Origin of the sequence: Streptomyces griseoluteus, assembly GCF_004784465.1 — a bacterium.
Classification (GTDB): domain Bacteria; phylum Actinomycetota; class Actinomycetes; order Streptomycetales; family Streptomycetaceae; genus Streptomyces; species Streptomyces griseoluteus.
Genome location: NZ_SRRU01000017.1, coordinates 1 through 57671, shown reverse-complemented (window position 1 = coordinate 57671; position 57671 = coordinate 1). Strand labels below are relative to the sequence as shown.

The 57671-nt window shown below is 72.2% G+C and carries 48 protein-coding genes and 2 pseudogenes (1 of these 50 running past the window's edge); 24 read left to right on the top strand and 26 right to left on the bottom strand.

What is annotated here, in order from left to right:
• The 3 genes and pseudogenes from E5082_RS33290 to E5082_RS31300 form a co-directional block, all read right to left on the bottom strand.
• Positions 1 to 74 (bottom strand): annotated as a pseudogene (locus E5082_RS33290) (transposase); its annotated part reaches 322 nt to the left of the window's first position; the annotation flags it as partial.
• A gap of 57 nt (positions 75 to 131) precedes the next feature.
• A complete protein-coding gene (locus E5082_RS31310) occupies positions 132 to 866 on the bottom strand; it encodes an SIR2 family NAD-dependent protein deacylase (protein ID WP_135794595.1) in 735 nt (244 codons plus the stop codon).
• 361 nt (positions 867 to 1227) lie between these two features.
• Positions 1228 to 1722, bottom strand: a complete 495-nt coding sequence (locus E5082_RS31300; protein WP_135794594.1) for an NUDIX domain-containing protein — start codon at positions 1720 to 1722, stop codon at positions 1228 to 1230.
• A gap of 120 nt (positions 1723 to 1842) precedes the next feature.
• Here E5082_RS31300 and E5082_RS31295 point away from each other — a divergent pair, with 120 nt between their 5' ends.
• Complete coding sequence (locus E5082_RS31295; RefSeq protein ID WP_167514196.1) at positions 1843 to 2940, top strand: glycerate kinase; 1098 nt, start codon at positions 1843 to 1845, stop codon at positions 2938 to 2940.
• Positions 2941 to 3014: 74 nt separating this feature from the next.
• On the opposite strand, the gene pssA is transcribed toward E5082_RS31295, so the two are convergent.
• The 9 genes from pssA to E5082_RS31250 form a co-directional block, all read right to left on the bottom strand.
• Positions 3015 to 3833, bottom strand: coding sequence for a CDP-diacylglycerol--serine O-phosphatidyltransferase (pssA, locus tag E5082_RS31290; RefSeq protein WP_135794593.1), 819 nt, complete (start codon positions 3831 to 3833; stop codon positions 3015 to 3017).
• A gap of 22 nt (positions 3834 to 3855) precedes the next feature.
• Positions 3856 to 4515, bottom strand: coding sequence for a phosphatidylserine decarboxylase (locus tag E5082_RS31285; RefSeq protein ID WP_086691036.1), 660 nt, complete (start codon positions 4513 to 4515; stop codon positions 3856 to 3858).
• A 170-nt stretch (positions 4516 to 4685) separates the two neighbouring features.
• Positions 4686 to 5891: an acyl-CoA dehydrogenase family protein gene (locus E5082_RS31280; RefSeq protein WP_135794592.1), complete on the bottom strand. Its 1206-nt coding sequence runs from the start codon at positions 5889 to 5891 to the stop codon at positions 4686 to 4688.
• A complete protein-coding gene (locus E5082_RS31275) occupies positions 5892 to 6404 on the bottom strand; it encodes a MaoC family dehydratase (protein WP_086691032.1) in 513 nt (170 codons plus the stop codon).
• 2 nt (positions 6405 to 6406) lie between these two features.
• On the bottom strand, positions 6407 to 7372 hold the full coding sequence (locus E5082_RS31270; protein WP_086691030.1) for an HpcH/HpaI aldolase/citrate lyase family protein: 966 nt from the start codon (positions 7370 to 7372) through the stop codon (positions 6407 to 6409).
• Positions 7369 to 9414: a protein meaA gene (locus tag E5082_RS31265; protein ID WP_135794591.1), complete on the bottom strand. Its 2046-nt coding sequence runs from the start codon at positions 9412 to 9414 to the stop codon at positions 7369 to 7371. Before E5082_RS31265 ends, E5082_RS31270 begins: the two co-directional genes overlap by 4 nt.
• Positions 9415 to 9424: 10 nt before the next feature.
• A complete protein-coding gene (gene ccrA, locus E5082_RS31260) occupies positions 9425 to 10765 on the bottom strand; it encodes a crotonyl-CoA carboxylase/reductase (protein WP_135794590.1) in 1341 nt (446 codons plus the stop codon).
• A gap of 421 nt (positions 10766 to 11186) precedes the next feature.
• Positions 11187 to 11996 (bottom strand): TetR family transcriptional regulator, encoded by an 810-nt coding sequence (locus E5082_RS31255; protein WP_190045287.1) that lies wholly within the window; start codon positions 11994 to 11996, stop codon positions 11187 to 11189.
• A 148-nt stretch (positions 11997 to 12144) separates the two neighbouring features.
• Positions 12145 to 13950, bottom strand: a complete 1806-nt coding sequence (locus E5082_RS31250) for a 3-hydroxyacyl-CoA dehydrogenase family protein (protein WP_135794588.1) — start codon at positions 13948 to 13950, stop codon at positions 12145 to 12147.
• 347 nt (positions 13951 to 14297) lie between these two features.
• Between E5082_RS31250 and E5082_RS31245 the strand changes: the two genes are divergently transcribed.
• Positions 14298 to 14882: an adenylosuccinate lyase gene (locus E5082_RS31245; RefSeq protein ID WP_135794587.1), complete on the top strand. Its 585-nt coding sequence runs from the start codon at positions 14298 to 14300 to the stop codon at positions 14880 to 14882.
• On the opposite strand, the gene E5082_RS31240 is transcribed toward E5082_RS31245, so the two are convergent.
• The 3 genes from E5082_RS31240 to E5082_RS31230 all read right to left on the bottom strand — a co-directional run bounded on the left by E5082_RS31240 (position 14864) and on the right by E5082_RS31230 (position 18201).
• Entirely contained in the window at positions 14864 to 15370 is a 507-nt protein-coding gene (locus E5082_RS31240; RefSeq protein WP_135794586.1) for a GNAT family N-acetyltransferase, read from the bottom strand. The two genes, E5082_RS31245 and E5082_RS31240, sit on opposite strands and share 19 nt — an antisense overlap.
• Positions 15371 to 15449: 79 nt before the next feature.
• A complete protein-coding gene (locus E5082_RS31235; protein ID WP_135794585.1) occupies positions 15450 to 17012 on the bottom strand; it encodes an alpha/beta hydrolase in 1563 nt (520 codons plus the stop codon).
• A gap of 142 nt (positions 17013 to 17154) precedes the next feature.
• Entirely contained in the window at positions 17155 to 18201 is a 1047-nt protein-coding gene (locus E5082_RS31230) for an Rv2578c family radical SAM protein (RefSeq protein ID WP_135794584.1), read from the bottom strand.
• A gap of 133 nt (positions 18202 to 18334) precedes the next feature.
• On the opposite strand from E5082_RS31230, the gene E5082_RS31225 reads away from it, so the two are divergent.
• The 9 genes from E5082_RS31225 to E5082_RS31185 all read left to right on the top strand — a co-directional run bounded on the left by E5082_RS31225 (position 18335) and on the right by E5082_RS31185 (position 30371).
• On the top strand, positions 18335 to 18778 hold the full coding sequence (locus E5082_RS31225; protein ID WP_135794583.1) for an SRPBCC family protein: 444 nt from the start codon (positions 18335 to 18337) through the stop codon (positions 18776 to 18778).
• 155 nt (positions 18779 to 18933) lie between these two features.
• Positions 18934 to 21339, top strand: a complete 2406-nt coding sequence (locus E5082_RS31220; RefSeq protein ID WP_135794582.1) for an MFS transporter — start codon at positions 18934 to 18936, stop codon at positions 21337 to 21339.
• Between the two features lie 144 nt (positions 21340 to 21483).
• Positions 21484 to 23901 carry an ATP-binding SpoIIE family protein phosphatase gene (locus E5082_RS31215; protein ID WP_135794581.1) on the top strand — a complete coding sequence of 806 codons (2418 nt, stop codon included), beginning with the start codon at positions 21484 to 21486 and terminating at the stop codon, positions 23899 to 23901.
• Between the two features lie 77 nt (positions 23902 to 23978).
• Positions 23979 to 24698 (top strand): class I SAM-dependent methyltransferase, encoded by a 720-nt coding sequence (locus E5082_RS31210; protein WP_135794580.1) that lies wholly within the window; start codon positions 23979 to 23981, stop codon positions 24696 to 24698.
• Between the two features lie 74 nt (positions 24699 to 24772).
• Positions 24773 to 25606, top strand: coding sequence for a M55 family metallopeptidase (locus tag E5082_RS31205; protein ID WP_135794579.1), 834 nt, complete (start codon positions 24773 to 24775; stop codon positions 25604 to 25606).
• On the top strand, positions 25599 to 26903 hold the full coding sequence (locus E5082_RS31200) for a M20/M25/M40 family metallo-hydrolase (protein ID WP_135794578.1): 1305 nt from the start codon (positions 25599 to 25601) through the stop codon (positions 26901 to 26903). The genes E5082_RS31205 and E5082_RS31200 overlap by 8 nt, the downstream gene beginning before the upstream one ends.
• A gap of 4 nt (positions 26904 to 26907) precedes the next feature.
• The gene (locus E5082_RS31195) at positions 26908 to 28872 is read left to right on the top strand and encodes a prolyl oligopeptidase family serine peptidase (protein ID WP_135794577.1); all 1965 of its coding nucleotides are present in this window, start codon (positions 26908 to 26910) and stop codon (positions 28870 to 28872) included.
• Complete coding sequence (locus E5082_RS31190) at positions 28869 to 29792, top strand: S66 peptidase family protein (protein WP_135794576.1); 924 nt, start codon at positions 28869 to 28871, stop codon at positions 29790 to 29792. The genes E5082_RS31195 and E5082_RS31190 overlap by 4 nt, the downstream gene beginning before the upstream one ends.
• A gap of 33 nt (positions 29793 to 29825) precedes the next feature.
• A complete protein-coding gene (locus E5082_RS31185) occupies positions 29826 to 30371 on the top strand; it encodes a GNAT family N-acetyltransferase (RefSeq protein WP_135794575.1) in 546 nt (181 codons plus the stop codon).
• An 8-nt stretch (positions 30372 to 30379) separates the two neighbouring features.
• Here the strand turns inward: E5082_RS31185 and E5082_RS31180 are convergent, their stop codons facing one another.
• Positions 30380 to 30730, bottom strand: coding sequence for a VOC family protein (locus E5082_RS31180; protein WP_135794574.1), 351 nt, complete (start codon positions 30728 to 30730; stop codon positions 30380 to 30382).
• A 258-nt stretch (positions 30731 to 30988) separates the two neighbouring features.
• Between E5082_RS31180 and E5082_RS31175 the strand changes: the two genes are divergently transcribed.
• Positions 30989 to 32833, top strand: coding sequence for a transketolase (locus tag E5082_RS31175; protein ID WP_135794573.1), 1845 nt, complete (start codon positions 30989 to 30991; stop codon positions 32831 to 32833).
• A gap of 51 nt (positions 32834 to 32884) precedes the next feature.
• On the opposite strand, the gene E5082_RS31170 is transcribed toward E5082_RS31175, so the two are convergent.
• Together E5082_RS31170 and E5082_RS31165 are read right to left on the bottom strand one after the other, a co-directional pair.
• On the bottom strand, positions 32885 to 33706 hold the full coding sequence (locus E5082_RS31170; RefSeq protein ID WP_135794572.1) for a class I SAM-dependent methyltransferase: 822 nt from the start codon (positions 33704 to 33706) through the stop codon (positions 32885 to 32887).
• A gap of 66 nt (positions 33707 to 33772) precedes the next feature.
• Positions 33773 to 35269: a bifunctional phosphatase PAP2/diacylglycerol kinase family protein gene (locus E5082_RS31165; protein ID WP_135794571.1), complete on the bottom strand. Its 1497-nt coding sequence runs from the start codon at positions 35267 to 35269 to the stop codon at positions 33773 to 33775.
• Positions 35270 to 35371: 102 nt separating this feature from the next.
• On the opposite strand from E5082_RS31165, the pseudogene E5082_RS31160 reads away from it, so the two are divergent.
• The 4 genes and pseudogenes from E5082_RS31160 (at position 35372) to E5082_RS31145 (ending at position 38875) form a co-directional block, all read left to right on the top strand.
• Positions 35372 to 35657: pseudogene (locus E5082_RS31160) on the top strand (DUF6158 family protein).
• Positions 35658 to 35815: 158 nt separating this feature from the next.
• Positions 35816 to 36295 (top strand): hypothetical protein, encoded by a 480-nt coding sequence (locus tag E5082_RS31155; protein WP_135794569.1) that lies wholly within the window; start codon positions 35816 to 35818, stop codon positions 36293 to 36295.
• 169 nt (positions 36296 to 36464) lie between these two features.
• Positions 36465 to 37721 carry an aminotransferase class I/II-fold pyridoxal phosphate-dependent enzyme gene (locus E5082_RS31150; protein WP_135794568.1) on the top strand — a complete coding sequence of 419 codons (1257 nt, stop codon included), beginning with the start codon at positions 36465 to 36467 and terminating at the stop codon, positions 37719 to 37721.
• On the top strand, positions 37718 to 38875 hold the full coding sequence (locus E5082_RS31145; protein WP_135794567.1) for an MBL fold metallo-hydrolase: 1158 nt from the start codon (positions 37718 to 37720) through the stop codon (positions 38873 to 38875). Before E5082_RS31150 ends, E5082_RS31145 begins: the two co-directional genes overlap by 4 nt.
• Here E5082_RS31145 and E5082_RS31140 read toward each other — a convergent pair.
• Both E5082_RS31140 and E5082_RS31135 read right to left on the bottom strand, forming a co-directional pair.
• Positions 38826 to 39470 carry a DedA family protein gene (locus tag E5082_RS31140; protein ID WP_229918848.1) on the bottom strand — a complete coding sequence of 215 codons (645 nt, stop codon included), beginning with the start codon at positions 39468 to 39470 and terminating at the stop codon, positions 38826 to 38828. The genes E5082_RS31145 and E5082_RS31140 overlap by 50 nt on opposite strands.
• On the bottom strand, positions 39467 to 40240 hold the full coding sequence (locus E5082_RS31135) for an MBL fold metallo-hydrolase (protein ID WP_135794566.1): 774 nt from the start codon (positions 40238 to 40240) through the stop codon (positions 39467 to 39469). Before E5082_RS31135 ends, E5082_RS31140 begins: the two co-directional genes overlap by 4 nt.
• A gap of 83 nt (positions 40241 to 40323) precedes the next feature.
• On the opposite strand from E5082_RS31135, the gene E5082_RS31130 reads away from it, so the two are divergent.
• The 3 genes from E5082_RS31130 to E5082_RS31120 all read left to right on the top strand — a co-directional run bounded on the left by E5082_RS31130 (position 40324) and on the right by E5082_RS31120 (position 43421).
• The gene (locus E5082_RS31130) at positions 40324 to 40755 is read left to right on the top strand and encodes a hypothetical protein (RefSeq protein ID WP_135794565.1); all 432 of its coding nucleotides are present in this window, start codon (positions 40324 to 40326) and stop codon (positions 40753 to 40755) included.
• Between the two features lie 81 nt (positions 40756 to 40836).
• A complete protein-coding gene (locus tag E5082_RS31125; protein ID WP_135794564.1) occupies positions 40837 to 42891 on the top strand; it encodes a phage holin family protein in 2055 nt (684 codons plus the stop codon).
• Between the two features lie 104 nt (positions 42892 to 42995).
• A complete protein-coding gene (locus E5082_RS31120) occupies positions 42996 to 43421 on the top strand; it encodes an OsmC family protein (RefSeq protein ID WP_135794563.1) in 426 nt (141 codons plus the stop codon).
• Between the two features lie 55 nt (positions 43422 to 43476).
• On the opposite strand, the gene E5082_RS31115 is transcribed toward E5082_RS31120, so the two are convergent.
• Both E5082_RS31115 and E5082_RS31110 read right to left on the bottom strand, forming a co-directional pair.
• Positions 43477 to 44340, bottom strand: coding sequence for a helix-turn-helix domain-containing protein (locus E5082_RS31115; protein ID WP_135794562.1), 864 nt, complete (start codon positions 44338 to 44340; stop codon positions 43477 to 43479).
• Between the two features lie 69 nt (positions 44341 to 44409).
• Positions 44410 to 46062, bottom strand: a complete 1653-nt coding sequence (locus E5082_RS31110) for a CocE/NonD family hydrolase (protein WP_229918847.1) — start codon at positions 46060 to 46062, stop codon at positions 44410 to 44412.
• A 101-nt stretch (positions 46063 to 46163) separates the two neighbouring features.
• Here E5082_RS31110 and E5082_RS31105 point away from each other — a divergent pair, with 101 nt between their 5' ends.
• Positions 46164 to 46883, top strand: coding sequence for a TetR/AcrR family transcriptional regulator (locus tag E5082_RS31105; protein ID WP_229918846.1), 720 nt, complete (start codon positions 46164 to 46166; stop codon positions 46881 to 46883).
• Between the two features lie 87 nt (positions 46884 to 46970).
• A complete protein-coding gene (locus E5082_RS31100) occupies positions 46971 to 47714 on the top strand; it encodes a class I SAM-dependent methyltransferase (RefSeq protein WP_135794561.1) in 744 nt (247 codons plus the stop codon).
• 115 nt (positions 47715 to 47829) lie between these two features.
• Here the strand turns inward: E5082_RS31100 and E5082_RS31095 are convergent, their stop codons facing one another.
• From E5082_RS31095 to E5082_RS31085, 3 genes are all read right to left on the bottom strand, one after another.
• Positions 47830 to 48519 carry a glycoside hydrolase family 75 protein gene (locus E5082_RS31095; protein ID WP_135794560.1) on the bottom strand — a complete coding sequence of 230 codons (690 nt, stop codon included), beginning with the start codon at positions 48517 to 48519 and terminating at the stop codon, positions 47830 to 47832.
• An 82-nt stretch (positions 48520 to 48601) separates the two neighbouring features.
• The gene (locus tag E5082_RS31090) at positions 48602 to 49438 is read right to left on the bottom strand and encodes an aldo/keto reductase (RefSeq protein ID WP_135794559.1); all 837 of its coding nucleotides are present in this window, start codon (positions 49436 to 49438) and stop codon (positions 48602 to 48604) included.
• Positions 49439 to 49520: 82 nt separating this feature from the next.
• Complete coding sequence (locus tag E5082_RS31085) at positions 49521 to 51353, bottom strand: AMP-dependent synthetase/ligase (protein WP_135794558.1); 1833 nt, start codon at positions 51351 to 51353, stop codon at positions 49521 to 49523.
• A 456-nt stretch (positions 51354 to 51809) separates the two neighbouring features.
• On the opposite strand from E5082_RS31085, the gene E5082_RS31080 reads away from it, so the two are divergent.
• Complete coding sequence (locus E5082_RS31080) at positions 51810 to 55424, top strand: NACHT domain-containing protein (protein ID WP_135794557.1); 3615 nt, start codon at positions 51810 to 51812, stop codon at positions 55422 to 55424.
• On the opposite strand, the gene E5082_RS31075 is transcribed toward E5082_RS31080, so the two are convergent.
• Positions 55421 to 56290: a LysR substrate-binding domain-containing protein gene (locus tag E5082_RS31075; RefSeq protein ID WP_135794556.1), complete on the bottom strand. Its 870-nt coding sequence runs from the start codon at positions 56288 to 56290 to the stop codon at positions 55421 to 55423. The two genes, E5082_RS31080 and E5082_RS31075, sit on opposite strands and share 4 nt — an antisense overlap.
• 85 nt (positions 56291 to 56375) lie before the next feature.
• Here E5082_RS31075 and E5082_RS31070 point away from each other — a divergent pair, with 85 nt between their 5' ends.
• Positions 56376 to 57437 carry a bile acid:sodium symporter family protein gene (locus E5082_RS31070; protein ID WP_135794555.1) on the top strand — a complete coding sequence of 354 codons (1062 nt, stop codon included), beginning with the start codon at positions 56376 to 56378 and terminating at the stop codon, positions 57435 to 57437.
• A 101-nt stretch (positions 57438 to 57538) separates the two neighbouring features.
• A partial coding sequence (locus E5082_RS31060; protein WP_244321587.1) for a helix-turn-helix domain-containing protein occupies positions 57539 to 57671 on the top strand: 133 nt, incomplete at its 3' end.

Genomic DNA, 57671 nt, shown 5'->3' with positions numbered 1-57671 from the left:
GCGTCCGCGAGTTCGAACAACGCATCCGCACGCCTGGTCGGACAGGAGTAGAACTCACCCCGGAAGCATGACAGTCCCGCGAACGGGAGGACTCGTGCGGACCCCGAGGTTAAAGATCAAGCTAGGGCACACTATGTGCTCTCCGGACTCAGCCGATGCAGAAGTTGGGGCAGGGCTGTGCCGATGGGTTCGCGGATCACCTCGTCGGCGAGGTCGTCGTACGGGGTCGGCTCGGCGTTGACGACGATCAGCCGGGCGCCGTGGTCCGCCGCGACCCCGGCCAGCCCGGCGGCGGGCTGCACCTGGAGGGTGCTGCCCACGGCGACGAACACCGAGCACGCCTTGCTGATCGCCAGCGCCTCGCCGAGGACCACCGGGTCGAGGTTCTCGCCGAACATCACCGTCGCCGACTTCAGGATGCCGCCGCACGCCAGGCACGGCGGGTCGTCCTCGCCCGCCTCGACTCGCGCCAGCGCGTCCGCCATCGAGCCGCGCAGCTTGCACCGGGTGCACACCACACTGCGGGCACTGCCGTGCAGCTCCAGCACCTTGCGCTCGGGCAGTCCGGCCCGCTGGTGCAGGCCGTCCACGTTCTGGGTGAGGACCCGTACGGGAACCCCCGAACGCTCCAGCTCGGCGACCGCCAGATGCCCCGCGTTCGGCTCGGCGCGCAGGGTGTGCTGGGAGCGCCGCATCTGCCAGGACCGCCGGCGGATCTCGGGGTCCCCCATGTAGTACCCGTAGGTGACGAGCTTCTCCGCCTCGGGGTCCCGGCGCCACAGCCCGTTGGGCCCGCGGTAGTCGGGGATGCCGGAGTCGGTGGAGATTCCCGCGCCGCTGAGCACGGCGACCAGAGGCTTGCTCATGCCCCCGAGGCTAGGCCGCGCCCACCCCACCGGGCCAACGAAATACCCCTCATCTCCCGGTCGCCCACCGCACCCCCGCGACCACCCCCAGCACCAGGGCCGGCACCACCCACCCCCACCCCAGCACGCGCCGCACCGACGGCACCACCCACACCGCCGCCGCCACCGCGGCGGCCCCGGGCACTCATCACACACGCGAGCACGATCCCCGCGTACGCGTCGTCGTCCCATGCCCCCGAGGGCCGGACCGTCAGCGCGGTCCAGCAGAAGTAGGCGGAGACGAGGGTCAGCAGGGCCAACGGCACGGCGAACACCGTGGCGAGCCAGCGGTCGTCGTCCCTGGGGCCCGTACCGGTCATCGTCAGACCGCCCGGTGGCCGTTCTCCAGTTCCGCCGGGCCGTTGCTGTCCTCCAGGGCGTCCAGGGCGGCGAGGACGCGGCGGCCCAGGGGCGGGGGGAGGTAGTCGGGGAGGTCGGTGCGGGGGACGAGGCGCCAGGAGAGGAGTTCCTCCTCCTGGAGGCGGATGGCCTTGAGGTCGGCGTCGGTGAGGACGCCGCCGTCGTAGAGGTAGGCGACCAGGGGCATGTGACCGGGGACCGGGACCCAGTCCACGGCCAGCAGGCGGCCCGGCGCTCGGTCCAGGCCGATCTCCTCCAGCGTCTCGCGGCGGGCGCCCAGGCGGGGCGTCTCGCCGTCGTCGGACTCGATGGTGCCGCCCGGCAGGCCCCACCCCGGCCGGTAGTTCGGCTCGACCAGGAAGACCCGGCCCTCCGCGTCCCGGAACAGGGTCGCGGCGGCGGACAGAACGCGGGGCAGGCCCGCGATGTACGTGGCGAAGTCGTCAGAGGTGGTCATCCAGGCAGGGTAACCAGGGGGCGTGGACCACAACCCCTAGGGTGGACGCCGCGCCGACCCGGAGGGGCGGTGGAGCGAGCGGTGAGGGGACGCGGAGTGGTGGACGGTGTGGGCCGCGGGGTGCTCGTCGCCCCGGACAAGTTCAAGGGGTCGCTGACGGCGGCGGAGGTGGCCGCGCATGTGGCGGCCGGGCTGCGCGGCGCCGTGCCGGGCGTCGCGGTCGAGACGCTGCCCGTAGCCGACGGCGGGGACGGCACCGTGGACGCGGCCGTCGCCGCTGGGTTCGAGCGCCGGGAGGTGAAGGTCGCCGGGCCGCTCGGGCATCCGGTGACCGCCGCCTTCGCGGTACGCGGGGACACGGCGGTCGTGGAGATGGCCGAGGCCAGCGGACTCCGCCGCCTCCCGGCCGGGACCCTCGCCCCGCTCACCGCCTCCACCCACGGCTCCGGCGAGCTGCTGCGGGCCGCGCTGGACTCGGGCGCCCGGACCGTCGTCCTCGGCGTCGGCGGCAGCGCCACGACGGACGGGGGCGCCGGGATGCTCACGGCGCTCGGCGCGCGGTTCCTGGACGAGCGGGGGGAGCCGGTCGGGCCGGGCGGCGGCGGACTCGCCGACCTCGCCGAGGCCGACCTGAGCGGCCTGGACCCCCGCCTCGCCTCCGTCGAGCTGATTCTCGCCGGCGACGTGGACAACCCCCTCACCGGCCCGCACGGCGCCGCCGCCGTCTACGGCCCGCAGAAGGGCGCCTCGCCGGCCGACGTGTCCCTCCTCGACGCCGCCCTCGCCCGCTTCGCGGCCCTCCTGGCCCCCGGCCTCGCGGACCGCCCCGGCGCGGGCGCGGCGGGCGGCGTCGGCTACGCGGCCCTCCTCCTCGGCGCCCGCTTCCGCGCCGGGATCGAGGTCATGCTCGACGTCCTGGGCTTCGCCGAAGCCCTGGCCCGCGCCGACGTCGTCATCACCGGCGAGGGCGCCCTGGACGAACAGACCCTGCACGGCAAGGCCCCGGCCGGCGTGGCCGCAGCCGCCCGCGCCGCGGGCAAGGAGGTCCTCGCGGTGTGCGGCCGCCTGAGCCTGCCCCCCGAGACCCTCCGCCGAGCCGGCATCGCGGCGGCCTACCCCCTCACGGCCCTGGAACCCGACCCCGCCACCTGCATGGCCCAGGCGGGCCCGCTGCTGGAACAGGTCGCGTCCCGTATCGCGGAGCAGTACCTGAGGTGACACCGGGGGCAGGGCGAAGCAAAGGAGCCCCGGACCAGTGAAGGTCCGGGGCCCCGAAGCAGAGCGATCGCGCGTTACGGCAGCTGTGCCGCTCGCGCCTCCCGGCGGTTGTCGCGGAAGTTGTTCACCCGGCGGGCCGTGGCGAACAGGGGGATCACCGCGCCCATGACGAGCTGGAGTGCGCAGCCCGTCTGGAGGAGGAGCTGTCCGCCCGGGGCCTCGAAGGCCCAGGCGGCCAGCAGACCCATGGAGAGGACGATCCAGCCGAGCATCGCGCCGGCGAGGCGGCCGCGCGGCTTGGGGTACTCGACCCGGCTCACCATCAGCCAGGCGGTGCCCAGGATGGCCAGCAGAGTCGCCGGGAACGGCAGCTCCAGCAGCACGATGGAGACGACCGTCAGCGCGCCGAACGGCGAGGGCATGCCCTGGAACATGCCGTCCTTCAGCGTCACGCAGGAGAACCGCGCGAGCCTCAGTACGACGGCGAGCAGCACCACGATCGCCCCGAGAGCCGCCACCCGCTGGTGCGCGTCGTCCGCGACCATGCCGTAGACCAGGACGAAGTACGCCGGGGCCAGGCCGAAGCTGATGAGGTCGGAGAGGTTGTCCAGCTCCGCGCCCATCGGGGAGGAGCGCAGCTTGCGCGCCACCAGCCCGTCGAAGAGGTCGAACACCGCCGCGCAGAGCATCAGGATGACCGCCGTGGCCGCGCTGTGGCGGGCCATGCCGGATTCCTGGCTGCCGGTGAGGTGCGGGATCAGGATGCCGGTGGTGGTGAAGTACACCGCCATGAAGCCGCAGGTCGCGTTGCCGAGCGTGAGGGTGTCCGCTATCGACAGGCGCATAGAGAGGGGCATCTCCTCCTCGTCGCCCGCCTCGTCGGCCTCAGGCACCCAGCCCGCCTGTGTCTCTGGATCAATCACGGTCAATGCGAGTCACCCCAGCCACGGTCTTCTGACCGACCTCGACGTCGACCTCCACGCCCTCGGGCAGGTAGAGGTCGACACGCGAGCCGAAGCGGATCAGACCGATGCGGTCACCCTGCTCGACCTTCGTGCCCTCAGGGATGTACGGCACGATGCGGCGGGCCACAGCGCCCGCGATCTGGATCATCTCGATGTCGCCGAGTTCGGTGTCGAAATGCCAGACTACGCGCTCGTTGTTCTCGCTCTCCTTGTTGAAAGCCGGAACAAAGCCGCCGGGGATGTGCTCGACCGACGTCACGGTGCCCGCCAGCGGCGCCCGGTTGACGTGGACGTTGAGCGGGCTCATGAAGATGGCTACGCGGGTGCGGCCGTCCTTCCAGGGCATGATGCTCTGCACCACACCGTCGGCGGGCGAGATGACGCGGCCCGCGGTGATCTCGCGCTCCGGGTCGCGGAAGAACCACAGCATGCCCGCCGCGAGAGCGGTGGCGGGCACGGCGACGGCCTTGGCGACGCCCGAGCGGCGGGCCCGTGCCAGGCTGAGGGCCGCGGTGGCGACGGTCGGGAGGAGCCACGGCGATGCTCCGCGCGCGAGGCGTACGCCGCCGGCTCGGCTGTCGCTGGGTGCAGAGGTTTGGCTGTGGGGCATGGATGACCTTCGTAGCGGATGATGCCGCGCAATGACGGGGGACGGCGGCTTTCCGGGGATCGTACCGGGCGCGGGCCGCAACTGGGCAAGCCAGGAAGCCGAGTCGGCGGCCGAAGACCGTCGACGGGGTGTGATCTTCTTCTCGGCGATAACACCCCGTCTCCGGACAATCAGCCCTGGAACCGATACTCTTCGAGCAGGCGGCGACCGATGATCATTTTCTGGATCTCGGCGGTACCCTCGCCGATCAGCAGCATCGGCGCCTCGCGGTACAGGCGCTCGATCTCGTACTCCTTGGAGAAGCCGTAGCCGCCGTGGATGCGGAAGGCGTCCTCGACGACCTCCTTGCAGTACTCGGAGGCCAGGTACTTGGCCATTCCGGCCTCCAGGTCGTTTCGCTCCCCGGAGTCCTTTTTGCGCGCGGCGTTCACCATCATCGCATGGGCGGCCTCGACCTTGGTGGCCATCTCGGCCAGCTTGAACTGAATGGCCTGGTGCTGGGCGATCTGCTTGCCGAAGGTCTGCCGCTGCTGGGCGTACTGAACGCCCAGCTCGAAGGCGCGCTGGGCGACACCGCAGCCCCGCGCCGCGACGTTGACGCGGCCGACCTCGACGCCGTCCATCATCTGGTAAAAACCCCGGCCCGTGACGCCGCCGAGGACCCGGTCGGCCGGAACGCGCAGGCCGTCCATGATCAGCTCGGTGGTGTCGACGCCCTTGTACCCCATCTTGTCGATCTTGCCGGGGATGGTGAGACCGGGGCGGACCTCGCCGAAGCCGGGCTCCTTCTCCACCAGGAAGGTCGTCATGGACTTGTGGGGCGCGGTGCCGTCGGGGTGTCCTTCGTCACTCCGGACCAGAACGGCCACCAACGAGGACGTTCCGCCGTTCGTCAGCCACATCTTCTGGCCGTTGAGGACGTACTCCTCGCCGTCCTTCACCGCCTTGGACGTGATGGCCGACACGTCCGAGCCGAGCGCCGGCTCCGACATCGAGAACGCGCCCCGGATGTCGCCCGCCGCCATACGCGGCAGGAAGTGATCCTTCTGCTCCTGCGTGCCGTGCTGCTTGAGCATGTACGCCACGATGAAGTGCGTGTTGATGATCCCGGAGACCGACATCCAGCCGCGGGCGATCTCCTCCACGCACAGCGCGTAGGTGAGCAGCGACTCGCCCAGGCCCCCGTACTCCTCGGGGATCATCAGGCCGAACAGGCCGAGTTCCTTCAACCCGTCGACGATTTGCTGCGGGTACTCGTCGCGGTGCTCCAGCTCGGTGGCGACCGGGATGATCTCCTTGTCCACGAAGTCGCGGACGGTGGAGAGGATCTCCTGCTGGATGTCCGTCAGACCGGCGGTCTGGGCGAGGCGCGCCATCTACTTCACCTGCTCCTTGAGCTCGGGGCGGCCGGGCTGCTCGCCGCCGCGCTCCTTGATGTACGTCTCGGTCGGCACCATGACCTTGCGGCGGAAGACGCACACCAGGGTGCCGTCCTGCTTGTAGCCCTTGGTCTCGACGTGCACGATCCCGCGGTCGTTCTTCGACTTCGACGGCCACTTGTCGAGCACGGTCGTCTCGCCGTAGATGGTGTCGCCGTGGAAGGTCGGCGCCACGTGCCGCAGCGACTCGATCTCCAGGTTGGCGATCGCCTTGCCGGACACGTCCGGCACCGACATGCCGAGCAGCAGCGAGTAGATGTAGTTGCCGACCACCACGTTCTTGCCGAAGTCCGTGGTGCTCTCGGCGTAGTTGGCGTCCATGTGGAGCGGGTGGTGGTTCATGGTGAGGAGGCAGAAGAGGTGGTCGTCGTACTCGGTGACCGTCTTGCCGGGCCAGTGCTTGTAGACGGCCCCGACCTCGAACTCCTCGTAGGTGCGCCCGAACTGCATGCTCACGCCTCCGGAATCTCGAACTTGGACGTCCGCCGCATCCCGGCCGCGCGGCCCTTGCCCGCGATGACCAGGGCCATCTTGCGGCTGGCCTCGTCGATCATCTCGTCGCCGAGCATCGCCGAACCCTTCTTGCCGCCCGCCTCGGAGGTGCAGTACTCGTAGGCGTCCAGGATCAGCTCGGCGTGGTCGTAGTCCTCCTGCGAGGGGGAGAAGACCTCGTTGGCGGCGTCCACCTGGCCGGGGTGCAGCACCCACTTGCCGTCGAAGCCGAGGGCGGCGGCACGGCCGGCGACCTCGCGGAAGCCGTCCACGTTGCGGATCTGGAGGTAGGGGCCGTCGATCGCCTGGAGGTCGTTGGCGCGGGCGGCCATCAGGATCTTCATGAGGATGTAGTGGTAGGCGTCCGCCGGGTAACCGGGCGGCTGCTCGCCCACCACGAGCGACTTCATGTTGATCGACGCCATGAAGTCGGCCGGACCGAAGATGATCGTCTCGATACGCGGACTGGCAGCCGCGATCTCGTTGACGTTGTTGAGACCCTGGGCGTTCTCGATCTGGGCCTCGATGCCGATGCGGCCGACCTCGAAGCCCATCGTCTTCTCGATCTGCGTCAGCAGCAGGTCCAGGGCGACCACCTGCTGGGCGTTCTGCACCTTGGGCAGCATGATGCAGTCGAGGTTGGGGCCGGCGCCCTCGACGACCGTCACGACATCGCGGTACGTCCACTCGGTCGTCCAGTCGTTGACCCGTACGACCCGCGTCTTGCCCGTCCAGTCGCCCTCATTGAGGAACTTGACGATGGTGTGCCGCGCCTCCGGCTTGGCGAGCGGCGCGCACGCGTCCTCCAGGTCCAGGAAGACCTGGTCGGCCGGGAGACCCTGCGCCTTCTCCAGGAACCGCGGATTGCTGCCCGGCACCGCCAGACAGGAGCGGCGCGGACGCAGGCGGTTGACAGGGGTCGTCATGCGGGGACCTCCAGGGGGTCGAGCTTGTTCGCTGTCCGGATCTCGTCGACGATACGGCCGATGATTCCGGTGATGTCGAAGTCCTTCGGGGTGAACACGGCGGCCACGCCGGCCGATTTCAGCAGTTCGGCGTCGGCATTGGGGATGATCCCGCCCGCGATCACCGGGATGTCGTGCGCCCCGGCCTCGCGCAGCCGGTCCAGCACGTCCGGCACCAACTGGGCGTGCGAGCCGGACAGGATGGACAGGCCGACCGCGTGCACGTCCTCCGCGAGGGCGGCGTCCACTATCTGCTCCGGGGTCAGCCGGATGCCCTGGTAGACCACCTCGAACCCGGCGTCACGGGCGCGTACGGCGATCTGCTCGGCGCCGTTGGAGTGCCCGTCCAGGCCCGGCTTGCCCACCAGGAAGCGCAGCTTGCCCACGCCCAGGTCGCGCGCGGTGGCGTCCACCCGCGCCCGCACCCCGGCCATCGCGGACCCGGCCTCGGCGGGGACCGCCACCGGCGCGGAGGAGACGCCGGTCGGCGCCCGGTACTCGCCGAACACCTCGCGCAGCGCCCCCGCCCACTCGCCGGTCGTGACACCGGCGCGGGCGCACTCCAGGGTGGCCTCCATGAGGTTGTCGGTGCCCTTGGCGGCCTCCTTCAGCTTCTCCAGCGCCTTGCACGGGCGCGGGTGGTTGAAGGGCGGCTGGTAGCGGGTGTCCCGCCAGGTGCCCAGCGCCTCGATCACCCGGTTCTCCACGGCCGGGTCGACCGTCTGGATCGCGGTGTCCAGGTCGGCGGTGAGCGGGTTGGGCTCGGTCGTCTCGAAGATGTTGACGCCGATGATCTTCTCCTCGCCCGACTCGATCCGCGCCCGCCGCTCGGCGTGCGAGGCCACCAGCTGGGCCTTGAGGTAGCCGGACTCCACGGCGGCCATCGCGCCGCCCATCTCCTCGATCCGGGCCATCTCCGCGAAGGACTCGTCCACCAGGGCGGACACCTTCTCCTCGATGACGTGCGAGCCGGCGAAGATGTCCTCGTACTCCAGCAGGTCGCTCTCGTGCGCCAGCACCTGCTGGATGCGCAGCGACCACTGCTGGTCCCAGGGCCGGGGCAGGCCCAGCGCCTCGTTCCAGGCGGGGAGCTGCACCGCACGCGCGCGGGCGTCCTTCGACAGCGTCACGGCCAGCATCTCCAGCACGATGCGCTGGACGTTGTTCTCCGGCTGCGCCTCGGTCAGGCCGAGCGAGTTGACCTGGACGCCGTAGCGGAACCGGCGCTGCTTGGGGTTCTCGATGCCGTACCGCTCGCGGGTGACCTGGTCCCAGATGCGGCCGAAGGCGCGCATCTTGCACATCTCCTCGACGAAGCGGACGCCCGCGTTGACGAAGAAGGAGATCCGGGCCACGACGTCGCCCATGCGCTCCTCGGGCACCTGGCCCGAGTCGCGCACCGCGTCCAGCACCGCGATGGCGGTGGACATGGCGTAGGCGATCTCCTGGACCGGCGTGGCGCCGGCCTCCTGGAGGTGGTAGCTGCAGATGTTGATCGGGTTCCACTTGGGGATGTGGGACACCGTGTACGCGATCATGTCGGTCGTCAGCCGGAGCGAGGGTCCCGGCGGGAAGACGTGCGTCCCGCGCGAGAGGTACTCCTTGACGATGTCGTTCTGGGTCGTGCCCTGGAGCCGGGTGATGTCGACACCCTGCTCCTCGGCGACGACCTGATAGAGCGCCAGCAGCCACATGGCGGTGGCGTTGATCGTCATCGAGGTGTTCATCTGGTCCAGGGGGATGTCCTGGAACAGCCTGCGCATGTCACCCAGATGCGAGACGGGCACGCCGACCCGGCCGACCTCGCCGCGGGCGAGGATGTGGTCGGCGTCGTAGCCGGTCTGGGTGGGCAGGTCGAACGCCACCGACAGACCGGTCTGGCCCTTGGCGAGGTTGCGCCGGTACAGCTCGTTGGACGCCTCCGCCGTCGAGTGCCCGGCGTAGGTCCGCATGAGCCACGGACGGTCCTTCTGACGCGCCTGCGGCGCCTGACGCTCTGTCACGGGTCGCTCCTCAGACGTTGCGGAAGCGGTTGATCGCGTCGATGTGCTCGGCGCGCAGCTCGGTGTCGCGGACGCCGAGACCCTCCTCGGGGGCCAGGCACAGCACGCCGACCTTGCCCTGGTGGAGGTTGCGGTGCACGTCGTACGCGGCCTGGCCGGTGTCCTCCAGGGAGTACACCTTGGACAGCGTCGGGTGGATCTTGCCCTTGGCGATCAGGCGGTTGGCCTCCCACGCCTCGCGGTAGTTGGCGAAGTGGGAGCCGATGATGCGCTTGAGCGACATCCACAGGTAGCGGTTGTCGTACTCGTGCATGTAGCCCGAGGTCGAGGCGCAGGTGGTGATGGTGCCGCCCTTGCGGGTGACGAAGACGCTGGCGCCGAAGGTCTCGCGGCCGGGGTGCTCGAAGACGATGTCGATGTCCTCGCCGCCGGTCAGCTCGCGGATGCGCTTGCCGAAGCGCTTCCACTCCTTGGGGTCCTGGGTCCGCTCGTCCTTCCAGAACTTGTAGCCCTCGGCGTTGCGGTCGATGATCGCCTCGGCGCCCATCGAGCGGCAGATGTCGGCCTTCTGGTCGCTGGAGACGACACAGATCGGGTTGGCGCCGCCGGCGAGGGCGAACTGGGTGGCGTACGAGCCGAGCCCGCCGCTCGCGCCCCAGATCAGCACGTTGTCGCCCTGCTTCATCCCGGCGCCGTTGCGGGAGACGAGCTGGCGGTAGGCGGTGGAGTTGACCAGACCGGGGGCGGCGGCCTCCTCCCAGCTCAGGTGGCCGGGCTTCGGCATGAGCTGGTTGGACTTGACGAGGGCGATCTCCGCGAGCCCGCCGAAGTTGGTCTCGAAGCCCCAGATGCGCTGCTCGGGGTCGAGCATCGTGTCGTTGTGGCCGTCGGAGGACTCCATCTCGACGGAGAGACAGTGCGCGACGACCTCGTCACCGGGCTTCCAGGCGTTCACACCGGGGCCGGTGCGCAGGACGACGCCCGCGAGGTCGGAGCCGATGATGTGGTACGGCAGGTCGTGCCGCTTGGCCAGCTCGTTGGTGCGCCCGTAGCGCTCCAGGAACCCGAAGGTGGACAACGGCTCGAAGATCGAGGTCCACACCGAGTTGTAGTTCACCGAGGAGGCCATGACGGCCACCAGGGCCTCGCCCGGGCCCAGCTCGGGCAGCGGCACCTCGTCGAGGTGGGTGGACTTTCGGGGGTCCTTGTCGCGGGTCTCAAGACCCGCGAACATCTCCGTCTCGTCCTTGTGCACGGTGATCGCGCGGTACGACTCGGGCAGCGGGATGGCGGCGAAGTCGGCGGACGTGGCGTCCGACTGGATCGCGGCGAGGATGTCCTTCACGGTCACGGTATTGCCTCCGGCGGTGAGCGCCCTTGAGGGAGGGGCGCTGGGGTTTCGTCGGTGCGGGAAGTGCGCTCGGGGGTGCGAGGGGTGTGCCGTCGGTTGTCGGCGGGTGCTTCGGCGGCGCTTTGTGGCGCGGGAGGTTGCCTGTGACGCAGGCGTCCGGACGCGCGAGCCGGGTGGCTTGCGGGGACAGCCGACGCGCGGGATTTCGCTACGCGCCGGCCGTCCGGACACTCTCAACGTATGACACCGCGTGTCAGGCGGCAAGGCACTGAGTGCCAGAACTTCCTCTCACATGAAATCTTTACGTAACAAATGAGCGATGATCGATCGAACGGGCCCCGGAAGGTGCCAGATAACGGGCCCGGACATGGCAAAACGGCCACCCCGAAGGGTGGCCGTCGTCACAGCGGGAAAGGCGCGCTCAGCGCTCCTTGAGTGCCTGCTCGATGGTCCGCATGACCTCGTCGAGCGGGGCGTCGGTGCGGGCGACCGTCACCAGCACCTCACCCTGCGCGGAGACCGTCGCCGGAGCGGCCGTGGCGGCCGTGCTCCGGCCGGCGCCGATACCGCTGCCGAAGGTCCGGCGCACGATGGCGAAGGCGTGGTCGAGCTGCGCCTCCACGTCGCCCTGGCCGTCCGCCCGCAGCCAGCGCCGCAGCACATGGTTGTGGGCGGTGACCACGGCGGACGCGGCGACCTCGGCCAGCAGCGGATCGTCGTTGGCGTCGTCGGCGTGCGCCCGCTCGTCGAAGTGGCCCAGCAGATAGCGGGTGAACAGCCGCTCGTAGCGGGCCACCGAGGCGATCTCCGCCTCGCGCAGCGTCGGCACCTCGCGGGTCAGCCGGTAGCGGGCCACCGAGATCTCCGGCTGGGCCGCGTACATCCGCATGACCTCCTTGATCCCGCGGCACACGGTGTCGAGCGGGTGCTCGTGCGCCGGGGCCGCGTTGAGCACCGCCTCGGCCCGGATCAGGGTGTCGTCGTGGTCGGGGAAGATCGCCTCTTCCTTGGAACGGAAGTGGCGGAAGAACGTGCGCCGGGCGACCCCGGCCGCCGCCGCGATCTCGTCCACCGTGGTCGCCTCGTACCCCTTGGACGCGAAGAGCTCCATCGCGGCCGCCGCCAGTTCCCGGCGCATCTTCAGCCGCTGGGCGGCGGCGCGGCCGCCCGCGGCGCTCTCCGGGGCGTCGGAGGCGGCGGATGTACGTGAGGACCTGACGGGCTGGGACATGACCCGAACGTACTGCATGGACGCCGTGCCACGCGCGGGTGCCGGGAGGCCCTCGTCCCCGGAGCGGGTGGGAGCCCGGCCGGGCGGGGTGAGGCCGCCCGGTTCGAGCAGCCCGCCCCACTCCGGCCCGTCCCGGAGACCGCCGCCGTCAGCGGCGGGCATACTCGCGGAAGCCCCGGCCGGTCTTGCGGCCCAGGCAGCCCGCCGCCACCAGGTGCTCCAGCAGCGGCGCCGGGGCGAGACCCGGGTCGCGGAACTCGCGGTGCAGCACCTTCTCGATGGCCAGCGAGACATCGAGACCGACCACGTCCAGCAGTTCGAACGGGCCCATCGGGTAGCCGCCGCCCAGCCGCATCGCCGCGTCGATGTCGTCCAGGGTCGCGTAGTGCTCCTCGACCATCTTGATCGCGTTGTTCAGGTACGGGAACAGCAGCGCGTTCACGATGAAGCCGGCGCGGTCACCGCAGTCCACCGGGTGCTTGCCCAGCTTGGCGCAGACCTCGCGGACGGTGGCATGGGTGTCGTCGGCGGTGAGGACCGTGCGGACCACCTCCACCAGCTTCATCGCCGGGGCCGGGTTGAAGAAGTGCATGCCGATGACGTCCTGCGGGCGCGAGGTGGCGCGGGCGCAGGCGACGACGGGCAGCGAGGAGGTGGTGGTGGCCAGGACCGCGCCCGGCTTGCAGACCTTGTCCAGCGCCTGGAAGAGCTGCCGCTTGACGTCCAGGTCCTCCGCGACCGCCTCCACGGCCAGGTCGACGTCCGCGAACGCCTCGTAGCCGCCGGCCGGGGTGATCCGCTCCAGCATCCCGGCCGCCGACTCGGCGGTCAGGCGGCCCTTGGCGACCGAGCGGTCCAGCGACTTGCCGACGCGCGCCTTGGCGGCCTGTGCCTTCTCCTCGCTGCGGGCGGCCAGGATCACCTCGAACCCGGCCTTGGCGAACACCTCCGCGATGCCCGACGCCATCGTGCCGGACCCGGCCACGCCCACCGAGCGCACAGTACGGCCCGTCGTCGCGGCGCTGCCGGGCGCCGGGGTGAGGGCGTCCGGGACGGTCTCGGCGCTGCCCGGAGCCGCGTAGGTGTAGAAGCCGCGGCCCGCCTTGCGGCCGGTCAGGCCCGCCTGGCTGAGCTGCTTCAGGATCGGCGCCGGGGCGTGCAGCCGGTCGCGGGACTCGGCGTACATCGCCTCCAGGACCCGGCGGGCGGTGTCCACGCCGATCAGGTCCAGCAGGGCGAGCGGGCCCATCGGCAGACCGCAGCCCAGCCGCATCGCGGCGTCGATGTCCTCGCGGGAGGCGTAGCGCGCCTCGTACATCGCGGCGGCCTGGTTCAGATAGCCGAACAGCAGGCCGTCCGCGACGAATCCGGGGCGGTCACCCACCGCGACCGGCTCCTTGCCCAGCTCGACCGCGAGGTCGGTGACGGCGGTGACCGCGTGGGGTGCGGTCAGCACCGAGGAGACGACCTCCACCAGCTTCATCGCCTGCACCGGGTTGAAGAAGTGCAGGCCGAGGACGCGCTCGGGGCGCTCCGAGCCGGCGGCGAGCCGGGTGACGGAGAGCGCGTTGGTGCCGGTGGCCAGGATGGCCTCCGGCCGCACCACGCGGTCCAGTTCGGCGAGGATCTGCTGCTTGATCTCGTACGATTCCGGGGCCACCTCGATCACGAGGTCGGCGTCGGCGGCCGCGGAGAGGTCGGTCGAGGTGGTGACCCGGTCCAGCAGGGCGGCGCGCTCGGGCTCGGTGAGCCGGCCGCGCTCGACGGCGCGGGCGGTGGAGCGCTCCAGCGCCTGGACGCAGGTGGCGGCCTGGGCCGCGTCGATGTCGATGCCGACCACGGTGCGGCCGGCCCGCGCCAGGACCTCGGTGAGACCGGTGCCCATGGTGCCGAGACCGACCACGGCGATCGTCCGCAGCGGGGAGGGAGGGGTGTGGGACAGGGGAGTGGCCATCGCGGAACTCCAGGAAGAGTGGTGACGACGAGGAACGCGCCGCACGCGTGAGGACGCGTGCCGAAGCGCGGGGATGCGGGTGTTGCCGGGCTGCGAAGCGCACACGCCCGGTGCCGTCGTGCCGGGCGCGCACACGCCCATGACGGTCCAACTTGCCGACCGGCCCTGTCCCGGAGCCGGGTCGTGCTCTCGACGGTTGCGTCACCAGACCGTCGCCAGCCGAAGCGCGAGTGGGTAACTCGCTCGTCTGAGCTTAACCAGTGAGTAACGAGCGCGCCAGTGGCGGGCGCCAACTCGGCTTTGTGATGTACCTCCCTTCACCGTCATCACGCGCCTACGCTGGGTGCGTGGACGAAGGGTTGCGAGTTCTCACCGAACGCCTACGGCGTGAGTCGCGGGGTGGGGCCGCCTACGAGAGGCTGGTGGGCACCGGGGACCGGGACGAGCTGGCCGGTGTTCTCACCGCGCCCGGACAGCCCTTGTGGGCCCGCGAGTTGGCCGCCTACCGGCTCGGAGTCGCCGGGGACCGGCGGGCGTTCGAGTCCCTGGTGCTGCTCCTCAACCACCGCGACCCGCCCCGGTGCGCCGCCGCCGCCGACGCGCTGGCCGTGCTCGGGGACCCGCGTACCGCGCGGGCGGCCGCCGCGCTCGCCACCAATGAACTCCGCGTCGCCTATGCCCTGCAACCGGTGCGCCTGCTCGTCCGGTTGCGGGCCCCCGAGTCGGTCCCCGCGCTCATCACCACCCTCGAACGCCGTCTCCGCCCCCACGACCCCTACCGCCGGGTCGCCCTCGCCTGTGTGGAGGGCCTCGGCACCCTGGCCGACCCGCGAGCGAAGCGGGTACTGACCGAGGCGCTCGCCCACCCGGCCCTGGCGGAGGCCGCCGTGACCGCCCTGGGGCGCATCCCGCGTCAGCAGCAGCGGAGTTGACACCGGACGTACCGCACCTCCGGCACCGACATGCCGTCCTCGGCGCCGTCCGGACGAAAGCCCGCCCGCTCGTAGAAGCGGGGGGCGCGGGTGTCGCGCAGGACCCAGAGCAGCATGCGCGGGTGGGCGGTGCTGCGGGCCAGGGCTTCGGCGAGGAGGGCGCGGCCGACGCCGGTTCCGAGGTGCGCGGGGTCGGCGTAGAGCGCGTACAACTCGGCGTCCCGGGTGAGGGTCCGGCCGTCCCGGTACGGTCCCGTCGAGGCCCAGCCGACGACCTGGCCCGCGCGTTCGGCGACCAGATGGGTCGTGGGGTCGTCCGGGCGCGTGAAGTGGGCCCGGCGGCTCTCGGCGTCCGCCTCGACGCTCAGCCCGTCGAGGTCCGCCTGCGGCATGAGCCCCCGGTAGGCGTGCCGCCGGCCGGTCACGCGGATCTCCGCCACGCGCTCGCAGTCGGCGAGGGCCATCGGGCGGATGGTGAGGGTGTCCATGGCGGGGAGCGTAGAGAGCGGCAGCGGTCGCGCGGCCGGATTTTCCGGTGCCCGCCGGAGTGGCGGGCACCGGTGGGAGTCAGTGGCGGAAGCCCAGGAGGCCGTGGAGGGTCGAGCCCTTCGAGGCGGCGGGAGCCGTCTTGGCGTCCAGGGGTTTCGGGGCGGGGGACTTGTCGCAGACCGCGTCCACCGCGCCGCGGCCGCGCGGGACCGTGCCGTCGGTGAGGTAGGCGGTGAGGTGGTCGTCGAGGCAGGAGTTGCCGGTCAGGGTGATGCCGTGGTTGCCGCCGCCCTGTTCGACGATCAGGCTGGAGCGGGCCAGGAGGCGGTGGGTGATGAGGCCGCCCGAGTACGGGGTGGCCGCGTCGTCCGTCGCCTGGAAGAGCAGGGCCGCGGGGAGCTTGCCGTTGGCGATGTCGACCGGTTCGCGCGGGGGCGTGGGCCAGAACGCGCACGGCGCGTTGTACCAGGCGTTGTTCCAGGTCATGAAGGGCGACTTGCGGTGGGCCGCCCAGGTGTCCCGCGACCAGCGGCGCCAGTCGCGCGGCCAGGGCGCGTCCCGGCACTGGACGGCCGTGTAGACGCTGTAGTTGTTGTTCCCGCCCGCGTCGACGGCGGCGAAGTTCTCGTACGCCTGCTCCAGCGGTCCGGTGTCCTTGTCGTGGACCCAGGACGCCAGCGCCTCGGCGAGGTAGGGCCAGTAGCCGTCGTAGTACCCGCCCGGCATATAGGTGTCCTCCAGCTCGGCGGCGCCCACCTTCCCGTCCGCCGGGTCCTTCGCCAGCGCGGCCCGCATCGCGTACCAGTCGGCCTCGATCCGCGCGGGGTCGGTGCCCAGGCCGTACGCCTCGTCGTGCGCGGCGATCCACGCCATCAGGGCCTTGTGGCGGGCGTCGAAGGCGTCGTCCTGGGTGAGGTTGTCCTCGTACCAGACGCCGGTCGGATTCACGATCGAGTCCAGCACCAGACGGTGCACCCGCGTCGGGAAGAGCTTGGCGTAGACCGCGCCCAGGTAGGTGCCGTAGGAGTAGCCGAGATAGCTGAGGCGGCCGGCGCCCAGGGCCGCGCGGACCGAGTCCAGGTCACGGGCGGCCGAGACGGTGTCGATGTACGGCAGCACGTCCGCGTGGGCCCTGCCGCAGGCGGCGGCGAAGGACCGCACGCGGTCCAGGTTCCGCCGCTCCAGCTCCGGTGTGGCCGGGACGGTGTCCGGGCGTACCGGCGTGAAGTGGTCCGGGGCGCAGTTCAGCGCCGGGGCGCTTCTGCCGACGCCGCGCGGGTCGAAGCCGATGACGTCGTACCGCGCGGCCACCTTCGCGGGCAGCGCGGAGGCGATGTACCCGGCGAGGGTGAGCCCGCTGCCACCGGGGCCGCCGGGGTTGACCAGGAGCGGGCCCTGGGAGGTCTTCGCGGTGTGCGGGACGCGGGACAGGGCGAGCGAGATCTGCCGCCCGGTGGGCCGGGCGTGGTCCAGTGGAACCTCCAGGGAGGCGCACTGGAGGGTCGGGTAGGCGCGGGTGCCGCAGTCCTTCCAGGTCAGGCCCGGCGTGGCCGGGGCGGGGGCGGCCTGGACGGGCAGGGCGGTGGCCGATGCAGCCAGCAGGACGGCCGTCGCGCCCAGTACGGCTGCGCGTGTTCTCATGCGTGGCAACTCCACGGGACGGAGGATGGCGCGGACCGCGGGGGATGCGGTCCTCGCGGCATCGTCCCTGCGATCCCCGTCCCCTTCGGCCCGTCCGCCCCGTACTTGACCCGAACGGGTCGCCGGATGCCCTCGAACGCCCTCACATGAGGGTGAGCTGCGTCGGCTCCGGCTCCGCCGGCCGCTCGTCGGGCCGGGCCGGGCGGATGCGCCGGGTGGCGCCCGCGCGGGTCGGCCCGATGCCGTACTCCCGTGCCAGCTCGTGCACCTGGCGGGTGACCCGGCGCTGGTACCAGGTGGGGGCGTAGGAGCCGCCCGCGTACAGCCGCTGGTAGCGGGCCACCAGGTGCGGATGGTGCTCGGCGAGCCAGCTCATGAACCATTCCCGCGCGCCGGGCCGCAGATGCAGCACCAGCGGCGTCACCGAGGTGGCCCCGGACTCCGCGATGGCGCGGACGGTGTCGCGCAGTTGGGCGGGCTGGTCGCTGAGGAAGGGGATCACCGGGGCCATCAGCACCGCGCAGCCGATGCCGTGCTCGCCCAGGGTGCGCACCACGTCCAGCCGCCGCTCGGGCGCCGGGGTGCCCGGCTCCACCGTGCGCCAGAGGGCCGGGTCGGTGAAGCCCACGGAGACCGAGATGCCGACGTCGGTGACCTCGGCCGCGCGCACCAGCCGGTCCAGGTCGCGCAGGATGAGGGTGCCCTTGGTGAGGATGGAGAACGGGTTGGCCCGCTCGGTGAGGGCGTCGATGATCCCCGGCATCAGCCTGTACCGGCCCTCCGCGCGCTGGTAGCAGTCCACATTGGTGCCCATCGCCACGTGCTCCCCGCCCCAGCGCGGCGAGGCCAGCTGGCGGCGCAGCACCTCGGGCGCGTTGACCTTGACCACGATCTGCGAGTCGAAGCCGAGCCCGGTGTCCAGGTCGAGATAGCTGTGCGTCTTGCGGGCGAAGCAGTACACACAGGCGTGCGAGCAGCCTCGATAGGGGTTCACCGTCCACTCGAACGGCATCCGGGACGCGCCCGGCACCCGGTTCAGGATCGACCGCGCCCGCACCTCGTGAAAGGTGATGCCTTTGAACTCGGGCGTGTCGAACGTACGGGTCACCACGGCGTCCGCGCCGAACAGCGCGCCGTCGGGGGTCCGGCCGTGACCACCGGACTCGTCGGTCAGGTTCTCCCAGCGCATGACGCCTCCTCGGTAGCTCGCTCCCCACAATAGAACATGTGTTCCCATGATCGGGTGGACCCGGATTTGGAGCCGGGGTCCCGGGGTGGTTGGCTGATCCGAAACGCTGGAAAACAGGTCGTGGAGGAGAGCGATGGCGCAGGTCGAGGCCACTACGGAACGAGTCGTCGCGGCGAACGCCGACAGGGTGTTCGACGCGCTGACCGACTACCGGACCACCCGCCCGAAGCTGCTCCCCGAGCACTTCAGCGAGTACGAGGTCCGCGAGGGCGGCGACGGCGCGGGCACCCTCGTGCACTGGAAGCTCCAGGCCACCAGCAAGCGCGTACGCGACTGCCTGATGGAGGTCGACGAGCCGACCCCCGGCGAGCTGGTCGAGAAGGACCGGAACTCCACCATGGTCACCATCTGGCGCGTCACCCCCGCCGACGAGGGCCGCTCCCGTGTCGTGGTCACCACCACCTGGAAGGGCGCCGGCGGCATCGGCGGCTTCTTCGAGCGCACCTTCGCCCCCAAGGGCCTGGGCCGCATCTACGACTCGGTGCTCGACAGGCTCGCCGCCCAGGTCGAGGGCTGACACCTCCAAACACCGGCCGGTGCGGGGGGCGTTGCTTCCCTCACCGGTTCGAGTGATCTCCGCCGAGACCGGATTCATGCCGTAACTCGCCGTATGTGTTCGCAGTTGTCGCGTAACGCGGGATGTGCGACAGGTGTGAGCGAGGGGAGCGGTACGTGGGCGGAACGACGCTGGTGTGCGAGGAGCCGGTCACCGAGGCGGTGCCGGCTCCGGACGGACACCTGGACCCACCACCCGTCCCGGCACCCGAACTCGGCGCGCGCCAGGTCCGGTTGGTCTTCGTCGGGCTGATGCTCGCGCTGCTGCTGGCCGCGCTGGACCAGATGATCGTGGCCACCGCGCTGCCGAAGATCGTCGGCGAGCTGCACGGCCTGGACAAGATGTCCTGGGCGATCACCGCCTACCTGCTCACCTCCACCATCGGCCTGCCGCTCTACGGCAAGCTCGGTGATCTCTTCGGCCGCAAGGGCGTCTTCCAGTTCGCCATCCTGGTCTTCGTGATCGGCTCCGCCCTCGCCGGGCGCGCGCAGAGCATGGACCAGATGATCGCCTTCCGCGCGGTGCAGGGCATCGGCGCGGGCGGCCTGATGATCGGTGTGCAGGCGATCATCGCGGACATCGTGCCGCCCCGGCAGCGCGGCCGCTACATGGGCCTGATCGGCGCCGCCTTCGGCCTCGCCTCCGTCGCCGGACCGCTGCTCGGCGGCTACTTCACCGACCACCTCTCCTGGCGCTGGTGCTTCTACATCAACGTCCCCTTCGGCCTGGTCACCCTCGCCGTGGTCGCCGCCGTGCTGAAGCTGCCCCGGCCGAACAAGCGCGCCCGGCTCGACGTGCCCGGCGCGCTGCTGCTCGCCATCGCCTCGACCTGCCTGGTGCTGCTGACCAGTTGGGGCGGGACCGAATACGCCTGGGACTCCAGGGAGATCATCGGCCTCGGCGCGGGCGCCCTCGCCGCCGTGATCCTGTTCGTCGTGGCGGAGCGTTTCGCCGCCGAACCCCTCATCCCGCTCCGGCTGTTCCGGGACTCGGTCTTCAACATCGCCGGCCTGGTCGGACTGGTCATCGGCGTCGCCCTGTTCGGCGCGGCCAGCTATCTGCCGACCTTCCTCCAGATGGTCGACGGGGCCAGCGCCACCGAGTCCGGGCTGCTGATGCTGCCCATGATGGCGGGCATCGTCGGCGCCTCCATCGTGGGCGGCCAGCTCATCAGCCGCACCGGCCGCTACAAGGTCTACCCGGTGGCCGGTGCCGCCCTCGCCGCCCTCGGCATGTGGCTGCTGTCCCGGCTGGAGGCCGACACCCCCCGGCTGTCCTACAGCGTCTGGATGGCCGTCCTCGGCACCGGCATCGGCCTGGTCATGCCCGTCCTGGTGCTCGCCGTGCAGAACTCCGTCCGCCCCGCCGACCTCGGCACCGCCACCAGCGCCAACAACTACTTCCGGCAGATCGGCGGCAGCGTCGGCGCCGCCGTCTTCGGCACCCTCTTCGCCGACCGGCTCACCGACGCCCTGCGCGAGGACCTCCCGGCGGACGCCTCGGCCGCGCTGCCCGACCCCGAGGCGATCACCCCGCAGCTCGTGCACGCGCTCCCCCCGGCGCTGCGGGACGCCTACATCCACGCCTACGCCGACGCCATGCCCCGGATCTTCCTTTACCTGGTGCCGGTGCTCGTCCTCGGCCTGATCATCGCCTTCTTCCTCAAGGAGAAACCCCTGGTGTCCCAGCACGCCCCCATCGCCACCGACCCGGACACCGTGCCGGGCATCCCCGTACCGCCCCAGGCCCGCGCGCCGCACACCGCCGGGATCGCGGTCTGCGGAACCGTCCAGCACCCGGACGGCACTGTCGTGCCCCGCGCCGCGCTCACCCTCATCGACGTCGGCGGGGTGCAGATCGGCCGGGGCGCCAGCGGCGACGACGGCCGCTACGCACTGGCCACCCCCGGTGCCGGTTCCTACGTGCTCATCGCGGCGGCGGGCGGCCACCAGCCGCAGGCCGTCTCCGTCACCGTGGGCGAACGCCCCGTCGAGCTGGACGTGGTCCTCGGCGGCGCCGGACGCCTCGCGGGCGCCGTGCTCACCGCCGACGGCAGCCCCGTGCGCGACGCCACCGTCACGCTCACCAACGTGCACGGCGAGGTGGTCGCCGCCACCCGCAGCGGCCGCGAGGGCGGGTACGTCATCGGCGAGCTGGTCGCGGGGGAGTACACCCTCGCCGCCAGCGCGCCCGCCTTCCGCCCGGCCGCCCTACCGGTCACCGTCCAAGCGTCCCGCGAGACGCGGCAGGACGTCGAACTCGCGGGCGGGGCCGTGCTGAAGGGCACCGTCCGGGCCGGGGGAGGGCGCGCCGTGGAGGACGCGCGGGTGACCCTGCTCGACGCGGCCGGGAACGTGGTCGACACCCTCACCACGGGCGCCGACGGCACCTTCCGCTTCGTCGACCTCTCCTCCGGCGAGTACACCGTCATCGCCGCCGGCTACCCGCCGGTCGCCACGGTCCTGCAGGTCGCGGGCGGCGGCCGCACCGAGCGTGACCTGCAACTGGGGCACGAGGACTGAGGGTTACGGGCCCTCTCGAACCAGCGGGGATCTCCGGAACGGAATTCGCGGTTTGCCACACATGGCGACGTGACTCCCCCGTACCGTAGTGGCGGGCGGCATTGATCGTTCGCGTACAGCCGTGGGGGAGAGAGGGCCTGGGCCATGGACCGTGGCAGCGAGCGGGACGCGTCTCCCGGCCGCGGTGCGGAGAACACCGCGGCGGGCCGGATTCCGCTGGCCGTGGTGATCGTCGACCGCGCGGGTCTGGTGTCCCACTGGAGCAGCGGGGCCGGGCGGATGTTCGGCCCCGGCCGGGAGACGGCCGTCGGACAGCCCGTCGCGGACCTGCTGCCCGTCTCCGGGGCCCTGCCGGACGACCTCCGGGACGACACGCCGGACGACGGGGCCGGCCCCGACCTGGAGACCTCCCTGGGCGCCCACACCGGCTACCCCACCGCGGGGCGCGCCCGGCTCACCCCGCCCGGACGCGGGGACGACGAGCGGATCGACGTGCTGTGGTGGGCCTACCCGCTGGTCGGGCCGGGCCCCTCCCGGCTGCTGGTGCTCGCCGCCGACGCCACCCGGCTGCGCGAGGCACGCGGCCACCTGGACGAGAGCACCGAACGCATCGCCCCCGGCTTCGCCCGCCACACCGAACTGCCCACCGCCGGCGACCTGGAGCGCAGGCTCCCCGAGATCCTGCCCAACATGGGCCCCGGACTCAGCGCCCGCATCGTCTCCCAGATCCTCGAACTCGGCTATCCGGTCCTGGAGTTCAGCCAGTACGAGCGGGTCCCGGTCACCCCGTACTGGGGTGTGCCCCGGCGCCCCGGCCGCTTCGACAGCGTTGTCCCGCGCCCCCGCAGCGAGCCCTTGATCCCGGCCGACGCCCTGGCCGACCTGGAGTACGCGGCCGTACGGGAGCGGCTGGAGTTCCTCAACGAGGTCAGCTCCGCCATCGGCACCTCCCTCGACCTGGGGGAGACGATCCGCGAGGTCACCAGCGCGGCCGTGCCCCGGTTCGCGGACTTCGCCGGCACCCATCTGCGTTCGGCCGTCCTCGCGGGCGAGGGCTTCCCCGACGGGCCGCCCGACGCCAGCACGCTGATGCACCGGGTCTGGGTCGAGCACAACGACGAACCCGGCCGCTGGGACGACACCGTGCCGGTCGGCGAGGCGTTCGCCTTTCCCGAGCACACGCCGTTCTACCAGTGCATGGTCACCGGCGAACCAGTCCTCATCCCGAGGATCAGCGACGAACTGGGCAACCGGATCTCCGGCGAGTTCGAGAAGCGGGACCTCAGGCCGCTCATCAACGGCCGCTCCCTGCTGATCGTCCCGCTGAAAGCCCGCAACGTGGTCCTCGGCTTCATGGTGCTGCTGCGCCGCCCCGACCGGCTGCCCTTCGACGGCATGGACCGCACCACCGGCGCCGAACTCGCCGCCCGCGCCGGGCTGGTGCTCGACAACGCGCGCATGTACACGTACCAGGAGAACGTCGCCGAGACCCTCCAGGACAGCATGCTGCCGCAGGTCAGCCCGCGCATGGCCGGGTGTGACGTGGCGACCCGCTATCTGCCCGGCACGCTGCTCGGCCGGATCGGCGGTGACTGGTTCGACACGGTGAAACTCCCCGGCTCGCGTACCGCGCTGGTCGTCGGGGACGTGATGGGCCATGGGCTCAACTCGGCCGCGATGATGGGCCAGCTGCGCACCGCCGTCCAGACCATGGCCGCACTGGAGACCCCGCCCGCCCAACTGCTGCGCAACCTGGACGACCTGGCCCGCAGGCTGGGTGAGAACTATCTCGCCACCTGTCTCTACGCCGTCTACGACCCGATCCGCGGCGAGCTGCAGATCGCCAACGCCGGGCACATCCCGCCCGTGCTGGTCCGGGCGGCGGACGGCGGCAGCGAACTGCTCGAACTGCCCACCGGCGCGCCCATCGGCGTCGGCGGGGTGCCCTTCGAGGCCACCACGGTAAGGGTGGCGCCCGGCGACCGGCTGGTGCTGTGCACGGACGGCCTGGTCGAGGTGCGCGGCTCCGACATCGGGGAGGGGCTGGCCGCGCTCTGCGAGTCCGCCGCGCACCCGGCCGCCTCGATGGACACCGCCTGCGACACCATCATCCGCGCCCTCAACACCCGTGGCGGCCGCAAGGACGACGTGGCCCTGCTGATGGCCCGGCTCAACGGCATCCCCGACGACCACGTGGCCCACTGGCACCTGGAGTCCGACCCGCGCGAGGTCTCCCGCGCCCGGCACCTGGTCCGCGAGCGCCTGCTCGAGTGGGGGCTGCCGCATGCGGTGGACACCGCGCTGCTACTGGTCAGCGAGGTCGTCACCAACGCGGTACGGCACGGTGGGGGAGGCCCGGTCGGGCTGCGCGTGGTGCGCGCCGGGGACCTGCTGTTCGAGGTCACGGACGAGGAACCGGAGCTGCCGGACATGCGCACCGCCGGACCGGACGACGAGGCGGGCCGGGGCCTCGGCGTGGTCAGCCGGCTGGCGAAGGAGTGGGGCGCGACGACGAGGGGGCACCGCAAGACGGTGTGGTTCGAGCAGGCGCTGACTCCGTAAAAGGGGCCCTTGGACCCCTTGTCCGGGGGCAGTCGGCGCGATATCCCGATCATGGCACCGACCCTGGGGAGATCGCAGTGAATGTTTCCGACGACTACCGCTCCAACTGGGAGAGTTACTGGCGGGAGACCTCCGACGAGCGAGGGGACGCGATCTGGGACTCCGACCCGTCGCTGACCGCCGAGCCGCACAGCGATCTCCTGCTGCCCCACGCCGAGGCCGGCCGCGTCATCGTGGACCTCGGCTGCGGCAACGGCACCCAGACCCGCTTCCTCGCCACCCGGTTCGCCCGCGCGGTCGGCGTCGACCTCTCGGACGCGGCGATCGACCACGCCCGCCGTGCCACGGCCGGGGCCGCCGCCGAGTTCGAGCAGCTCGACCTGACCGACACCGACGCCGTGCGCGACCTGCACGACCGGCTCGGGGACAGCAACGTCTACATGCGCGCCGTCATCCACCAGAGCGAGCCCGCGGCCCGGCCCCTGGTCGCCGCCGCCGTGGCCGAGCTGCTCGGGGAGGCGGGCCGGGCCTTCGTGGTGGAACTGACCTCCGGCTCCCGTGACGTCCTGCGGCGGGCGGCCTCCGGTCCCGCCGGGCCCCCGCCGAAGCTCCGCCGCGTCTTCCACCACGACCTCAAGCCCGCGGACGCCGGGGACGAGGAGATACCCCGTCTGCTGACCGAGGCCGGCCTGAAGATCATGGCCACCGGGGAGACGGTCCTGCCGCAGACCGAGCACTTTCCGGACGGCACCCGTATCGACCTGCCGGCCAGGTGGTTCGTGCTGGCGCGCGAGTGAGAACGGCCCGTGCCGGGCGGCGGCCGGAGACCAGGTCGTAGCCGCCGCCGGTCCGGGCGCGTAACCTGCGCGGCATGAAGATCCTCATCAGTGCCGACATGGAAGGCGCCACCGGGGTCACCTGGCCCGCCGACGTGCTGCCGGGGACGCCGCAGTGGGAGCGCTGCCGGGGGATGTTCACCTCCGATGTGAACGCCGCCGCCCAGGGCTTCTTCGACGGCGGCGCCGACCAGGTGCTCGTCAACGAGGCGCACTGGACCATGCGCAACCTCCTGCTGGAGAAGCTGGACGAGCGGGTCGAGATGCTGACCGGGCGGCACAAGTCGCTGTCCATGGTGGAGGGCGTCCAGCACGGCGACGTCGACGGCATCGCGTTCATCGGCTACCACGCCGGCGCCGGCATGGAGGGCGTCCTCGCCCACACCTACCTCGCCAACCAGATCACCGGAGTCTGGCTGAACGACGTACGCGCCAGCGAGGGCCTGCTCAACGCGCACGTCGTCGCGGAGTACGGGGTGCCGGTGGTACTGGTCACCGGGGACGACCTGGCCTGCGAGGACGCGCTCGGCTACGCGCCGGAGGCGCTGAAGGTCGCGGTCAAGGACCATGTGTCGCGGTACGCGGCCGTCTGCCGCACCCCGGCCCGCACCGCCGCCGACATCCGCGCGGCGGCCACGGAGGCGGCGCGGCTCGCGGTGCGTGAAGCGCCCTTGGACCAGGGGCCGTTCACGGTCGCCGTCGAGTTCGACGCCGAGCATCTGGCGATGGCCGTCACCGTCGTGCCGGGGGTGGTGCGGACCGGGGAGCGGAAGGTGGCGTACACCAACGGCACGATGTACGAGGCAATTCGCACGTTCAAGGCGGTCACCACGATCGCCTCGGCCGCCGTGGAGGAGCAGTATGGCTGACCAGCGCGCGCTGGACGAGGTGGTCGAGTTCACCTCCGAGCTGATCCGGATCGACACCACCAACCGGGGCGGCGGCGACTGCCGGGAGCGGCCGGCCGCCGAGTACGCGGCCGAACGCCTGGCCGGTGCCGGTCTTGAACCGCTGCTGCTGGAGCGGACACCGGGGCGCGGCAATGTCGTCGCCCGCGTCGCGGGCACCGACCCGTCCGCCGACGCGCTGCTGGTCCACGGCCATCTGGACGTGGTGCCCGCCGAGCCCGCCGACTGGAGCGTGCACCCCTTCTCCGGCGAGGTCCGCGACGGCGTGGTCTGGGGGCGCGGCGCCGTCGACATGAAGAACATGGACGCGATGATCCTGGCGGTGCTGCGCGGCTGGGCCCGGCAGGGCGTCCGGCCGCGCCGGGACCTCGTCATCGCGTTCACCGCCGACGAGGAGGCCAGCGCGGAGGACGGCTCCGGCTTCCTCGCCGACCGGCACCCCGAGCTGTTCGAGGGCTGTACGGAGGCCATCGGGGAGTCGGGGGCCTTCACCTTCCACGACGGCACCGGGCGCGAGATCTATCCCGTAGCGGCGGGGGAGCGGGGCACCGGCTGGGTGCGGCTCAGCGCGGGCGGCCGGGCCGGACACGGCTCCAAGGTGAACCGGGAGAACGCGGTGACCCGGCTCGCCGCCGCCGTCACCCGGATCGGCGAGCACCAGTGGCCGCTGCGCATCACCCCGACCGTGCGGGCCGCGCTCACCGAGCTGGCGGACCTGTATGGAGTGGAGGCCGACTTCCACGACATGGAGCTGCTGCTGGACAAGCTCGGCCCAGCCGCCAAGCTGGTCGAGGCGACCGTCCGCAACAGCGCCAACCCGACGATGCTGGACGCCGGTTACAAGGTCAACGTCATCCCCGGCGAGGCCCACGCGCACATCGACGGACGCTTCGTGCCGGGCGGTGAGGAGGAGTTCGAGTCCACCCTGGACCGGCTCACCGGACCGGACGTCGACTGGGAGTACGTGCACCGCGAGGTCGCCCTCCAGGCCCCGGTGGACGCACCGCTGTTCGGCAGGATGCGGTCCGCCGTGGAGGAGTTCGCGCCCGGCGCGCACGTCGTCCCGTACTGCATGTCCGGCGGCACCGACGCCAAGCAGTTCTCCCGGCTTGGAATCACCGGCTACGGGTTCGCCCCGCTGCGGCTGCCCGAGGGCTTCGACTACCAGGCGTTGTTCCACGGCGTGGACGAGCGGGTGCCCGTGGAGGCGCTCCGGTTCGGTGTCCGCGTCCTCGACCGCTTCCTGCGGACGGCCTGACGACATGGGGGAAGAGATGCCGGCCCAGCCGTACGGTTCCTGGCCGTCGCCGATCGACGCGGTGCTCGCCGCCGCGCACGACGGACATCCCGAGTGGGTGGGGTTCGTCGGGGACGAGATCTGGTGGACCGAGCCCCGGCCCGCCGAGGGCGGCCGTCGCGCCCTGGTGCGCCGCACGGCGGCCGGTGCCGAGGAGCCGGTGCTGCCGCCGCCGTGGAACGTGCGCAACCGCGTCCACGAGTACGGCGGACGCCCCTGGACCGCCGCCCCCGGCCCCGATCGCCCCCTGGTCGTCTTCACCCACTTCGCCGACCAGCGGCTCTACCGCTACGAACCCGGAGGCGAGCCGGTCCCGCTGACCCCGCTCTCCCCGGTGGGTGGCGGACTGCGCTGGGCCGAACCGGAGCTGGACCCGGGGCGCGACGAAGTCCGCTGCGTGCTGGAGGAGTTCACCGGCGAGGGCAGCGGTGACGTACGGCGGGTACTGGCCGCCGTACCGCTGGACGGCTCGGCCGCCGAGGACCAGTCGGCCGTACGCGAACTCACCGACGACCGGCACCGGTTCGTCACCGGCGCCCGCCTGTCCCCGGACGGACGCCGGGCCGCCTGGCTCGCCTGGGACCACCCGCGCATGCCGTGGGACGGCACCGAGCTGCTCGTCGCGGAGATCGGCGACGACGGCCGGTTCCGGGACGTGCGCACGGTCGCCGGGGGCGACGCGGAGTCGATCGCCCAGGTGGAGTGGGCGCCGGACGGGCGGTTGCTGTACGCGAGCGACCGGAGCGGCTGGTGGAACCTCTACCGGGACGGCGTACCGCTGTGCCCGCGCCAGGAGGAGTTCGCCGGCCCGCTGTGGAAGCCCGGCCAGCGCTGGTTCACCCCCCTGGCCGACGGGCTGCTCGCGGTGCTGCACGGCCGCGGGGCCGCCGTGCTCGGGATACTCGACCCGGAGACCGGTGAGATCGCCGACGCGGCCGGTCCCTGGACCGAATTCGACTCCTCCCTCGGCGCCCACGGCAGCCGGGTCGCGGCCATCGGCGCGAGTCCGCGCACCGGGTACGAGGTGATCGAGCTGGACACCGGCACCGGCCGCGCGCGCACCGTCGGCGCCCGGCACCGGGACCCCGTCGACCCCGTGTACTACCCCGAGCCGGAGGTCCGCACCTTCACCGGACCCGGCGGTCGCGAGGTGCACGCGCACGTCTATCCGCCCCGGCACCCTGCGGTCACCGGACCCGACGACGAGTTGCCGCCCTATGTGATCTGGGCGCACGGCGGTCCGACCAGCCGGGTCCCGCTCGTGCTGGACCTCGCCATCGCCGCCTTCACCTCACGTGGCATCGGCGTCGCCGAGGTCAACTACGGCGGCTCCACCGGGTACGGACGTGAGTACCGCGAGCGGTTGCGGCACCAGTGGGGTGTGGTCGACGTGGAGGACTGCGCGACGGTGGCCCTCGCGCTGGCCGAGGAGGGTACGGCCGACCGGGACCGGCTGGCGATCCGGGGCGGCAGTGCGGGCGGCTGGACCACGGCGGCCTCGCTGACCGGCACCGACGTCTACGCCTGCGGCACGATCAGCTACCCGATCCTGGACCTCACCACCTGGGGCCCCGGCCGCACCCACGACTTCGAGTCGCGCTACCTGGAGTCCCTCGTCGGCCCCTTCGCCGAGGTGCCCGACCGCTACGCCGAGCGCTCGCCCGCCAACCGCGCCGACCGGCTCACCGCCCCCTTCCTGCTCCTCCAGGGGCTGGACGACGTGATCTGCGCGCCCGAGCAGTGCGAGCACTTCCTCGACCGCATCGCGGGCCGGGGCGTCCCGCACGCCTACCTGGCCTTCGCCGGAGAGGGCCACGGCTTCCGCCGCGCCGACACCATGGTCCGCGCGATGGAGGCCGAACTGTCCCTGTACGCCCAGGTGTTCGGCTTCGACCTGCCCGGCGTCCCGAAACTGGAGCTCGGCACGTGAAGCAACTGAAGCGCCCCAGCCGTCTCGCCCCCGGCGCCCGAGTGGCCGTGGTCGCGCCCAGCGGGCCGGTGCCCGAGGACCGGCTGCGCGCGGGCCTCGACGTGCTGCGCGGCTGGGGCCTCGACCCGGTCGCCGCACCCCATGTGCTGGACCGGCACGGCCAGTTCGCCTACCTCGCGGGCGCCGACGCCGACCGGGCCGAGGACCTCCAGCGGGCCTGGTGCGACCCTGGAGTCGACGCGGTGCTCTGCGCGCGCGGAGGTTACGGCGCCCAGCGGATGGCCGATCTGCTCGACTGGGAGGCGATGCGCGCGGCCGGCCCCAAGGTGTTCGTCGGCTTCAGCGACATCACCGCCCTGCACGAGGCGTTCGCCACCCGTCTGGGCCTGGTCACCCTGCACGGCCCGATGGCCGCCGGGATCGACTTCATCGGCAGCGAACGCGCCCGCGAGCACCTCCACGCGACCCTCTTCACCCCGGAGAAGGTCCAGCGGATCACCACCGACGGCAAGCCCCTCGCCCCCGGCCGTGCCCGGGGCACCACCCTCGGCGGCTGCCTCTCCCTCCTCGCGGCGGAACTCGGCACCCCGCACGCGCGTCCCTCCGCCCGTGGCGGCCTGCTCTGCCTGGAGGACGTCGGCGAGGAGACCTACCGCCTGGACCGGTACCTCACCCAGCTCCTCCGCGCCGGCTGGCTGGACGAGGTCCGCGGCATCCTCCTCGGCTCCTGGCAGGACTGCGACCCGTACGACGCCCTCCGCCCGATGCTCGCCGACCGGCTGGCCCCGCTCGGCATCCCGGTCCTGGAGGGGGCGGGGTTCGGCCACTGCCCGGACGCCCTGACGATCCCCTTCGGAATGGCGGCCGAACTCGACGCGGACGCGGGCACATTGACCCTGGAGGAGCCCGCCCTGCGGTGACTTCCGGCCAGTGGCCCGGCGTACCCTGGCCCCATGCCCCACACCGCGCCCCACTACCTCGCCCAGGGCCCCCGGGTGGCCGTCCGCCGGTTCCGGATGGAGGACGGGGGTGAGTTCACGGCGCGCGCCAGAGAGAGCAAGGATCTGCACCGGCCGTGGCTGGTGGTGCCCGACAGCGACGAGGCGTACGCCGCCTACGCCGGGCGGCTGCTCGGGGACGAGGGGCGCGCCGGGTTCCTGGTGTGCGAGAGGGACAGCGGGGACATCGCCGGGTTCATCAACATCAACAACATCGTCCGGGGCGGCTTCCAGTGCGGGGCGCTCGGGTACGGGGCGTTCGCGCACGCGGCCGGGCGGGGGCTGATGCGGGAGGGTCTCGAGCTGGTGATCGGGTACGCCTTCGGGCCGCTCGGGCTGCACCGGCTGGAGATCAACGTGCAGCCCGGCAACACCGCGTCCATCGCGCTCGCGCGCGGCGCCGGGTTCCGGCTGGAGGGGTTCTCGCCCGCCATGATCCAGATCGACGGCGAGTGGCGCGACCACGAGCGCTGGGCGCTCACCGCGGAGATGCGGGGCTGACTCCCCGCTCAGGCCCCCGACTGGTCGGCGTACTCGAAGACCGTGCCGTCCGGGTGCATCACCAGCAGGTTCCGGCCCACCGGTGTCGGCACCGGGCCGGCGATGATCTGCGCGCCCAGGTCCGCGAGCAGCCGGTGCGCCTCCTCGACGTCCTTCACGGCGATCGTCGCCGTCACCTTGCGCAGCACCTCCAGCTCCGCCTCCGGCCCGCTCATCAGCAGGAACGACCCGATCGCGGCGACCTTCACCCCGCCGCGCTCGAAGCGCAGGGCCGTACCGCCCGCCAGCCGCTCGTAGAAGGGGACCGCGGTCTCGAGGTCGTCGACGCAGATGCGCAGTGTGGCGCCAAGAATCTCCATGCCCAGGAGCCTAGTTGGGGCGGCCGGGTGCGTGCAGGCCGTCGCCGCGCATCGGGGGTGTGCGCGGCGGCCGGGTGACGTGGAGGTGGTTTGGGTGCCGTGACCCCGGTTACGCGGAAGACCTCGGACGAACCGCACCACCGGGGCGCCCGCGGCCGGTCACACACCGTGACGGGTCGGGGCTCGTCGGGGGCCGGGCGGCCCGCCCGGTTTGCCGAGGACCGTCCGAGTCGCCTCGGACCCGCGGAAAGGAGACCCATGAACAACGACGAACTCGCCGAACTCGGGCAGCAGTTGCGGGTGGACAGCGTCCGCGCCGCAGACGCCGCGGCATCCGGACACCCCACCTCCTCGATGTCCGCTGCCGACCTGATGGCCGTGCTGCTCGCCAACCATCTGCGCTACGACTTCGAACGCCCCGACCACCCCGCCAACGACCGCTTCATCCTCTCCAAGGGGCACGCGTCCCCGCTGATGTACGCGGTCTTCAAGGCGGCCGGCGCCATCGACGACGCCGAACTGCTCACCTTCCGCAAGCTCGGCAGCCGTCTGGAGGGCCACCCGACCCCGCGCAGGCTGCCCTGGGTGGAGACGGCCACCGGCTCCCTCGGCCAGGGCCTCCCGGTCGGCGTCGGCATCGCGCTCGCGGGCAAGCGGCTGGAGCACTCCGACTACCGCGTCTGGGTGGTGTGCGGCGACAGCGAGATGGCCGAGGGCTCGATCTGGGAGGCCGCCGAGGCAGCCGCGTACGACAAGCTGGACAACCTCACCGTCATCGTGGACGTCAACCGGCTCGGCCAGCGCGGCCAGACCCGGCACGGCCACGACCTGGACGCCTACGCCCGCCGCTTCCAGGCTTTCGGCTGGCACACCGTCGAGATCGACGGCCATGACGTCGCCGCCATCGACCGCGCCTACAGCGAGGCCGAGTCCACCAAGGACCGCCCCACCGCGATCATCGCCCGCACCCTCAAGGGCAAGGGCGTCGCCGCCGTGGAGGACAAGGAGGGCAAGCACGGCAAGCCGCTGTCCGACGCCAAGCAGGCCATCGAGGAGCTGGGCGGCCCCCGTGACATCCGCGTCCACGTCAGCGAGCCGCCCGCCGCGACCCCCGAGAAGCCCGCCCACGAGCCGCTGAGCCTGCCCCGCTTCGACAAGGGCGAGGAGGTCGCCACGCGCGACGCCTTCGGCAAGGCGCTCGCCGCACTGGGCAGCGCCCGCGGTGACGTCGTCGCCCTGGACGGCGAGGTCGGCGACTCCACCCGCACCGGCGTCTTCGCCGAGCAACACCCCGAACGCTTCTTCGAGTCCTTCATCGCCGAGCAGCAGATGGTCGCCTCGGCGGTCGGCATGTCGGCACGCGGCTGGCTGCCGTACGCGTCCACCTTCGCCGCCTTCTTCAGCCGCGCCTACGATTTCGTGCGCATGGCCTCCATCAGCGACGCCTCGATCAACCTGGTCGGCTCGCACGCGGGCGTGGCCATCGGTCAGGACGGCCCCTCGCAGATGGGCGTGGAGGACCTGGCGATGTTCCGGTCCGTGTACGGCTCCACCGTGCTCTACCCCTGCGACGCCAACCAGACCGCCCGCCTGGTCGCGTCCATGGCAGACCTGGACGGCATCCGCTACCTGCGCACCTCGCGCGGCGAGAGCCCGGTCATCTACGACGCCGACGAGGAGTTCCCCATCGGCGGCAGCAAGGTGCTGCGCTCCAGCGAGGAGGACCGGCTGACCGTCGTCGCGGCCGGGGTCACCGTGCAGGAGGCACTGACGGCCGCCGACAAGCTCGCGGAGGAGGGCATCAAGGTCCGGGTCATCGACCTGTACTCGGTCAAGCCCGTCGACGTGGAGACGCTGCGCCGGGCCGCCGACGACACCGGCTGCCTGGTGACGGTCGAGGACCACCACGAGGAGGGCGGCATCGGCGACGCGGTCGTGGAAGCCTTCACCGACGGGCGTCCCGTGCCGCGCCTGGTCCGCCTAGCGGTCCGGACGATGCCGGGTTCCGCCGCGCCCGACGAGCAGTTGCACGCGGCCGGCATCGACGCCGCCAACATCGCGGCCACCGCGCGGCTGCTGGTGGGCGAGGCCGTGGTGAGCTAGACAGGGTCTTCGCTGTGGCGGGCGTCGCTCCGGCGGCGCCCGCCGTGGTGTTCAGGCCGGCTTGCGGCACAGGATCTCGCCGTGCAGGACGGCGAACCAGCCGTCCTCCCGCCGCCCCCACTCCCGCCACGCCCCGGACACCGCGCGCAGCTTCCCGGGCGTGGCGTGGCCGCCCTGGACCGCGCGGTCGGCGTAGGCGGAGGCGAGCGTACGGTCCGCCCACAGGCCGCTCCACCAGGCGCGTTCCTCCGGGGTGGCGTACGTCCAGGTGCCCGAAGTCGCCGTGATGTCGCTCAGCCCCGCCGCCAGCGCCCAGCTCCGCAGCCGCCGGCCGGCGTCCGGTTCGCCGCCGTTGGCCCGCGCGACGCGCCGGTACAGGTCCAGCCAGTCGTCCAGGCCGGGCACGGCCGGGTACCAGGTCATCGCCGCGTAGTCCGCGTCGCGCACCGCGATCAGCCCGCCGGGCCGGGTCACCCGGACCATCTCGCGCAGCGCGCCCACCGGGTCGCCCACGTGCTGGAGCACCTGATGGGCGTGGACCACGTCGAAGGTGCCGTCGGGGTGGCCGAGGGCGTGTACGTCGCCCACCTCGAAGTCCACGTTGGCCAGACCCCGCCCCTCTGCGGTGGCGCGGGCCTGCTCCAGGACGCCGGGGGCGCGGTCGGTGCCGGTCACCCGGCCGTCGGGGACCAGCGCGGCGAGGTCGGCGGTGATGGTGCCGGGGCCGCAGCCGATGTCGAGGACGCGCATGTCCGGTTCGAGCGAACCGAGCAGGTAAGCGGCCGAGTTGGCGGCCGTGCGCCAGGTGTGCGAACGCAGCACCGACTCGTGGTGCCCGTGGGTGTAGACGGCGGTCTCGCGTGGCTCCGGCATGACCTCACGGTACGCCCGCCACCCGGATGCTGAGACCGCCCTTCCGCGATATGGACTGACGAACCGTCAGGCGCGGTGCGGACGTGGGCTGTACGCCGTGAGGATCTCCGGCAGCTTCTCCACCGTCACCGTGCCGGACACCGAGGTGACCTCGCCGTCGTACGCCAGCGGGGTGCCCGGCGCGAGGCCCGACAGGCGAAGCCGGCCGAGCTGGACCGCCGCGTGGCCCTGGGACCGGCTGAGCGGGCCCGCCACGGCGGCCGCCAGCAGACGCAGCGTCGGCCAGCCGTTGCCGTGCACCACCCGTACGTCCAGCGGGCCGTCCGACAGCTCCGTACGGCGCCCGGCGCCCAGGCCGCTGCGGCGGTAGACGCCGTTGCCGACGAACAGCATCCACAGCGGGTGCCGCGTGCCGGCCGCCTCGACCACCAGCGGATGCCGGTCCCTGCGCAGCACCTTCACCGCGCCCAGCACCCCGGCCGCCCAGCCGCCGATCCGGGGCGACCAGTGCTCGCGCTCGCGCACCAGCTCCGGGTAGACGCCCAGGCTCAGGGTGTTCAGGAAGACGCTGGACCGGTCGTCGGCGGTGAACTTGCCGACGTCCACCTGGACCGCCTCCCCGGCGCGGACGGCGGCGGCCAGTCCGGCGGCGTCCTCCACCCCGAGGTCGTACGCGAAGTGGTTCAGGGTGCCGCCGGGCAGCACCGCCAGCGGCAGATCGTGCAGCAGGGCGACCTCCGCGCCCGCGTTCACCGTGCCGTCGCCGCCGCACACCCCGAGGACCCGTGCCCGCGCCGCCGCCTTGGCCAGCTCGGCCCGGACCTCCTCCGGCTCACACTCCACGATCTCCGCCAGCGGCAGCGCGTCGTGCAGCGCCCGCACCCGGTCCGCGGTGCCCGAGGCGCGGTTGGCGACCATCACCAGGCCCTCGCCGTCCGGCAGCGCCGGGGCGTCCGCGCGCGGCCGGGCCACCGGGCGGGCGGCCGCCCGCGTCGGCACCAGCTTGCGCACCACGAACGCGGCCCCGACCCCGAGCGCCGCACCGGCCAGCACGTCGCTCGGGAAGTGCGCACCGGTGTACACCCGCGACGTCGCCACCGCGAACGCCACCGGCGCCACCGCCGCGCCCCACGCCGGGGACTCCAGCGCGACCCCGGCCGCGAAGGCGGCGGCCGACGCGGAGTGGCCGGAGGGGAAGGAGGTGGTGATGGGCTGCCGCTTGAGCCGCCGGGACAGCGGCACCGGGTCCAGCACCGGCCGGGTGCGGCGCACCGACCGCTTGCCGAGGGTGTTGACGGTCAGCGAGGCCAGGCTCAGCGAGGCGAGCCCCCGTACGGCGGCCCGGCGCGCCCTCGGAGTGCGGGTGGCGGCGATCGCGCCGGCCGTCGCGAACCACAGCACGCCGTGGTTGGCGCTGCGGCTCAGGCGGGGCAGCAGCTTCTGGGCGCCGGGCCAGTTCCGCCGGGCGGCCACCTCGAAGAGCCGGGCGTCGGCCGCGAGGAGCCGGCGCAGGACGGTGCGGCCGGTGGCCGGCACAGCGGTGAGGTCGACATCTGCGCTCATGTTCGACCCCTTACCCCGAAGCGCGCCTTTCTTGTGCCGCCGCCGGGGTACGCGCGCGGAGGCCGGGGGAGCGGGATCTTCGTACAGTGGACCTCAGGACCAGTGGACCTCGGGACCGCGGAACACGACGAGCGGGGGCACCACCATGACCGGAGTCGACCCCAGCCGACTGGACGACCAGCAGCTCATGAAAGAGCTGGAGAACATCCACCGCACACGCCACGACACCCTCCTGTACGGCTCGAACGACGCCCTGCGCGCCCACAACGAACGCATGGCCCAGCTGGAGGGCGAGTACCTGCGCCGCAATCCGCGCCGCCTGGTGAGCGCGAGCCGCACCCGCGAGGGCGCCCGCGAACGGGGCTGCGTGGAGCCGGGGGACGCGTGAGATCCGGGGTGGCCGCGAGGGCCGGTGTCACCCGTTGGGTGTCGTCCGTGTCCCGCGAATGGGGTCCGGCGGCGGGCGGGGTGGCGCCAAGGGGGCTCTGATGGCAGCGAGGGCACGGAACGCGTGCCCCGACCGCCGTACCGCGAGGAGCCCGCCCCATGCGCCGCACCGTACGCGCCCTGTCCACCGCCGCCGCCCTGGCCGGCGCCACGCTCGTCATGGCCGGGCCCGCGTCCGCCGAGTCGGGCGCACCCTGCGAGGACCCCGCCGCCTACGCGCCCAGGTCGCCCGGCAAGTCCTACGACGCTCCGCTGCCCGGAGCGCCGTACCTGAGCGCGGCGCCCACCGCCCCGGAGCGCAGCGGCGGGGCGAAGGACTGCGCGGATGCCCCGGCCGGGAAGACGGGCGGGGGCGGAGACGCATCGGCCTGGGACGACGGCGGGGAGAAAGGCCAGGACTGGGGCTCCGCTCCCGCGAAGGACGACCCGCCCACCGTGGAGCACGGTGTGCAGGCCGGGGCCGGCGGCACCTTCTCCGACTCGGTGCCCGCCCTCGCCGCGGGCGGTGCGCTGATCGCCGCCGCGGCCGCGGGAGCCGGGTACCGGCTGTACGGCCGCAGGCGCCCGGCCGGGCGCTGAGAAGCGGGCACCGGAGGCCGCTGTGACCGGGACGACCCCGGACACGAGCCATGCCGGGCCGTTCGGCGGGTACACACCTTCCCGAGGGCACCATCAGCAGGCACCCTGCGCACCCGCCACAGGGCACCGGACACAGGGGATTCGGCACACGGACCGTGCGGAGGCGGAGATGCGGCGGAGGGAACCCGAGGGCCACGGCCCGGTCCGCTACGGCCCCCCGTTCCCCGCCGACGGCCTGCCCGTCCTCCCGGAACTCGCCGACCGGCTCGGCGCCGCCGAACACCACGGCGCGGCCCAGCCCGCCGGCGGCGACCCGGCCCTGCTGGAGGCCGCCTGCGGCTACTGGACCCGGCGCTCACTGCCCTGCACCCCCCACCACGTGACCCTCGCCCCCGGCGCGCCCCCCCTGCTGCTGGCGCTGACCGCCGCGGTCGCCGGGGACCATGGCGACATCCTGGCCCCCCGCCCGCGCGCCCCCTGGTGGGCGCCCGTCGCCCGGCTGCTCGGCAGACGCCTCTTCCCGGTGCCGACCCCGGCCGACAGCGGCGGGATACCCGACCCGTACGCGCTGCTGGAGACCGTCCGCCGGGTCCGCGCGGAGGGCGGCGACCCCCGGCTGCTGGTGCTGTCCGTCGCGGACGACCCCACCGCCGCCGTCGCCCTGCCCGAGCTGCTGCACGAGACCGTGGAGGCGGCCGCCGCCGAGGGGCTGCACCTGATCAGCGACGAGACCTGGCGGGACACCCTGCACGCCCCGCACGACACCGTCCTGGTCAGCCCGGCGGGGATACTGCCCGACCACGTCACCGTCGTCGCCGACCTCGCCGGATCGCTGCTCCCGGCCGGCTGGCCCGCCGCCGTCGCCCGCTTCCCCGACAGCGCCGCCGGGGAGGACAACCACGCCCGCGCGCTGGACGTCCTCACCGCGCTCGGCGCCCGCCTGGCCGCCCCGGTCGCGGCCGCCGCCCAGTACGCGCTGGACGAGCCCGAGCCGGTCACCGCCCGCCGCCAGGCCGCCGTGGCCCTGCACGCCCGGCTGGCCGCCGCCGCGCACCGCACGGTCCTCGCGGGCGGCGCGCTCGCCCCGCCCCCACAGGCGGGCCGCTACCTCTACGCCGACCTCGGCCCCCTGCGCGAGCCCCTCGCCGCGCGGGGCGTGCGGGACGCGCAGGAACTGGAGGACTTCCTCACCGCCCGGCTCGGCATGCCCGCGCCCGGCGGCCACCGCTTCGGCGACGACCTCGGCGCCCTGCGCGTACGGCTGTCCACCGCGCCGCTGCTGGGCGGCACCGACGAGGAGCGGGAGGCCGCGCTCGCCTCGCCCGACCCGACGGAACTGCCGTACACGCGGGACGCGTTGCTCACCCTGCGGTCGGTCCTCGACGAACTCCGTGACGAAGCCGTGCGATGGGAGCCTTCTCGATGACGCAGCAGACGCATGAGTCCGGGTCCACCGTCACGACGGCCACCACACCGGTGCCGGACGCTCCCGACCCCGTGGACGCGGTGCCCCCGGTGCCTGAGGACATCGTCCGTGCCCCGCTCGCGCCCGCGTCGCCGCCGCTGGCCGAACCCCGCCCGCTGGGCGAGCACCGGGTGTGGCCGCGCACCTTCCACGACCGGCTCACCGCGCCGCTGCCCGGCTGGCGGGCCATGGCGCGCTTCGCCCGCGAAGGGGCCGTACGCCCCGACCCCGAGGGGCTCGTCGACATTCCCCGACTCCCGTACGAGCCCGGCCCGTTGCCCCGTGTCGGAGCCGACGCCCTCGCCGTCACCTGGGCGGGGCACGCCAGTTGGGTGGTGCGGATCGGCGGGCTGACCGTGCTCACCGACCCGGTGTGGTCGCGCCGCATCCTCGGCACCCCGGCCCGCGTCACCCCGGTCGGCGTCCCCTGGGACAGCCTGCCGCCCGTGGACGCGGTCGTGATCAGCCACAACCACTACGACCATCTGGACGCCCCCACCCTGAGCCGACTGCCGCGTGACACACCGGTGTTCGCACCCGCCGGGCTCGGACGCTGGTTCCGGCGGCGGCGGTTCACCCGCGTCACCGAACTCGACTGGTGGGAGGGCGCCCAACTCTCCGGTGTGCGCTTCGACTTCGTGCCCGCGCACCACTGGTCCAAGCGCACGCTGACCGACACCTGTCACAGTCTGTGGGGTGGCTGGGTGATGACCACGCAGGACGGGCAGCGCCTCTACTTCGCGGGGGACACCGGTTACGGCCACTGGTTCGGGCGGATAGGCCGCCGCTACCCCGGCATCGACCTCGCCCTGATGCCCATCGGCGCCTACGACCCGCGCTGGTGGCTCAGCGATGTCCACTGCGACCCGGAGGAGGCCGTACGGGCCACCCTCGATCTGGGCGCCCGCCGGATGGCGCCGATGCACTGGGGGACGTTCGTGCTCTCGGCCGAGCCCGTCATGGAGCCCCTCACCCGCGTCCGCGCGGCCTGGGAGCGGGCGGGCCTGGCCCGGACCGACCTGTGGGACCTCCCCGTGGGCGCCTCCCGCGTCCTGGAGACCTCCCCTACCGCTCCTCGCCCCGCACCCGGCGCACCAGCCCCGGAGCCGCGCTGACCAGCACGGTCAGCACCACCACCGCCAGCACCCCCTCCCACGGCCGGGCGAACAGCGAACCCCCGAGCACCCCGATGACCTGGTACGTCAGCGCCCACGCCAGGCACGCGGGCAGGTTGCCCCGCGAGAAGCGCCGCAGCGGCCACTCCGCCAGCAGGCACGCCAGCATCACCGGAATCCGGCCGGCGGGTATCAGCCGGGACAGCACCAGCACCGACACCCCGTGCCCGGCCAGCTTCTCCCGCGCCTGGTTCAGCCGCTCCTCCGGCGCCCGCGACCGCAGCGCCTCCAGCCAGCGCGACCCGCTCTGCGAGCCCAGACCGCGCCGCCCCAGCCAGTAGAGCGCCGCGTCCCCCAGGAAGGCCGCCAGCGACGCCGTCACGAACACCAGCGCCAGCGAGAACGGCGCCGTCCGGTGCAGCGCCACCACCGTCGCCGAGCTGACCAGCGCCCCCGTCGGCACCACGGGTATCAGCGCCCCGACCAGCACCAGCAGGAACAGCGACGGATAGCCGAGCGCCTGACTCGTCGACTCCAGCGGCGCACCCGTCGTCGCGGCGGCGGCCAGCACCGCCGCGCCCCCCGCGCCTCTCACCGGCCGACCTCCAGCCGTACGCCCTCCCCGTGCCCCAGCCGGTGCACGGTCACCTTCGGCGCCGCCTCGGCCGCCAGACGCACGAACTCCTCGCCCGGCGCGTGGAATTCGTGCGGGCGCACCGCGTCCATCCCGATCGGCCAGTACGTGCCGTAGTGCACCGGCACCGCCCAGCCCGGCGCCAGCCGGGCCAGCGCCCGCGCCGCCCGGCCCGCGTCCAGATGCCCCTCACCGAGGTACGGCCCCCAGCCACCCACCGGCAGCAGCGCCACGTCCACCGGGCCGACCTCCTCGGCCATCGCGTCGAACAGCGCGGTGTCCCCGGCGAAGTAGGTGCGCGCCTCGCCCTCCACGACATAGCCCAGCGCGGGAGCGCGGTGCGGGCCGAACGGCAGCCGCCGTCCGTCGTGCAGCGCGGGCACCACCCGCACCCGCAGCTCCCCGAGCCGCACCTCGTCGCCCGGCACCACCTCGGTGAGGTCGAGCCCCCGCAGCCGGCGCAGTCCGGGCACCGCACGCGGCGCGCCCCGCGGCACCAGCACCCGCGTGCCCGGCGCCAACTGCGCCAGCGAGGGCAGGTGCAGATGGTCGGCGTGCAGATGCGAGACGAGCACGGCATCCGCGCGGCGGGCGCCGGCGGGCGGCGGCGCGCCCCGGCGGCGGCGCAGATGCGCCAGCCGGGAGGCGAACAGGGGATCGGTGAGCACCCGGGTGTCCGAGTCCTCGATCGTGCAGGTGGCGTGACCCCACCAGGTGACCTCCACCGGCACTACCCTCACCTCCGCGCGCGACTCCCCCGAAGCCTACGGGCAGCGGTAGGGTCGGCGGCGAAACCCGGAGGTGAGGGGATGCCATGGGACCGTTACGGGGTGCCTCGGCCGCGCTTGCGACGGTACGGATCACCGCCATCGCCAGCCTGACCCCGCTGGAGGAGCTGGAGGCCGACCCCTTCCTGGTCGACTCCCGCAGCCAGCACGCCATGTGCGCCCGCTGGGCCGCCGAGCAGGGCCTCGTGGTCACCCGCGAACTCCTCGTCGGCGGCCTGCGTTTCGACCACGGCGCCCTGTGGGACGGCGTACGCCCCGGCGTGGACGTCTTCGTCGCCCCCAGCAGGCGGGTGCTGGAACGCGCGCTGTCCTCGGTGGACGAGTTCACCGCCGAGTGCGCCCGCCGCGGGGTCCGCGTGGAGACCGTGGGCAGCGCCGAACCCGCGTACGACGCCCGGATGAAGGCGCGCGTGCACCGGCGGCTCTCCATGCCGACGGCCGGGTACGACGGCAAATAAGCCGTCCCGGCGTCTCCGGCCGGTATGACAAGGTGGGGGACAGGCCCCACGGGGCGGGCCGGAACGTGAGGTGCGCGGGGCGTGGGGTGGCGGCGGGTTGCCGGTCAGATCGGCCGGAGCGTCACGGTGTGGGCGGTGTCCACGCTCACGATGCTCCTGCTCGCCGGGCTCCTCCCCGACTTCCGGCTCCAGTCGCCCGACGGTGACAGCGCCACCCGTATCGCCGTCACGGCCGCCTGTGGCGCGGGGGCGTTCGGCCTGCTGTCGGCGCTCGTCTGGCCGGTGCTGGTGCGGATGCTGCTGCTGGTGCCCGCGCTCTTCCTCGGCCTGCTGGTCTTCTTCCTCAACGGCTCCCTGCTGCTGCTCGCCCTGCGCCTCAACCCGTCCGGGCGGGGCGAGGTGGCGCCCGAGACCGCCGTCATCGTGGCCGCCGTGATGTCCGCCGTCGCCTCGGCGACCGGCGGCGCGCTCGCCGTACGCGACGACGACGCCTACCGGCGCCGGCTGCTGCGGCTGGCCGACCGGCGCCGAAGGGCCACGCTGCCCTGCGCGAGCACCCCCGGCCTGGTCTGCGTCCAGCTCGACGGCGTCGGCCACGACGTGCTCACCGCAGCCGTCCGCGACGGCCTGATGCCCACCGTCGCCCGCTGGCTCGCCACCGACGGCGTCATACCGCCCACCCACCGGCTCACCGCCTGGCGCACCGACTGGTCCAGCCAGACCGGCGCCAGCCAGCTCGGCATCCTGCACGGCAGCACCTACGACGTGCCCGCCTTCCGCTGGTACGAGAAGGACCGGGGCGAGGTCATGGTCTGCAACCGGCCCACCTCCGCCGCCGAGTTGCAGCGCCGCGCGACGGCCCGCACCGGCGAAGCGGGACTCCTCGCCGTCGACGGCGCCAGCCGGGGCAACCTGTTCAGCGGCGGCGCCGGGGAACAGGCCCTCGTCCTGTCCATCGCCGCCCGCCGCCGGGGGCGGGAGAACCGTTCCCGCGCCGGGTACTTCGCCTACTTCTCCGACCCGGCCAACGCGGTGCGCACCGCGCTGTCCTTCTTCGCCGAGATCGGCCGCGAGATCGGGCAGTCCACCCGCGCCCGGTTCGCCGGAGCGCACCCGCGCGTCGGCCGGGGCGGCCTGTACCCGTTCGTCCGCGCCTTCGCCACCGTCGTCGAACGGGACGTGGTCGTCGCCGCCGTGATGGGCGACCTGCTCGCCGGCCGCACCGCCGTCTACGCCGACCTCGTCGCCTACGACGAGGTCGCCCACCACTCGGGACCCGACAGCCGCGACGCCCGCCAGGTCCTCAAGCGCCTCGACCGTTCCCTCGCGCTGATCGAGAAGGCCGCCGAGCACGCCCCGCGCCCCTACCGCCTGGTCGTCCTCTCCGACCACGGCCAGAGCCCCGGCGAAACCTTCCGCTCCCGCTACGGCCTCACCCTCACCGACCTCGTCCGGGCCGGCAGCGGACTGCCCGTGCCGCGTGGCGCCGGGCGCACCCCGAGCGGCGCCGAGGCCCGCGCCGCCGTACGTGCCGCCCTGGGCCGGGGCGACTCGGAGAGCGGGCCCGCCCCGCGCTCCGAGCCCGTCGTGCTCGCCTCCGGCAACCTCGGCCTGGTCTCCTTCCCGGACGTCCCGCACCGGATGACCAAGGAGGAGATAGACGCCCGCCACCCGGCGCTGCTCCCCACCCTCGCCAACCACCCCGGCATCGGCTTCCTGCTGGTCCGCAGCGCCGAGCACGACGGCGTGGTCCTCGGCCCCTGCGGCACCGAGATACCGCTGGCCGAGCTGGACGAGCGGCCGGGGCCGCTGGCCCGCTTCGGCCCCGGCGCCATCGACGCCGTACGCCGCACGCACGCGTTCCCGCACACCGCCGACATCATGGTCAACTCCTGGCACGACCCGGCCACCGGGCAGATCCACGCCTTCGAGGAGCAGATCGGCTCCCACGGCGGCCTCGGGGGCGCCCAGTCCCGCCCGTTCCTGCTCTCCCCGCTCACCCTGTCCGTGCCCGAGGAGCACGGCGGGGCAGTGACCGGCGCCGAACGCGTGCACGGCGTACTGCGCCGCTGGCTCGGCGAGTTGAACGGCCCAGAGGTGCCGCTCGACGCCGACCCCGAGCGCCGGGCGGCCTGAGCCCACGGAGCGGTCCTCACGGTGCCGTGACCCCGGATGTGATCGGATGGGGGGACGGGGGCAACAGGACCCGGAACACGCAAACACCCGCGAAAGGAACCACCGTGGCCACCACGCGTACCGCACACACGGTCTGGGAAGGCGAACTGCTGTCGGGCAGCGGCACCGTCACCTTCGACTCCTCCGGCATCGGCTCCCAGCCGGTGTCGTGGCCGTCGCGCGCCGAGCAGCCGAACGGCCGCACCAGCCCCGAGGAGCTGATCGCCGCCGCGCACTCGAGCTGCTTCTCCATGGCCCTGTCGCACGGCCTGACCGGCGCCGGCACGCCGCCCACCCGGCTGGAGACCAAGGCCGACGTCACCTTCCAGCCCGGCGAGGGCATCACCGGCATCCACCTCACCGTGCGCGGCGAGGTCCCCGGTCTGGACGCGGAGGGCTTCCGCGCGGCCGCCGAGGACGCCAAGAAGAACTGCCCGGTCAGCCAGGCCCTGACCGGCACCGACATCAGCCTCACGGCCGAGCTGGCCTGAAGCCTGTCGCCTGCCGTTGCGGGCCTCCGGTGCCGCGTCTCGCGCGCGGCACCGGTCACAGGCTCTCGCGGAACTCCCGCAGCAGCTTCTGGGTGCGCTGCGCGGAGGCCGCCCGCGCCGTCATGTGGTCCAGCACCTCCAGGTGCGCGGACACCTCCTCGCGCGAGTCGAGGTAGAGCGCGCCGGTCAGATACTCGGTGAACACCATGTCCGGCAGCTCCCGCTCGGCGAACCGGAACAGGGTGAAGGGGGCGTACGTCCCCGGATGCGGGCCCGCCGCGAACTCCGCGAGCTGAAGAGTGATCCGGTCCCGGTCGGCGTACTCCAGCAGCCGGTCCAGCTGGTCGCGCATCACCTCGGACCGCGTGCTCACCGGGCGCCGCAGCACCGTCTCGTCCATCACGAACCACAGGTGCGGGGCGTCCTCCCGCTCCAGCAGCCGCTGCCGCTCCAGGCGCAGCGCCACATGCCGCTCCACCGTCTCCGCGCCGTGCTGCCCAATGGTCCCGGCCTCCAGCACCGCCCGCGCGTACGCCTCGGTCTGGAGCAGGCCGGGGATGAAGTGGGGCTCGTAGGAGCGGACGAGGCGGGCGGCGCCCTCCAGGCTCACGTACAGGCTGAACCAGTCCGGCAGCACGTCGTGGAAGCGCTGCCACCAGTCCGGCTGGTTGGCCTCCTCGGCCAGCCGCACGAACGCGCAGGCCTCCTCATCACCCACCCCGTACGCGGCCAGCAGCGCCTGCACGTACGGGATCTTCAGCGCGACCTCCGCCGTCTCCATCCGCCGCACGGTCGCGGAGGCCACCCGCAGCACCCGCGCCGCCTCGTCCCGGCTCAGCCCGGTCGACTCCCGCAGCTCCTGCAGCCGCCGCCCGAGCACCACCTGCCCCACCGTGGGCGCGGCCCGCCGCTCACTCACACCCGCCCCTCCCCTCCCCCCGAAGCCTGCGGGCAGTGTGCCACGCACGGGCCGTCCGCACACGGGGGATCAACCAGCCACCGGCGGGCCCGAGTTGGCTGAGTCGGGCAGGTTCAGGGCGGAGTCGGTGTGCAGGGTGAGGTGTATGGGGTGGAAAGCGGTGGCGTCCGCCCGGGGCTCACCGGTGCCGGGATTGCGGGCGTAGCGGGGGTGGGCCCCCGCACTGATCTGCCAGCGGACGCGGTGGCCGGGGGCGAAGCGGTGGGCGGTGGCGCTCATCGGGACGGCGATCCGCGCCGGGGCGTGGGGGGATGCGGTGAGGGTGCCCAGTCCGTCGCACACATTGACGGAGCGCCCCTCGGGGTCCACGTCGCACAGGCGGGTGAAGACGTCGGTGTGGCCGGTGTCGGTGGAGAGGGTCAGGCTCGCGGTCACCGGGCCGATGACGTCGAGAGGTTCGGTCAGCGGGGGACCGGTGAACGTCACGACGTCGGTACGGGCTTCCAGCGGGCGGTTGTCGCGCGGCCCGGCGCCGGGGGAGAGCAGGGGACCGCCCAGGGCCGGGGTGGGGTCCGCCGGGTCGTGGCGGAACGTGGTCAGGGGGGCGGAGTCGGTGGGAGCCTGCCGGGTGAGGTGGCCCTCGCCGGTGGGGTACCAGTAGCCGGCATCCGTGGCCGGTGGCCAGTCGTCCAGGTCCCGCCAGGTGTTATCGCCGCCCATGTGCACGCGCACCACTGTGGGACGCAGTGCGGTGGGGTCGGCGCACAGGTGGGCGCGTAGCCAGGCGAGGGTCTCCGCGAACACCTCGGGCCAGCCCTGCTGGAGGGCGGAGGTGTGGGTCCAGGGGCCGACGAGCAGCGCGGTCTCGCAGCCGGCCCGGCGCAGTCGGGCGTACTGCTCAAGGGTCTGGTCGGCCAGCGCGTCGTGCCAGCCGGTGATCAGACCGGTGGGGACGCGGAGCAGCTCCGACGGTGCCACCGACGATCCGTCCCAGTAGGGGGCCTCGGCGTCCGGGTGGGCCATGACCTCGTCCACCCAGGGCACTTCGGCTCCGAGCGCGGAGACGTACGCACCGCGCAGCGGCCGGGCCATGGTGGCGGCGCGCAGGTGGCGCCGCAGGCGCAGGGCGGCCCGTGCGAAGGGTGCGATCCCCCGGTGCTGGTAGGTCATGCCCAGGCCGACCGTGAGCACGTTCTCCAGGTGCAGCGCGCCGGCCGCGTGAAAGAGGGCGTACGGGTCGTGCAGACCGACCTGCACCACCATCGCCTTCAGCTCCGGCGGCGGATCCAGGGCGAGAGCCCACTGCACATAGCCCAGGTAACTGGGGCCGACGGTGCCCAGCGTGCCGTCGAACCAGGGCTGTTCACGCAGCCACGCCACGGTGGCCCGGCCGTCGGCGGCCTCATTGCGCCACAGGTGGAACGCGCCCCCGGACCCGCCGGTGCCCCGGCAGCTCTGCAGGACCACATGGAAGCCCTGCTCGGCGAAGAGCAGGCCGTACATCGGCGACCAGGGCAGACCCCGGCCGTAGGGGGAGCGGACCAGCAGGGTGGGGAAGTCGCCCTCGGCGAGCGGGAAGTAGTGGTCGGTGAGCAGCGCGCTGCCGTCGCAGCCGGGCACCGCCAGCCCCGGCTCCCAGCCGACGTCGTACCGCTTCGTGGGCAGTCCGCGCCAAGTGGCGCGCATCAGGCGGGCGGACAGCGGTGGTTTTCGGAACGACATGATTCCCCTCCCATTTTCCGTACGGTGTACGAGAATAGAGGATGCTTGGATGACCGTGGAAGGACCGGCCGTTTGCGGATCAGGGAAAGGGGTGCTGGAGCGTGGCTCAGGAGGAGGAAGCCGGTGGAGTGGCGGGCGCCGACCCCGAGCGGCTTTGGCTGCGCCCCGCCGAACCCCGCAGGGGCCGTAAGCCCTCCTTCAGCCGGGACGCGATCACCGAGGCGGCCGTCGCGCTGGCGGACGCGGAGGGGCTCGACGCGGTCAGCATGCGGCGGGTCGCGGGCGCGGTCGGAGCGGGCGTCATGTCGCTCTACAGCTACGCCTCCGACAAGGAGACACTGCTGGACCTGATGGTCGACCAGGTCAGCGCCGAACTGCCCACTTCCGGGCCGCTCACCGGTGACTGGCGAGCCGACCTCAAGGCGATGGCTCACCTCCAGCGTGACCACATGCTGCGCCACCCCTGGCTCCCCGCCGCTCTGGCCACGCACCGCACCCCCGGCCCGCGCGTCCTGGCCTTCCTCGAACACGTCCTGGCCGCCCTGCGCCCCTCCGGACTCGACGGCGCCGGCAGGCTGGAGGTCTTCGCCCAACTCACGGCTTTCGTCGCCGGACACGTCCGTCATGAGCTCGCCCAGACCCAGGGCGCCCGATCCCCCGAACGGGTCGCCGCGGAGGCCCGTTACCTCGCCACGGTCGCCCAGGACGGCCACCATCCCGAACTCGCCGAAGCTCTCTCCGCCCCACGCCGCCCCACCGACCCCGATGCCACCTTCGGTCGCTTCCTCAACCGCCTCGTCGACGGACTGAACACCGACTGATCCGGACCGGCGCCGCCCGCGCGGAGAACCTCGAACTCCCCCTGGAATGAAGGGACATGGCACTCGCGAACGGGCAGACTGAAGTCTGTGCTCGACTACGACAAGGAAGCCGAGTCCTACGACGATCTCCGTGGTGGCGAGCCCCGCGCTCGGGCCGCTGCCCATGCGGTGCTCGGGTTGGTCGGGGAGCGGCAGGGGCGGCTGCTGGACAACGGGTGCGGTACGGGGATCGTGACGCGGTGGATGGCGGGGGAGCGGCCGGGGCTGCGGGTGACCGGCGTTGATCTCACGTCTGCCATGGTCGGCAAGGCCGCCGCTCGGGTACCTGGCGCTGTGGTGCGGGGTGACAGTCGGCAACTGCCTTTCCCCGACGGCGCCTTCGACGTCGTCACCAGTGTCTGGCTGCTCCACCTGCTGGACGATCCGGCGGATCTGCGGGCCGTGCTCGGGGAGTGTGCGCGGGTGCTGCGGCCGGGCGGGACCTATGTGACCACGGTCGACAAGGCGAAGGCGCACGACGTCGGGAGCGACATCGATGCCGTGCTCGGCCCGCGTCCCCGGCGGCCCGCCGCCGACGACCCGGCCAAGGTGGACGCGTATGCCGCCGAGGCCGGAATGGTGAGGACCGGTCAGGCGCGTTTCAGCGGGGTCGGGCAGGGACGCAGTCCGCGCCGGACGATCACGGATCTCCGGCGGGGCTGGTTCACCCTCCTGCCACCCGGTGAGCCCCGTACCGAGGAGTTCGCCGCGCGGCTGGCCCGGCTGCCCGACCAGGACCGTCCCCGCCCGGACCCCGTCTTCACCCTGCACGCCTATCGGCGGTCCGGTTAGCGGTGGTGCCCGGTCACACACCTCGACCGGGCCGACGCGGAGAGCCTGTACCGCCGGGCCGGCCTGTTCGTGCTGAACGCGCGCACCGTCCACACGGCCGTACGCCCCCGCTGAATCAGTTCTCCGCGAGGAACTGCCGGGCCAGCCGGTCGCCGAGGGCGACCGCCGCCTCATGGCTCTCGACGGGGGAGACCCGCGAGTCCTTGAACAGGATGTACGTCACCCCGGACTCGGCGCCCCCGGTCGCCGGGTCCGGGTCGATGCCCAGTGCCTCGGCGGTCGCGTACGACGCCTCGCCGATGATCTCCTTGGGGCCGGTGTCCCCGACGACGGCGTACTCCACCTGATCACCGTGGATGACGGCGACCACTCCGCCACCGCCGATGCCGGCCGCCGTGTGGTCCCACAGGGCGCTCTTGCCGGGCACCACCACGTACGGCAGCGCGTCGGCGCGCAGGGGCTTGCCGTCGGACTGGTGGAACGCGGTGTCGTCCTGGTACCAGGGGTCGCGGTCCTCGTTGCAGCGGGTCGTGCGCTGACCGTCGCAGTCCACGTCCAGGTCGGCCTGCCAGAACACCGCGCCCTTCAGCCCGCACACCGGGACGGTCGGGGCGCTCCCGGCGTCGGTGCGGTACAGGCCGTCGGAGATCCGGTCGCACGTCCGTACCTTCGCCAGCAGGTCGGCCGCGGGGACCGTGCCCTCCCGCGCCCGCCTCGGCGCGTCACCGTGGGCGGCGGCCAGGGCCGTGGCGCAGAGCAGGACGGTCCCGGCGGCGGTGGCGAGACCCAGTGGACGAAGACGCACGGCGCGGAGCCTTTCCCGGTGAAGCGGCGCACAGGGCCGCCCGCCTCCGGAACGGGACGGGCGGCCCTGGGACGCGGAGGTGTCAGACCATGTCGAACGTGGCCGGGTCGGGACCCAGCCGCTTGTCCTCGTTCAGCGCGCCGATGGCGGCGAGGTCCTCGTCGTCCAGGCTGAAGTCGAACACCTCGATGTTCTCCTTGATCCGCGACGGCGTCACGGACTTCGGGATGACGATGTTGCCGAGCTGGATGTGCCAGCGGAGCACCACCTGCGCGGGCGTACGCCCGTGCTTGCGGGCGATGGCGACGATCGCCGGGACCTCCAGCAGACCCTTGCCCTGGCCGAGCGGCGACCACGCCTCGGTGGCGATGCCCTGCTCGGCGTCGAACTCCCGCGCCGCGCGCTGCTGGAGCTGCGGGTGCAGCTCGATCTGATTGACCGCGGGAACGACGGACGTCTCCGCGATCAGCCGCTCCAGGTGCTCGGGCAGGAAGTTGGACACGCCGATCGCGCGGACGCGGCCGTCGGAGTACAGCTTCTCGAACGCCTTGTAGGTGTCGATGTAGTTGTCCCGCGCGGGCAGCGGCCAGTGGATCAGGTAGAGGTCGAGGTAGTCGAGACCGAGCTTCTCCAGCGACGTGTCGAAGGCCCGCAGGGTGGACTCGTACCCCTGGTCGCTGTTCCAGAGCTTGGTGGTGACGAAGAGGTCCTCACGGGGCACGCCGGACGCGGCGATGGCCTTGCCGGTGCCCTCTTCGTTGCCGTAGATCGCCGCGGTGTCGATGCTGCGGTACCCGGTCTCCAGTGCCGTGGTGACCGCGCTCTCCGCCTCGTCGTCCGGGACCTGCCAGACGCCGAAGCCGAGCTGGGGCATCTCGACACCGTTGTTGAGGATGATCGGGGGGACCTTGCTGCTCACGAGCCTGTGATCCTTCGGTTGTGGACAGGTGCTTCACCCATCGTCAACGATCACGGCCCGGTCCGCATTCCAGACGGCGGGATCAGGACCGGTAGAGGGCTTCCACCTCGCGCTCGTACGCCTTCTCGATCGCCTTCCGCTTCAGCTTCAGCGACGGCGTCAGCAGCCCGTGCTCCTCCGTGAACGGCTGGGCCAGGATGCGGAACGTACGGATCGACTCGGCCTGCGAGACCAGCGTGTTCGCGGCGACCACCGCCCGGCGCACCTCCGTCTCCAGGTCGGCGTCGCGCACCAGCTCGGCCGGGGTGGGCCGGGGCTTGCCGCGCATCTGGAGCCAGTGGTCGACGGCGTCCTGGTCCAGAGTGACCAGCGCCGCGATGTACGGGCGGTCGTTGCCGACGACGATGCACTGGTTGACCAGCGGATGGTCCCGCACCCGCTCCTCCAGCACACCGGGGGAGACGCTCTTGCCGCCGGAGGTCACGAGGATCTCCTTCTTGCGGCCGGTGATGGTCAGGTAGCCGTCCTCGTCCAGCGAGCCCAGGTCGCCGGTGGCGAGCCAGCCGTCGTGCAGGGTCTCGTCGGTCGCCTTGGGGTTGTTGAGGTAGCCCTGGAAGACGTTCCCGCCGTGCAGCCAGACCTCGCCGTCGTCGGCGACGTGCACCGTCACACCGGGGATGGCCTGGCCGACGGTGCCGTAGCGGGTCCGCTCGGGCGGGTTGGCGGTGGCGGCGGCCGTCGACTCGGTCAGGCCGTAGCCCTCGTAGATCTGTACGCCGGCGCCCGCGAAGAACAGGCCGAGGCGGCGGTCCATCGCCGAACCGCCCGACATCGCGTTGCGGATACGGCCGCCCATCGCCGCGCGGACCTTGGAGTACACCAGCTTGTCGAAGAGCTGGTGCTGCATCCTGAGGCCCGCCGAGGGGCCGGGGCCGAGGCCCCATGCCTTGGCCTCCAGCGCTTCGGCGTACTTCACGGCCACCTCGACAGCCTTCTCGAAGGGCGCCGCCTTGCCGTCCTTCTCCGCCTTGCGCCGGGCCGCGTTGAACACCTTCTCGAAGATGTACGGCACCGCCAGGATGAACGTCGGCCGGAACGCCGCGAGGTCCGGCAGCAGGGCGGCCGCGTGGAGCTGCGGCTGGTGCCCGAAGCGGACCCGGCCCCTGAGCGCCGCGACCTCCACCATGCGGCCGAACACATGGGCCAGCGGCAGGAACAGCAGGGTGGACGCCTCGTCGCCCTTCTTCGAGTGGAACACCGACTCCCAGCGGCGGATCACCGTGTCGGCCTCGAACATGAAGTTGCCGTGCGAGAGGACGCAGCCCTTGGGGCGGCCCGTGGTGCCCGAGGTGTAGATGATGGTGGCGGTCGAGTCCGGGGTGACCGCCTTGCGGTGCCGGTGCACCACCTCGTCGTCCAGGTGCGCCCCGGCGTCGTACAGCTCCCGCACGCAGTTGGCGTCGAGCTGCCAGAGCTGGCGCAGGCGGGGGAGGCGGCCGATGACCGTGGCGATCGTCATCGCGTGGTCCTCGTGCTCCACCACCGCGGAGGTGACCTCGGCGTCGTGCAGCATCCAGAAGCACTGCTCGGCGGAGGAGGTGGGGTAGACGGGCACCACCTGGGCACCGATCGTCCACAGCGCGAAGTCGAAGAGGGTCCACTCGTAGCGGGTGCGGGACATGATGGCGACCCGGTCGCCGAAGCGGACGCCCTGGGCGAGCAGGCCCTTGGCGAGGGCGACGACCTCGTCCCGGAACTCGGCGGCGGTCACGTCCCGCCACCGCCCCTGATCGTCCTTGCGGCCGAGTGCGATGTGCAGGGGGTCGGTGCGCGCGTTGTCGAAGACGGCGTCGGCCAGGCCACCCACCGGCGGCTCCGACGTCACTTCCGTCACAGGGTTGGTGAACTCGCGCAAACCTCGCTCCCCCTTGCTCGCTCTTCCTCGCTCCTCCGTCACGGACCCGGGACGCTCCGCACAGCGCCGTGAAAGCTACCCCACCGAATGGCCGGATGGGAGGGGTCCGGAAACCGGCCAAACCTCACGTACCTCACGCACACCACCCGGAAAATCCCCGCACATGCGGAAGGGCCGGACACGATACTGACGGGTCGGTACGTACCCCGGTCGTAATCTCCACCGAATCTGTACGGGCCGGTCACGGGGTGGGGGGTGGCGGAAAGGGCGCGAGAAGGCTGTCGGTCACTGCCACAAGAGCGCTGGGCCAATATGCGCCATCGGTCCCCTCCTGAACCCCTCAGCCGCCTCGCCGGTCCCAGTGGCCGACGTGCCGTTCACCGCAGTGGCGGGTATCTTCGTTGAGCTGTGCTGGGGTAAGGCCGGGGTGGGCTTCGGGGGGACAGGGGGGCAGCGATGCCGGTGGCGGAGATCGTGACGGCGGCGTTCGGAATCGCGGGGAAGGTGGCGGCGAAGCCGGCCGCGGACGCGGCACTGCGAAAAGAGCTGATAGTCAAGGCCCTGAAGAAACTCCACCTCGATCCGCATGTGCCGCCGCAGGACTTCGACACGCTGTACGCCTACACGCTGATCGAGTACGGCGTCGGCTGTTCCGTGTCGGTGCCCGCCCTCTTCCGGGACGAGTACGTGATCGAGGCGTTCCGGCGCTCCTTCGAGGCCGGTGACTGGGACCTGCTGCGTGCGGAGGTGGCGAACGCTGTCGAACGCGGGCGGCAAACCGCCGAGTTCGGGCATCTGGACCACAACTTCGCCGAGACGCACGTCGACGGTTTCGTGACAGCGTTCCAGGGACTGGTGGACCGCAGCCGCGCGCCCCACGAGACTCGCATGGAACGCAAGCTGGACGAGTTGCTGGAGCGGGTCAGCCACACACGGGACGAGGAGGAGAACCATCGGGCCCGCACCGAGCCTGGCCGTGCCGACCTCTCGCCGGCTGCGCGCCTCATGCGGGACGTCTCGGACTGGTTCGTCGCGGTGGGGTACGAGATCCGGCGTACCTGGGAGACCGGCCACGACACCGTGGCACTGCTCGTCGACGTACCCCAGCGCCGCCCTGGTCGTTTTGACCGTACGGTAATGCTCTGTGTGGAGGGGGAACTGGCCCCGCATCACGTCAACCTCCTCGACCAACTCGTCACTGACGAGGGGGCGCGCGAGGGATGGGGTCTGGCGCAGATGCGGGTCAGCAAGGCGGCCCGGCAGCGCGCGGAAGGCAGCGGGGACCGCCTGTTCTGCTACACATTCGACGAACTAGTGGAGCTGGAGGCCGACTTCGAGCCGTACATCGCTTGGGTCGAACAAGAGGTGCGCCGTCGGGGCATCGACACGAGGTACGTCCCTCTGTCCTGCCAGAAGGATGAAATCGACCCGGCGACCCAACAGCCGCTTGACACCAGTGTCTACGACTGGCGAGAGGGCGGCCTGGACGACTACGTCGCTGGCTGGCTGGAAGACCCGGCGAAGAAGCACCTGTCCCTGCTGGGCGAGTTCGGCATGGGCAAGTCCTGGTTCGCGCTGCACCTGGCCGGCGAGATGGCGCGCGGCTGGCAGGATGCCCGCCGCAAGGGCCTGCCCCGCCCACGCATCCCCCTGCTGATCCCGCTTCGGGACTATGCCAAGCAGACCTCCGTGGAAGCGCTGCTGTCGGAGTTCTTCTTCAACAAGCACAAGATCAACCTGCGCAGCTACGACGTCTTCCGCGTCCTGAACCGGATGAGTCGGCTGCTTCTGATCTTCGACGGCTTCGACGAGATGGCGGCGCGGGTCGACTACAACACCGTCGTCGCCAACTTCTGGGAGCTGGCCCGGGCGGTGGAACCGGGCGCCAAGGTGCTGCTGAGCAGCCGCACGGAACACTTTCCAGACGCCCGGGTCGCGCGTGACCTCTTCGGTGCCAAGGCTTCGGCCTCGGTGCGGAAAGAAGAGGGGCCGACCTTCGAGATCGTTGAGCTGGTGCCCTTCGACGACGAGCAGATCGAGCTGATGCTCGGGCACGTCCTCACAGAGGACAAGGTTCGCATGGTGATGGGCCACGACGAGGTGCGTAAGCTCATGAAGCGCCCCTTGATGTCGGAACTGGTGATAGATGCGCTGCCCGAGATCGAGCGGGGCGCGGAGATCGATCTGGCGCGCATCTATATGTACGCAATCCAGCGCAAGATGGACCGCGATATCAAGGAAGAGCGGACCTTTACCTCACGTGCCGACAAACTGTACTTCCTGTGCGAGTTCGCCTGGGAGATGCTGTCCAGCAACCGGCTCACCCTCAACTACCGTGACTTCCCATCCCGGTTGAAAGCATGGTTCGGCGGAGCCGTGCGGAGCTCCAAGGACCTGGACTACTGGGAACAGGACATGCGAAACCAGAGCATGCTGGTCCGCAACGCGGAGGGGGACTACGGCCCCTCCCACAAGTCGCTGCTGGAGTTCCTGGTGGCGTTCAAGTTCGCGGCGGAACTCGGTCTGTTGAGCGGGGACTTCCTGGACTTGATTCCTGGTTCCGGAAACGCGGACGGAGAGTCGTACACCTGGTCGCAGTACTTCGAAGGCCGCTCCCAGAACGGACTGCTGCCGCCGCTGGCCACCTTCGTGCCGGAGCCGCTCCATGCCCTCGCCTTGAACTTCGGTGCACTCGAACCCAATACGGTGGTGTACCAGTTCCTCGCAGCGATGGTGCGTCTGCACCCAGACTTTCACGGGCGGCTGCTGGAGGTCATGCGGCAGACGAGGGGACACGAGCCGTTGAGCGGAGTGCTCGCGGGGAACTGCGCCAACCTCGTGCTCGCGGCAGGCGGCACCCTGGCGGGCGAAGACCTGTCGGGGCTCTGCCTCAGCGGCTTCACGCCGACCATCTTCGCGTCCGGCGCGCCTCTGACAGGCACAGTGTTGCGGAACTGCGATCTGATCCAGGTCCCTTTGGCGGGTGTCGATCTGACGGGGGCTGACCTGACGGGTGCCAGCTTCGGTCCTGGAGTTTTGGAAGACGCCATGGTTTGGCGCGGTGGACTGGTGCATGACCGTGGCTCGGTGGTGATGGGCGCATCTGCCGAAACCTGGTGTTGGCCGGATGGAAACGTCGCCGGGCGGCGGCTGGTGTTCCCTGGCAGGCCGGATACAGAAGATGTTTTTGGCTGTGACCTCGTTTTGTGGGACGAGGAGAAGTGGGCGCTCCTGAGCGGTAGCGACTGGTTGCTCGTGGACGCCGGGACGGGGGAGGTCACCGGTTCCGTGAAGCACGCACGGCTGCCCGTGTGGTGGCGGGGGCGCGCGGTCACGTGTGACTGGGACTGGGCGCAGCTCACGATCATCGATCCCTTGTCCCAGGAGGTGATCGACACGGTTCCCGTGCCCGACTCCGAGCCCAGTGACAGCAGCGAAACTGTCTTCCAGCCCGGAAGGGGCGGTGTGAGCCTGCTGAGGATCAACACGCGCGGGGTCCGTCACCAGATTTGCGATCAGCCGGGGCCACAAGCTTGGCGCACTGTGACGGAGGCCAAGATCGATCTGTCCGAGGGCTGGCGTAGTGCCGGGACGGACGAAGAGTGTTGGATCAAGGGTGACAAGCTGTTCGCCGCGTCCGACGGCTACGCCACTTACGTTGCCCTGTCCGCAGAGGGCGTCTCACTTCCCGGCCCGCTCCTGGGCGCGGGCCCCACTTTCACGTTCCGGGCGGAGTCGGGCATGGCGGCGCTGGCTACGACCATAGGGGTGCACGCTTGGAGGTTGGTCGAGGATGGGGTCCTGCGGAACTGGGAGGATGCGAGCGCGCGTTGGCAACTCCCCAGCATCCCTGGCGGCGTGAGCGCACTGTGGAGCTCGCCCGCTGGCGACCGCCTGGTCGTCCTGCACACGATGGGTGAACTCACCGTCCATGATTTCCGCACCGGCGAGATCCTCTCCCGCAACATGCTCACCACCCGGCTAAAGGGCACTCGCTTCTCCCGGGGATGCGGATTCGATGAGCCCACGCTCGACGCCATCACCCGCGCCGGAGGTGTCGTCGTCGATTAGCCGCCTCGCCGGCGCAACCTCTCCCCGCCCGCCAGGATCGCCGCCGCCAGTGCGTTCGCCGCGTCCTCCGTCGCGCCCCTCGCGCGGGCGTGGGTCAGGGTGAAGTCGACCTTGCCGAGGTCCGGGAGGCCGGCGCGTTCGGGGACGCGGGTCAGGCCCGGGGGGATGAGGTGGCGGGAGTGGGCCATCACGCCCAGTCCGGCTCGGGCGGCTGCGATCAGGCCGTTGAGGCTGCCGCTGGTGCAGACGATTCGGTACGGGCGGGAGTGGGCTTCCAGGGTTTCAAGGGCGCGGGCCCGCGTGATGCCCGGCGGCGGGTAGACGATCAGCGGGACCGGGCGGTCCGGGTCCAGGCGGAGGCGGTCCGTGCCGATCCAGACCAGGTCGTCGCGCCAGACCAGGCGGCCACGCGGGTCCTCGGGGCGGCGCTTGGCGAGGACCAGGTCCAGCTTGCCCTCGGCGAGGCGCTCGTGGAGCGTGCCGGACAGCTCCACCGTCAGTTCGAGGTCGACCTCGGGGTGGTCGTAGCGGAAGCCCTCCAGGATCTCCGGGAGGCGGGTCAGCACGAAGTCCTCCGAGGCGCCGAACCGCAGCCGCCCCCGCACGCGCGGTCCGGAGAAGTACGCCGCAGCCTGCTCCTGCACCTCCAGCAGCCGCCGCGCGAACCCGAGCATCGCCTCGCCGTCGCCGGTCAGCTCCACCGAGTGGGTGTCCCGCGTGAACAACTGGCGCCCCGCCGCCTCCTCCAGCCTGCGCACATGCTGGCTCACCGTCGACTGCCGCAGCCCCAGCCGCCGCGCGGCCTGCGTGAAGCTGAGCGTCTGCGCCACCGCGAGGAACGTACGCAGGTGCGTGGGGTCGTACATGGCGACAGCCTAGCTCGGTCATCACGACACGCGATCGCAGTCAGAGCGGTATGCCGGATTCCGTGATCGGCGCCGACCAGGCACGATGGAGATCGTCCGCCCCACCGAGACGCTACGGAGCCCTGTGAAACGCCGGCTGCCCATCGACCCGTACATCGCGCTGCTCCTCGGCACGGTGGGCCTGGCCGCGCTGCTGCCCGCGCGGGGCGTCGCCGCCGACGTGGCCTCCGGCGCCTCCACGGCAGCCATCGCGTTCCTGTTCTTCCTCTACGGCGCCCGCCTCTCCACCCGCGAGGCGATGGGCGGCCTGCGCCACTGGCGGCTCCACCTCACCGTCCTGGCCTGCACCTTCGTCGTCTTCCCGCTCCTCGGGCTGGCCGCGCGCGGACTGGTCCCGGCGCTGCTGACCCAGCCGCTCTACCAGGGGCTGCTGTTCCTCACCCTGGTCCCGTCGACCATCCAGTCCTCCATCGCCTTCACCTCCATCGCGCGCGGCAACGTCCCCGCCGCCATCTGCGCCGGCTCCTTCTCCTCCCTCGTCGGCATCGTCGTCACCCCGCTGCTCGCCGCCGTCCTGCTGGGCAACTCCGGCGGCGGCTTCTCCGCCGACTCGCTGCTGAAGATCGTGCTGCAACTGCTGGTGCCGTTCCTCGCCGGGCAGCTTTTGCGGCGCTGGATCGGCGGCTTCGTCGCCCGGCACAAGAAGGTGCTCGGCCTGGTCGACCGGGGCTCGATCCTGCTGGTCGTCTACACCGCGTTCAGCGAAGGCATGGCCCAGGGCATCTGGCACCAGGTGAGCGCTCCGCGGCTCGGCGCGCTGCTCCTGGTGGAGGCCGTCCTGCTCGCCGTGATGCTCACGCTGACCTGGTACGGCGCGCGGGCGCTCGGCTTCGACCGGGGTGACCGCATCGCCATCCAGTTCGCCGGGTCGAAGAAGTCCCTCGCCTCCGGACTCCCCATGGCCGGCGTGCTGTTCGGCGCCCACGCCTCCCTCGCCGTACTGCCGTTGATGCTCTTCCACCAGATGCAGCTCATGGTCTGCGCGGTCATCGCCAAGCGCCGCGCCCGCGACCCCGAGGAATCCCCGGCCCCGCAGGCCCAGGTGCCCCGGCCGCGGGTGAGGCAGGACGGTCACGGCGCCCCCTAGGTGTATTGATCACGGGCGTTGTTAACAGGGCTGGGTCTTGATCATGGCGAAGACCTCCGGTGTGGTGGAGCTGTCTAGGACTGCACCGCACGGAGGTCTTCGTGTCTCACCGTAATGCCCGGCTGACCGTTCACGGCAGACGGATCCTGGTCGAACGCGTCCTGTCCGGCCGTCCCGTCGCGCATGTGGCGGCCGAGATGGGCATATCGCGGCCCACCGCGCACAAGTGGATCC

Coding starts and splice junctions, on each gene's coding strand:
- E5082_RS31235 (WP_135794585.1), bottom strand. CDS start 17,012: ATGAGAACACGCGCAGCCGTACTGGGCGCGACGGCCGTCCTGCTGGCT.
- E5082_RS31310 (WP_135794595.1), bottom strand. CDS start 866: ATGAGCAAGCCTCTGGTCGCCGTGCTCAGCGGCGCGGGAATCTCCACC.
- E5082_RS31070 (WP_135794555.1), top strand. CDS start 56,376: ATGGAGATCGTCCGCCCCACCGAGACGCTACGGAGCCCTGTGAAACGC.
- E5082_RS31145 (WP_135794567.1), top strand. CDS start 37,718: ATGACGCAGCAGACGCATGAGTCCGGGTCCACCGTCACGACGGCCACC.
- E5082_RS31250 (WP_135794588.1), bottom strand. CDS start 13,950: ATGGCCACTCCCCTGTCCCACACCCCTCCCTCCCCGCTGCGGACGATC.
- E5082_RS31175 (WP_135794573.1), top strand. CDS start 30,989: ATGAACAACGACGAACTCGCCGAACTCGGGCAGCAGTTGCGGGTGGAC.
- E5082_RS31205 (WP_135794579.1), top strand. CDS start 24,773: ATGAAGATCCTCATCAGTGCCGACATGGAAGGCGCCACCGGGGTCACC.
- E5082_RS31150 (WP_135794568.1), top strand. CDS start 36,465: ATGCGGCGGAGGGAACCCGAGGGCCACGGCCCGGTCCGCTACGGCCCC.
- E5082_RS31180 (WP_135794574.1), bottom strand. CDS start 30,730: ATGGAGATTCTTGGCGCCACACTGCGCATCTGCGTCGACGACCTCGAG.
- E5082_RS31185 (WP_135794575.1), top strand. CDS start 29,826: ATGCCCCACACCGCGCCCCACTACCTCGCCCAGGGCCCCCGGGTGGCC.
- E5082_RS31255 (WP_190045287.1), bottom strand. CDS start 11,996: ATGTCCCAGCCCGTCAGGTCCTCACGTACATCCGCCGCCTCCGACGCC.
- E5082_RS31230 (WP_135794584.1), bottom strand. CDS start 18,201: ATGCGCTGGGAGAACCTGACCGACGAGTCCGGTGGTCACGGCCGGACC.
- E5082_RS31280 (WP_135794592.1), bottom strand. CDS start 5,891: ATGGCGCGCCTCGCCCAGACCGCCGGTCTGACGGACATCCAGCAGGAG.
- E5082_RS31225 (WP_135794583.1), top strand. CDS start 18,335: ATGGCGCAGGTCGAGGCCACTACGGAACGAGTCGTCGCGGCGAACGCC.
- E5082_RS31080 (WP_135794557.1), top strand. CDS start 51,810: ATGCCGGTGGCGGAGATCGTGACGGCGGCGTTCGGAATCGCGGGGAAG.
- E5082_RS31165 (WP_135794571.1), bottom strand. CDS start 35,269: ATGAGCGCAGATGTCGACCTCACCGCTGTGCCGGCCACCGGCCGCACC.
- E5082_RS31075 (WP_135794556.1), bottom strand. CDS start 56,290: ATGTACGACCCCACGCACCTGCGTACGTTCCTCGCGGTGGCGCAGACG.
- E5082_RS31215 (WP_135794581.1), top strand. CDS start 21,484: ATGGACCGTGGCAGCGAGCGGGACGCGTCTCCCGGCCGCGGTGCGGAG.
- E5082_RS31130 (WP_135794565.1), top strand. CDS start 40,324: ATGGGACCGTTACGGGGTGCCTCGGCCGCGCTTGCGACGGTACGGATC.
- E5082_RS31240 (WP_135794586.1), bottom strand. CDS start 15,370: ATGGACACCCTCACCATCCGCCCGATGGCCCTCGCCGACTGCGAGCGC.
- E5082_RS31285 (WP_086691036.1), bottom strand. CDS start 4,515: ATGCCCCACAGCCAAACCTCTGCACCCAGCGACAGCCGAGCCGGCGGC.
- E5082_RS31270 (WP_086691030.1), bottom strand. CDS start 7,372: ATGACGACCCCTGTCAACCGCCTGCGTCCGCGCCGCTCCTGTCTGGCG.
- E5082_RS31110 (WP_229918847.1), bottom strand. CDS start 46,062: ATGTCGTTCCGAAAACCACCGCTGTCCGCCCGCCTGATGCGCGCCACT.
- E5082_RS31170 (WP_135794572.1), bottom strand. CDS start 33,706: ATGCCGGAGCCACGCGAGACCGCCGTCTACACCCACGGGCACCACGAG.
- E5082_RS31300 (WP_135794594.1), bottom strand. CDS start 1,722: ATGACCACCTCTGACGACTTCGCCACGTACATCGCGGGCCTGCCCCGC.
- E5082_RS31275 (WP_086691032.1), bottom strand. CDS start 6,404: ATGCAGTTCGGGCGCACCTACGAGGAGTTCGAGGTCGGGGCCGTCTAC.
- E5082_RS31195 (WP_135794577.1), top strand. CDS start 26,908: ATGGGGGAAGAGATGCCGGCCCAGCCGTACGGTTCCTGGCCGTCGCCG.
- E5082_RS31155 (WP_135794569.1), top strand. CDS start 35,816: ATGCGCCGCACCGTACGCGCCCTGTCCACCGCCGCCGCCCTGGCCGGC.
- E5082_RS31200 (WP_135794578.1), top strand. CDS start 25,599: ATGGCTGACCAGCGCGCGCTGGACGAGGTGGTCGAGTTCACCTCCGAG.